The organism is Sphingobacterium sp. GQ94 (assembly GCF_059758715.1).
On sequence record NZ_JCAXEC010000008.1, the window covers coordinates 115,343 to 173,013 of the forward strand.

Annotated in this window: 56 protein-coding genes and 1 tRNA gene (2 of these 57 running past the window's edge); 35 read left to right on the top strand and 22 right to left on the bottom strand. The window is 36.7% G+C overall.

Translation table 11 applies throughout. The annotated features are described in order from the left end of the window. Positions 1-221 carry the 3' portion of a M3 family metallopeptidase gene (locus AC6CHH_RS09365; RefSeq protein ID WP_498282120.1) on the top strand. It extends 1,906 nt beyond the left edge of the window, so 221 of the gene's 2,127 nt are visible here — the last part of the coding sequence; its start codon lies beyond the left edge, outside the window; it ends in the stop codon at positions 219-221. 160 nt (positions 222-381) lie between these two features. Here the strand turns inward: AC6CHH_RS09365 and AC6CHH_RS09370 are convergent, their stop codons facing one another. Together AC6CHH_RS09370 and truA are read right to left on the bottom strand one after the other, a co-directional pair. Continuing rightward, positions 382-2,148 (bottom strand): ABC transporter ATP-binding protein, encoded by a 1,767-nt coding sequence (locus tag AC6CHH_RS09370; protein ID WP_498282122.1) that lies wholly within the window; start codon positions 2,146-2,148, stop codon positions 382-384. Between the two features lie 7 nt (positions 2,149-2,155). Beyond that, a complete protein-coding gene (gene truA, locus AC6CHH_RS09375; protein ID WP_498282124.1) occupies positions 2,156-2,917 on the bottom strand; it encodes a tRNA pseudouridine(38-40) synthase TruA in 762 nt (253 codons plus the stop codon). Between the two features lie 188 nt (positions 2,918-3,105). Between truA and AC6CHH_RS09380 the strand changes: the two genes are divergently transcribed. Together AC6CHH_RS09380 and AC6CHH_RS09385 are read left to right on the top strand one after the other, a co-directional pair. Continuing rightward, on the top strand, positions 3,106-3,579 hold the full coding sequence (locus AC6CHH_RS09380; protein ID WP_498282126.1) for a DUF4293 domain-containing protein: 474 nt from the start codon (positions 3,106-3,108) through the stop codon (positions 3,577-3,579). A 1-nt stretch (position 3,580) separates the two neighbouring features. Further along, on the top strand, positions 3,581-4,072 hold the full coding sequence (locus AC6CHH_RS09385) for a hypothetical protein (protein WP_498282128.1): 492 nt from the start codon (positions 3,581-3,583) through the stop codon (positions 4,070-4,072). Between the two features lie 58 nt (positions 4,073-4,130). Here the strand turns inward: AC6CHH_RS09385 and AC6CHH_RS09390 are convergent, their stop codons facing one another. Then, the gene (locus tag AC6CHH_RS09390) at positions 4,131-4,670 is read right to left on the bottom strand and encodes a tetratricopeptide repeat protein (protein WP_498282130.1); all 540 of its coding nucleotides are present in this window, start codon (positions 4,668-4,670) and stop codon (positions 4,131-4,133) included. A gap of 98 nt (positions 4,671-4,768) precedes the next feature. Here AC6CHH_RS09390 and ung point away from each other — a divergent pair, with 98 nt between their 5' ends. Further along, positions 4,769-5,440, top strand: coding sequence for a uracil-DNA glycosylase (gene ung / locus AC6CHH_RS09395; protein ID WP_498282132.1), 672 nt, complete (start codon positions 4,769-4,771; stop codon positions 5,438-5,440). Position 5,441: 1 nt separating this feature from the next. Here the strand turns inward: ung and AC6CHH_RS09400 are convergent, their stop codons facing one another. Both AC6CHH_RS09400 and AC6CHH_RS09405 read right to left on the bottom strand, forming a co-directional pair. After that, entirely contained in the window at positions 5,442-6,506 is a 1,065-nt protein-coding gene (locus AC6CHH_RS09400; RefSeq protein ID WP_498282134.1) for a DUF6695 family protein, read from the bottom strand. A gap of 7 nt (positions 6,507-6,513) precedes the next feature. Further along, on the bottom strand, positions 6,514-6,984 hold the full coding sequence (locus AC6CHH_RS09405; protein ID WP_498282136.1) for an Lrp/AsnC family transcriptional regulator: 471 nt from the start codon (positions 6,982-6,984) through the stop codon (positions 6,514-6,516). A gap of 326 nt (positions 6,985-7,310) precedes the next feature. Between AC6CHH_RS09405 and sufB the strand changes: the two genes are divergently transcribed. The 4 genes from sufB to AC6CHH_RS09425 all read left to right on the top strand — a co-directional run bounded on the left by sufB (position 7,311) and on the right by AC6CHH_RS09425 (position 12,358). Continuing rightward, on the top strand, positions 7,311-8,762 hold the full coding sequence (sufB, locus tag AC6CHH_RS09410) for a Fe-S cluster assembly protein SufB (protein ID WP_498282138.1): 1,452 nt from the start codon (positions 7,311-7,313) through the stop codon (positions 8,760-8,762). Positions 8,763-8,785: 23 nt separating this feature from the next. Continuing rightward, on the top strand, positions 8,786-9,544 hold the full coding sequence (sufC, locus tag AC6CHH_RS09415; protein ID WP_498282140.1) for a Fe-S cluster assembly ATPase SufC: 759 nt from the start codon (positions 8,786-8,788) through the stop codon (positions 9,542-9,544). Between the two features lie 47 nt (positions 9,545-9,591). Continuing rightward, positions 9,592-10,899 carry a Fe-S cluster assembly protein SufD gene (gene sufD, locus AC6CHH_RS09420; protein ID WP_498282142.1) on the top strand — a complete coding sequence of 436 codons (1,308 nt, stop codon included), beginning with the start codon at positions 9,592-9,594 and terminating at the stop codon, positions 10,897-10,899. 217 nt (positions 10,900-11,116) lie between these two features. After that, positions 11,117-12,358 (top strand): MFS transporter, encoded by a 1,242-nt coding sequence (locus AC6CHH_RS09425; RefSeq protein WP_498282144.1) that lies wholly within the window; start codon positions 11,117-11,119, stop codon positions 12,356-12,358. A gap of 65 nt (positions 12,359-12,423) precedes the next feature. Here the strand turns inward: AC6CHH_RS09425 and AC6CHH_RS09430 are convergent. Both AC6CHH_RS09430 and AC6CHH_RS09435 read right to left on the bottom strand, forming a co-directional pair. After that, positions 12,424-12,496, bottom strand: a tRNA-Gly gene (locus AC6CHH_RS09430). An 87-nt stretch (positions 12,497-12,583) separates the two neighbouring features. Next, positions 12,584-14,125, bottom strand: coding sequence for an NAD(P)/FAD-dependent oxidoreductase (locus AC6CHH_RS09435; protein ID WP_498282146.1), 1,542 nt, complete (start codon positions 14,123-14,125; stop codon positions 12,584-12,586). Positions 14,126-14,442: 317 nt separating this feature from the next. On the opposite strand from AC6CHH_RS09435, the gene AC6CHH_RS09440 reads away from it, so the two are divergent. From AC6CHH_RS09440 to AC6CHH_RS09455, 4 genes are all read left to right on the top strand, one after another. After that, a complete protein-coding gene (locus AC6CHH_RS09440; RefSeq protein ID WP_498282148.1) occupies positions 14,443-15,021 on the top strand; it encodes a LemA family protein in 579 nt (192 codons plus the stop codon). A gap of 80 nt (positions 15,022-15,101) precedes the next feature. Beyond that, entirely contained in the window at positions 15,102-15,536 is a 435-nt protein-coding gene (locus tag AC6CHH_RS09445; protein WP_498282150.1) for a TPM domain-containing protein, read from the top strand. Between the two features lie 7 nt (positions 15,537-15,543). Further along, a complete protein-coding gene (locus tag AC6CHH_RS09450; RefSeq protein ID WP_498282152.1) occupies positions 15,544-16,377 on the top strand; it encodes a TPM domain-containing protein in 834 nt (277 codons plus the stop codon). Positions 16,378-16,418: 41 nt separating this feature from the next. Then, on the top strand, positions 16,419-17,546 hold the full coding sequence (locus tag AC6CHH_RS09455; RefSeq protein ID WP_498282154.1) for a redoxin domain-containing protein: 1,128 nt from the start codon (positions 16,419-16,421) through the stop codon (positions 17,544-17,546). 165 nt (positions 17,547-17,711) lie between these two features. Here AC6CHH_RS09455 and radA read toward each other — a convergent pair whose 3' ends face one another. After that, complete coding sequence (gene radA, locus AC6CHH_RS09460) at positions 17,712-19,130, bottom strand: DNA repair protein RadA (RefSeq protein ID WP_498282156.1); 1,419 nt, start codon at positions 19,128-19,130, stop codon at positions 17,712-17,714. 69 nt (positions 19,131-19,199) lie between these two features. On the opposite strand from radA, the gene AC6CHH_RS09465 reads away from it, so the two are divergent. Beyond that, positions 19,200-19,706 carry an RNA polymerase sigma factor gene (locus AC6CHH_RS09465; RefSeq protein WP_498282158.1) on the top strand — a complete coding sequence of 169 codons (507 nt, stop codon included), beginning with the start codon at positions 19,200-19,202 and terminating at the stop codon, positions 19,704-19,706. Next, positions 19,706-20,332, top strand: coding sequence for a DUF8845 family protein (locus AC6CHH_RS09470; RefSeq protein ID WP_498282160.1), 627 nt, complete (start codon positions 19,706-19,708; stop codon positions 20,330-20,332). The genes AC6CHH_RS09465 and AC6CHH_RS09470 overlap by 1 nt, the downstream gene beginning before the upstream one ends. 11 nt (positions 20,333-20,343) lie before the next feature. Here the strand turns inward: AC6CHH_RS09470 and AC6CHH_RS09475 are convergent, their stop codons facing one another. Both AC6CHH_RS09475 and AC6CHH_RS09480 read right to left on the bottom strand, forming a co-directional pair. Further along, positions 20,344-21,504: a dipeptidase gene (locus tag AC6CHH_RS09475; protein WP_498282162.1), complete on the bottom strand. Its 1,161-nt coding sequence runs from the start codon at positions 21,502-21,504 to the stop codon at positions 20,344-20,346. Beyond that, complete coding sequence (locus tag AC6CHH_RS09480) at positions 21,504-23,234, bottom strand: serine hydrolase domain-containing protein (protein ID WP_498282164.1); 1,731 nt, start codon at positions 23,232-23,234, stop codon at positions 21,504-21,506. The genes AC6CHH_RS09475 and AC6CHH_RS09480 overlap by 1 nt, the downstream gene beginning before the upstream one ends. An 86-nt stretch (positions 23,235-23,320) precedes the next feature. Here AC6CHH_RS09480 and xseA point away from each other — a divergent pair, with 86 nt between their 5' ends. From xseA to AC6CHH_RS09525, 9 genes are all read left to right on the top strand, one after another. Continuing rightward, complete coding sequence (xseA, locus tag AC6CHH_RS09485; protein WP_498282166.1) at positions 23,321-24,613, top strand: exodeoxyribonuclease VII large subunit; 1,293 nt, start codon at positions 23,321-23,323, stop codon at positions 24,611-24,613. Then, entirely contained in the window at positions 24,603-24,824 is a 222-nt protein-coding gene (gene xseB, locus AC6CHH_RS09490; protein WP_498282168.1) for an exodeoxyribonuclease VII small subunit, read from the top strand. The genes xseA and xseB overlap by 11 nt, the downstream gene beginning before the upstream one ends. A gap of 160 nt (positions 24,825-24,984) precedes the next feature. After that, positions 24,985-27,744 carry a TonB-dependent receptor gene (locus AC6CHH_RS09495; RefSeq protein ID WP_498282170.1) on the top strand — a complete coding sequence of 920 codons (2,760 nt, stop codon included), beginning with the start codon at positions 24,985-24,987 and terminating at the stop codon, positions 27,742-27,744. A gap of 17 nt (positions 27,745-27,761) precedes the next feature. Next, the gene (locus AC6CHH_RS09500) at positions 27,762-28,961 is read left to right on the top strand and encodes a DUF4876 domain-containing protein (RefSeq protein WP_498282172.1); all 1,200 of its coding nucleotides are present in this window, start codon (positions 27,762-27,764) and stop codon (positions 28,959-28,961) included. 1 nt (position 28,962) lies between these two features. Continuing rightward, complete coding sequence (locus AC6CHH_RS09505) at positions 28,963-30,465, top strand: DUF6850 family outer membrane beta-barrel protein (RefSeq protein ID WP_498282174.1); 1,503 nt, start codon at positions 28,963-28,965, stop codon at positions 30,463-30,465. Between the two features lie 11 nt (positions 30,466-30,476). After that, positions 30,477-31,598: a cytochrome-c peroxidase gene (locus AC6CHH_RS09510; protein ID WP_498282176.1), complete on the top strand. Its 1,122-nt coding sequence runs from the start codon at positions 30,477-30,479 to the stop codon at positions 31,596-31,598. Between the two features lie 84 nt (positions 31,599-31,682). After that, a complete protein-coding gene (gene uvrA / locus AC6CHH_RS09515; protein WP_498282178.1) occupies positions 31,683-34,484 on the top strand; it encodes an excinuclease ABC subunit UvrA in 2,802 nt (933 codons plus the stop codon). A 16-nt stretch (positions 34,485-34,500) separates the two neighbouring features. Next, positions 34,501-36,141, top strand: coding sequence for an alkaline phosphatase PafA (gene pafA, locus AC6CHH_RS09520; RefSeq protein ID WP_498282180.1), 1,641 nt, complete (start codon positions 34,501-34,503; stop codon positions 36,139-36,141). Between the two features lie 50 nt (positions 36,142-36,191). After that, on the top strand, positions 36,192-36,647 hold the full coding sequence (locus AC6CHH_RS09525) for an RrF2 family transcriptional regulator (RefSeq protein ID WP_498282182.1): 456 nt from the start codon (positions 36,192-36,194) through the stop codon (positions 36,645-36,647). Here the strand turns inward: AC6CHH_RS09525 and gloA2 are convergent. From gloA2 to AC6CHH_RS09555, 6 genes are all read right to left on the bottom strand, one after another. Further along, a complete protein-coding gene (gene gloA2 / locus AC6CHH_RS09530; RefSeq protein WP_498282184.1) occupies positions 36,635-37,024 on the bottom strand; it encodes an SMU1112c/YaeR family gloxylase I-like metalloprotein in 390 nt (129 codons plus the stop codon). The two genes, AC6CHH_RS09525 and gloA2, sit on opposite strands and share 13 nt — an antisense overlap. After that, complete coding sequence (locus AC6CHH_RS09535) at positions 37,025-38,329, bottom strand: UDP-N-acetylmuramoyl-tripeptide--D-alanyl-D-alanine ligase (RefSeq protein ID WP_498282186.1); 1,305 nt, start codon at positions 38,327-38,329, stop codon at positions 37,025-37,027. 224 nt (positions 38,330-38,553) lie between these two features. After that, positions 38,554-39,528: a 6-phosphofructokinase gene (gene pfkA, locus AC6CHH_RS09540; protein ID WP_498282188.1), complete on the bottom strand. Its 975-nt coding sequence runs from the start codon at positions 39,526-39,528 to the stop codon at positions 38,554-38,556. A 52-nt stretch (positions 39,529-39,580) separates the two neighbouring features. Continuing rightward, positions 39,581-41,296 (bottom strand): protein-disulfide reductase DsbD family protein, encoded by a 1,716-nt coding sequence (locus tag AC6CHH_RS09545; RefSeq protein ID WP_498282190.1) that lies wholly within the window; start codon positions 41,294-41,296, stop codon positions 39,581-39,583. Between the two features lie 78 nt (positions 41,297-41,374). Next, on the bottom strand, positions 41,375-41,827 hold the full coding sequence (locus tag AC6CHH_RS09550) for a protein-disulfide reductase DsbD domain-containing protein (RefSeq protein WP_498282192.1): 453 nt from the start codon (positions 41,825-41,827) through the stop codon (positions 41,375-41,377). Positions 41,828-41,925: 98 nt separating this feature from the next. Further along, complete coding sequence (locus AC6CHH_RS09555; protein ID WP_498282194.1) at positions 41,926-42,705, bottom strand: biotin--[acetyl-CoA-carboxylase] ligase; 780 nt, start codon at positions 42,703-42,705, stop codon at positions 41,926-41,928. A 50-nt stretch (positions 42,706-42,755) separates the two neighbouring features. Here AC6CHH_RS09555 and rsfS point away from each other — a divergent pair, with 50 nt between their 5' ends. The 7 genes from rsfS to AC6CHH_RS09590 all read left to right on the top strand — a co-directional run bounded on the left by rsfS (position 42,756) and on the right by AC6CHH_RS09590 (position 48,209). Next, positions 42,756-43,130 carry a ribosome silencing factor gene (gene rsfS, locus AC6CHH_RS09560; RefSeq protein ID WP_498282195.1) on the top strand — a complete coding sequence of 125 codons (375 nt, stop codon included), beginning with the start codon at positions 42,756-42,758 and terminating at the stop codon, positions 43,128-43,130. 33 nt (positions 43,131-43,163) lie between these two features. Continuing rightward, positions 43,164-45,239 (top strand): ATP-dependent zinc metalloprotease FtsH, encoded by a 2,076-nt coding sequence (ftsH, locus tag AC6CHH_RS09565; RefSeq protein ID WP_498282197.1) that lies wholly within the window; start codon positions 43,164-43,166, stop codon positions 45,237-45,239. 55 nt (positions 45,240-45,294) lie between these two features. Next, on the top strand, positions 45,295-45,945 hold the full coding sequence (locus tag AC6CHH_RS09570; RefSeq protein WP_498282199.1) for a LutC/YkgG family protein: 651 nt from the start codon (positions 45,295-45,297) through the stop codon (positions 45,943-45,945). Beyond that, complete coding sequence (locus AC6CHH_RS09575; RefSeq protein ID WP_498282201.1) at positions 45,946-46,575, top strand: rhomboid family intramembrane serine protease; 630 nt, start codon at positions 45,946-45,948, stop codon at positions 46,573-46,575. It begins immediately after the preceding gene. A gap of 250 nt (positions 46,576-46,825) precedes the next feature. Next, a complete protein-coding gene (locus tag AC6CHH_RS09580) occupies positions 46,826-47,095 on the top strand; it encodes a YtxH domain-containing protein (RefSeq protein WP_498282203.1) in 270 nt (89 codons plus the stop codon). A gap of 92 nt (positions 47,096-47,187) precedes the next feature. Further along, positions 47,188-47,649: a hypothetical protein gene (locus tag AC6CHH_RS09585; protein WP_498282205.1), complete on the top strand. Its 462-nt coding sequence runs from the start codon at positions 47,188-47,190 to the stop codon at positions 47,647-47,649. A 5-nt stretch (positions 47,650-47,654) separates the two neighbouring features. Further along, on the top strand, positions 47,655-48,209 hold the full coding sequence (locus AC6CHH_RS09590) for a hypothetical protein (protein WP_498282207.1): 555 nt from the start codon (positions 47,655-47,657) through the stop codon (positions 48,207-48,209). A gap of 17 nt (positions 48,210-48,226) precedes the next feature. Here AC6CHH_RS09590 and AC6CHH_RS09595 read toward each other — a convergent pair whose 3' ends face one another. After that, positions 48,227-49,162 (bottom strand): GDP-L-fucose synthase family protein, encoded by a 936-nt coding sequence (locus AC6CHH_RS09595; RefSeq protein WP_498282209.1) that lies wholly within the window; start codon positions 49,160-49,162, stop codon positions 48,227-48,229. Between the two features lie 56 nt (positions 49,163-49,218). On the opposite strand from AC6CHH_RS09595, the gene trmB reads away from it, so the two are divergent. After that, positions 49,219-49,875, top strand: a complete 657-nt coding sequence (gene trmB / locus AC6CHH_RS09600) for a tRNA (guanosine(46)-N7)-methyltransferase TrmB (protein WP_498282211.1) — start codon at positions 49,219-49,221, stop codon at positions 49,873-49,875. A 25-nt stretch (positions 49,876-49,900) separates the two neighbouring features. Then, positions 49,901-51,346 carry a M28 family peptidase gene (locus AC6CHH_RS09605; RefSeq protein WP_498282213.1) on the top strand — a complete coding sequence of 482 codons (1,446 nt, stop codon included), beginning with the start codon at positions 49,901-49,903 and terminating at the stop codon, positions 51,344-51,346. Positions 51,347-51,390: 44 nt separating this feature from the next. Here the strand turns inward: AC6CHH_RS09605 and AC6CHH_RS09610 are convergent, their stop codons facing one another. From AC6CHH_RS09610 to AC6CHH_RS09625, 4 genes are all read right to left on the bottom strand, one after another. Next, on the bottom strand, positions 51,391-51,732 hold the full coding sequence (locus AC6CHH_RS09610) for a TM2 domain-containing protein (protein ID WP_498282215.1): 342 nt from the start codon (positions 51,730-51,732) through the stop codon (positions 51,391-51,393). Between the two features lie 81 nt (positions 51,733-51,813). Then, positions 51,814-52,785: an oxygen-dependent tRNA uridine(34) hydroxylase TrhO gene (gene trhO, locus AC6CHH_RS09615; protein ID WP_498282217.1), complete on the bottom strand. Its 972-nt coding sequence runs from the start codon at positions 52,783-52,785 to the stop codon at positions 51,814-51,816. 153 nt (positions 52,786-52,938) lie between these two features. After that, on the bottom strand, positions 52,939-53,175 hold the full coding sequence (locus AC6CHH_RS09620; protein WP_498282219.1) for a DUF3820 family protein: 237 nt from the start codon (positions 53,173-53,175) through the stop codon (positions 52,939-52,941). Further along, entirely contained in the window at positions 53,156-53,908 is a 753-nt protein-coding gene (locus tag AC6CHH_RS09625) for a glycosyltransferase family 2 protein (protein ID WP_498282221.1), read from the bottom strand. Before AC6CHH_RS09625 ends, AC6CHH_RS09620 begins: the two co-directional genes overlap by 20 nt. 144 nt (positions 53,909-54,052) lie before the next feature. Between AC6CHH_RS09625 and AC6CHH_RS09630 the strand changes: the two genes are divergently transcribed. Then, positions 54,053-54,748 (top strand): FkbM family methyltransferase, encoded by a 696-nt coding sequence (locus AC6CHH_RS09630; protein WP_498282223.1) that lies wholly within the window; start codon positions 54,053-54,055, stop codon positions 54,746-54,748. Here AC6CHH_RS09630 and AC6CHH_RS09635 read toward each other — a convergent pair. Then, positions 54,745-55,752 (bottom strand): sugar transferase, encoded by a 1,008-nt coding sequence (locus AC6CHH_RS09635; RefSeq protein WP_498282225.1) that lies wholly within the window; start codon positions 55,750-55,752, stop codon positions 54,745-54,747. The two genes, AC6CHH_RS09630 and AC6CHH_RS09635, sit on opposite strands and share 4 nt — an antisense overlap. Positions 55,753-55,791: 39 nt before the next feature. On the opposite strand from AC6CHH_RS09635, the gene AC6CHH_RS09640 reads away from it, so the two are divergent. Together AC6CHH_RS09640 and AC6CHH_RS09645 are read left to right on the top strand one after the other, a co-directional pair. Continuing rightward, positions 55,792-57,246 carry a lipopolysaccharide biosynthesis protein gene (locus AC6CHH_RS09640; protein WP_498282227.1) on the top strand — a complete coding sequence of 485 codons (1,455 nt, stop codon included), beginning with the start codon at positions 55,792-55,794 and terminating at the stop codon, positions 57,244-57,246. Next, positions 57,246-57,671, top strand: the start of a protein-coding gene (locus AC6CHH_RS09645) for a hypothetical protein (RefSeq protein ID WP_498282229.1). It continues 948 nt past the right edge of the window; 426 of the gene's 1,374 nt are visible here — the first part of the coding sequence; its start codon is at positions 57,246-57,248; its stop codon lies off the right edge, out of view. The genes AC6CHH_RS09640 and AC6CHH_RS09645 overlap by 1 nt, the downstream gene beginning before the upstream one ends.

Sequence of the window (57,671 nt, forward strand, 5' to 3'; positions counted from 1 at the left end):
ATTCCGCTGGTTATTACAGCTACATCTGGTCTGAAGTATTGGATTCTGATGCATTTGCGGCCTTTAAAGAGCGTGGTTTATATGACCAGGCAACAGCCGCGGCTTTTCGTTCTAATATCTTAGAGCGTGGAGGAACAGGTAATCCTGCTGATATGTATCGTAAATTTAGAGGTGCTGATCCAGACCCTATTCATTTGATGAAGAAAAGGGGATTGAACTAGTCCTAGATTAAAAAGATAAATGGGGGCAAAATATTTTTGCCCCCATTTATTATATGTACCCACTTTGGCTGTTCTTCAACTGGATCGACCTAGTTTGCTCCTGTGTGATGAAACAGAAAAATCTTCGCAGTATTTCCGAAGAATAATTTCTCCGTTTATCTTAGTTAATTCCCGTAGAATTAAACTGCAGATCATATAGCTTTTTATAGTGACCGTCCTTAATTAGAAGCTCACGGTGACTACCAGTTTCTTTAATCTCTCCTTGATCTAATACAATAATTTGATCCGCCTTTTGAATAGTTGATAGACGATGAGCGATGATAATTGAACTTCGTCCATCCATAAGATTGTCAATTGCATCTTGAATAAGTAATTCTGTTTCTGTGTCGATTGAAGAGGTGGCCTCGTCCAGTATTAGAATCTTAGGGTCGTGAACCAAAGCCCTGATGAACGAGATCAATTGAGCCTGGCCTGTCGAAAGAGTTGCCCCTCGTTCTTGTACTTGATAATTAAATCCTCCAGGTAAACGCTGAATAAAGGGATAAGCCCCCACTTTTTTTGTGGCATCAATAACCTTATCCAATGGAATTTCCTGATTATTTAAATTGATGTTGTTCAAAATACTATCTGAGAATAAAAATACATCTTGCATCACTGTTGAAATCGTACTTCTCAAAAAATTCAAGTCGTATTCTCTGAGGTTACGGCCATCTAAAAGAATTTCACCTCTCTGTATTTCATAAAAACGACTTAAAATATTAATTATTGAGGACTTACCTGCTCCTGTTGCACCCACTAACGCTAAAGATTCTCCAGGTTTCACGTGAAAGGAGATGTCTTTTAATACCCATTTTTCGTCATTGTAAGCAAACCAAACATTTTTAAACTGAATTTCGCCATGAATTAATTCTGGTTTATATTCTCCATTGTTCGGGGTAAATTCGTCGGTATCTAAAACCTCGAATATACGTTCAGCGGAGACCATTCCCATTTGCAGGGTATTAAACTTATCTATCAATTCACGGATTGGCCTAAAAATCATGTTAATATACATGATGAATGCAACCACTACTCCGGGGGATATTGTATCCGATAAAATTTGCTTTGAGCCATACCAAACTAACAGTCCAATGGCTATGGCAACGATAATTTCTAAGACAGGGAAGAAAATTGAAAAATACCAGTTTGCCCTTATATGTGCATTTCTATGCTCAGCATTAATATTTTTGAATTTGTTCATTTCCTGGACTTCTCTTGCGAAGTATTGGATTACATTCATTCCGGTGATGTGTTCCTGTAAGAATGTATTTAAATTGGAAACCCAAAGACGAACGCTTTGAAAAGCGGATTTCATCGCCTCCTTGAAGATATACGTTGCAGCAAGCATTAATGGCATTGGAACCAAGACCACTAATGTCAATTTCCAATCTGTATAAAACATGACCCCAAGAATGACGACCAGTTGCAATAAATCACCTATGATTTGAATTAATCCTTCAGAAAAAATATTTGCGATGGTTTCCAAATCGGAAATAGTTCGCGTAATCAGCCTTCCAATTGGAGTGTTATCAAAATATTTCAACCTTAAATTGCTGATGTGGTTAAAAACCTGAATTCGAATATCCCGAATCACAGATTGACCAAGGGTATTGGTCATCAAGGTATGGAAATACCGAATAAAGGTCTGGGCAAACAAAAGGATTAGCATTAGGATTAACATCATGGTTAATCCTTCTTCCTCACCAGAGAAAATATAATTATCTAATGTGTATTCTATTAATAAGGGTAGAGCAGGAGCAACCGCAGCCAGTAATACTGTAAGTATGACTGACTGCCAAAATATACCTCGATATGGACGAATATAATGAGATAATCTTCCTAATAATTTACTGTCGTAGGCAGTGCCAGAAATTTTTTGTTTTTCCAATCTTAAATTAATTATCGATGTAAGGATATAAAATTTTTGTTAGATATAAACCGCAGGCAGGTACTGAACTACCAGCCATCGATCGATTTTGACTTTTTATGACATCACGCAGATAAGTCTCAGGATTTTTATTAAAACCAATCTCTAAAAGCGTTCCCACGATGGCTCTCACCATATTTCTTAAAAAACGATCCGCTGTAATATGAAAAATTAGACGGTCTTTATTCCAAACCCATTCGGCTCTGCTGATCTGACATATATTCGTAAATACTTGGGTATTAGACTTGCTAAAACAAGAGAAATCTTGTTTCCCGAGTAAGTCTTTAGCCGCTCTATTCATTTTATCGACATCTGGAGTATCGCGTAAATGCCAGGAGAAATTTTGAACAAAGGGATCCTTAATGAAATGAATATGGTATTCGTAACTACGTAGAACTGCATCAAACCTAGCATGCGCTTGTGGATGTACTTTGATTAATCTTTTAGCAGCAATATCGAATGGTAAAAGGGCATTTAGGGAGTGTAGAAAGCGATCTGTGTTTTCAAGAATTTCTGCCGCAGAGCTGAATTGAACGAAAAGTTGCTTTGCATGCACACCGGCATCTGTTCTGCCAGCACCTATGGTTTCTACACTTTCTCGAACCAGGGTTGCTAATGACTGGTTAAGTCTTTGTTGAACGGAGGTTGCATTGTTCTGAATTTGCCATCCGTGATATGCAGTTCCATTATAGGAAATCTCAATGAAATATTTATTAATCTTTTCTTCCACTAGACAAAGATAATAGTTAGAGTTTAGTAATTCTTATAACGAATGTTTACTTTGTGTAGATTTAAAAAAAAACAATTTTGTCTTTTAACTTTACACGAGTAGAATGAGGCGATTGATTCGAAAGAGAAACTAAATTCAATTTAAGTTGTTTGTATTATATTTGTGAAAATAATTAATTTTTTTGAAATATGATTCAGCGCATACAATCCCTTTGGTTATTTCTTTCAAGTCTTACCTTGTTTGCTTTATTCCTATTCCCTTATGTAGGTTTTATTGACTTGGTTGGTTTAGGAAAAAACATTTATGTTAATGGTATTTATTCCTCGGTTAACAATGTAGCCACAAAGGAATCAAGCTTTCTTCTGATGACTATAGCCACTGTATTGCTGGGTCTGTTTCCATTTTTCATTCTGTTTAAATTCAAGAATAGAAAATTACAATTGATGTTGATTTTCATACAGGTAATTCTAATCTGTTTGTTTGCTATTTGGATGTTTATACAGGCTACCAACATCTTGAGCTTAATCAATCAGCATATTGGTGCGGATAATATTGGGGTTGGTTTTTTCTTGCTTCCAATTTCAATTTTATTCCTAGCCTTTGCTATTCGTGGAATAAGAAATGATGAAAAATTAATTAAATCAGCAAACAGATTAAGGTAAAATGAAACAAAATATTTTGATTCTGTTGGTGTTTTCGGCTATTCTGTTATTTCCAAAATTTAGCAGTGGACAAACCGATACAGATTCTACTTTAAACATTGTAGATGATATTCAATTTGATCTGAAATCAGTCAGTGACTCAAACGATACGCTGACCATCAGGCTTTTTGTAATCTCTTATGATAAGCATCCTCGCGAGTTCAGGCTCAATGTGTTTGGTAGCGTACTGCAAGACAGTTTAAATAATTCTCATATGTTCACCTCGATTCAGATGGGGAGAGTGATTATTGAACTACAGAGTAAGCAAAATTATTTGAATTACCTTTTGTATCAGGATAAACCAGTTGCTATCACATTAAAAATAAATCCTTTGAATGGTCAGAAAATTCGACCCAAAGGTGTGAAATTGGTGTTCTCTTCTCTGAAAGAAGAGGGGCAGTTCCTGGAGGCCAAACTTGACCTGGAAACTCAAAACCAGGAATTAGACGATTGATTAAATAAAAAACGGTTTATCCAAGTCTGGATAAACCGCTACATACTTGTGTATTTTATTACCTGGAGTATCGGAATTGTTGTTTGTCCATCATACCCATTTGAGTTTTCATCATTTTGATCTGCTCTTCAAGAAGTTTATTTTTATCAGCTTTCTTCGCTTCAGCTAAGTATTTTTCTGCTTCTCTTTTGTTTCGTTTTGCCATGGCTATTCCGGCTAGGCTTAGCTTTGCTAAAGCAACGTTATGGTCCATATGAAGCCCCATGCTCAATGCTTTTTTAAAGAATTTCTCAGATTGAAGGGGAGCACGTTGCGATTCGATCAATCCCAACAACATGTGGTAATATCCATGCTGTGCGGAAACTAATTCAGTTTCGTAATTTTTTATTTTCTTCAACCATTGTTCAGCTTTGTCCATACGTTCCTTACGTAAGAACCATTGAGCAATAAGCATCTTTTCATTGAAAAATACGGTGACCCAGGCTAAAATGGTGATCAGTATGGCCAAGATTCCCCATCCCCAGAAACCGAACCAAAATAAGGCTACGGTCCCCAATACCAATACACTACAAATTATTATACGGACTAAATTTGACATAATTATTCTTAATACTGTAAGTTTGCAAATATCCGTTAAATTGGTGTGTTATACAACTTGATTTGGGTAAAATAGTGTAAAATTTTAATCAAAAAGTTATGATTAATCAAATTGATCCTTCTTGGAATGTTATACTTGCTCCTCTTTTTGAAGATCAACGAATGAAAAATCTTTCGAAATTCTTGGATCAAGAACGTACTCTATACCAAGTTTATCCAAGAAACGATGAAGTTTTCAATGCGTTTAAGCTTACTCCTTTGAATCAGCTAAAAGTGGTTATTCTTGGACAAGATCCATACCATGATCAGGGACAAGCCCATGGTCTCGCTTTCTCAGTTCCAAAGGGGATTGTCACACCTCCTAGTTTGCGAAATATTTTTAAAGAGTTGCAAAATGATATCCCGGGATTCCGCATACCTAACCATGGTGATTTAACCAGTTGGGCTCAACAAGGGGTTTTACTGTTAAACGCCAGCTTGACCGTGAGAGCACACCAGGCTGGTTCTCATCAAAGAAAGGGATGGGAAGAATTTACAGATGCAGTTATTCAGGGTATATCTGAGAATTGCGAACACATAGTTTTTCTTTTATGGGGTAATTATGCCATTAAAAAAACTAAACTAATTGATGCTCATAAACACTTGTTATTAACCTCCGCTCATCCGTCTCCACTCTCAGTTTACCGAGGCTTTTTTGGATGTTCACATTTTTCCAAAACAAATTTGTATTTGGATTCTTTTAACAAACAAACAATAAATTGGTCGATCTAGGTTAAGCGTATCTTTCCATTAGATTTTTGTGTATATACCCTTCTTTGGAGAGATTTTGAATATGTTTAATGTGAATTTTTTGACCAAATTGGATAATATGAGTAGCAAGCTGATGACTGTCGTATGTTATCTCCCAAGGTTGATTAAAATCAATTTCGAATACAGGCTCCCCTAGGACAATATATTCTAAGACACCTTTACTGGTATATCTGCTAATTTCGATTTGTGCATCTTTACTTGGATTCAAAAAATACCATGCTCCGGCACAAACTCCTCCTAGGTACTTGGCCTCTCGTGGTATATTGATTGGCTTTGAGTCATATTTAACAGCACCAATAATGCTGTCATCTGGTAATAAGTTAGCTTTTGAGCTTACGGTATTGTATCCAATTTGTTTCAACAGAAACAAGAATGATTTCCAGCGGCTCATGTAAAATGTTTTTATTCCCTGTTCTGGGGAATAACTTGAAACCATGCGGTTATTATTTGCATTAATCACATTGCTGATGGGACTAGCTTTAATGGTTTCTGGAAGATTAATTCCATGCCAAAAGTGATATTTTTTGGATGACTTCATCAACATTCTAGTTATAAAACGAGAACAATTGTTATTCCCTTTCGCTACAGCTCCATAAGGATAGGTTCCTTGGATAACACATTGATCTCCGTAGTCTTTTGCCAATTTGAAGTCGATGTTTTCGGCTATACTGAAGAATAATCTACCAGAGCCATACATTGCAGATTTTAGTTCTTCAAAGTTTTCAATAATTTGTTGGAGGTTTTGTATCTTGTTTTCTTTAATTTCCGCCTTCATGTCAATTCGCAATAAGGGATCAGAATCTTTTGATCTAGCTCTGCCATATCCTCTAGGTGTGATGTAGCGTCCAAAATCATAAAAAAGCATTTCACCGTTCTGATGGTTGATTATTACAATACCTGTATGCCCTATTTTGAAGTTAAGGTTTTTTACAATCCCTATTTTCTTGAAAAACATCATCCATTTTTCATCTCCACGTATTGTAGCCTCAGGCCAAGTTAAAATAATAGCAGAGTCGTTATGCGACATAAATTATTTAGTATTCTAATGGTACAATTGGTTCTTTTTTGCTTGTAGACATAATCATCATTGTTTGGAAAGTCTTGACAAAAGGAATTTTTGCAATTTTCTCCATTATAACAGCCTCGTAAGCTTTAATATCTTTAACGTATACTTTCAACATAAAATCGCAGTTACCAGTTACATGGTGACATTCGGTGACCTCAGGAATAGCACGGACGGCCTCTACGAATTCCGGAATGGCATTGTGGGTGTGAAAATCGAGCGAAATCTGAATAAATGACTTGATTCCTAAGCCTAATTTTTCCTCATCTACAAATGCATGGTAACTTTTTATAAATCCTGAATTTTCTAATTTTCTAACGCGTTCTAAGGTTGGCGCAGGAGAAAGACCAATATTTGTTGCTAATTGTAGGTTTGTTATCCGACCATTTTCTTGCAGGAGTTTTAAAATTTTTAAATCTGTTTTATCTGGTTGATACGACATAGGTTTTCAATAAAATTAAAGAATCATAAATATACGAAATTTTATTTGGCAAAATGCAATAAGATTTCACACTTAATTGTTGAACTAAATTATAATAAAAACTTATACCATCTGTAGTAATATATTGTTTTTGCTTATACATATCATGTTATTGTCATTTTATATTTGGTCTAAATAGCCTAAATTGGGTCGAAAATGACTTTTGTGGGTTTTTATTATCAATAGTAGCCTGCAAACCTAGTTTAATTGGCCGTTTTATGCATTTTATGTCGTAACTTTGCAATTCAATTTCATTAGGTAGATTACCTAGTTAATAAGAGGAAGATATGAGCACCAAAGACGACGATTTATTAAAAGAGTTAGAGCTCGAAGAATATAAGTACGGTTTTACAACGGATATCGAAATGGAAATTGCGCCTAAAGGGCTCAATGAAGACACCGTTCGATTAATATCCAAGAAAAAGAACGAGCCTGAATGGCTATTGGAATGGAGGCTAAAAGCATTCCGTCATTTCCAGAACATGAAAATGCCTAGTTGGCAAAATTTCAAGAATCCAGAAGTCGATTTTCAGGATCTTTCTTACTATGCTGCCCCGAAGCCTAAAAAACAATTGGGAAGTATGGATGAGGTCGACCCTGAGTTATTACTGACTTTTGAGAAATTGGGCATTCCACTTGATGAACAGAAGATTCTAGCGGGTGTTGTTGCTGTTGATGCAGTATTTGATTCTGTGTCGGTGAAAACGACATTTCGTGAAAAATTGAAAGAAAAGGGAGTGATTTTTTGTTCTTTTGGTGAAGCAGTACAGGAACATCCTGAGCTGGTTAAACAATATTTAGGGACAGTAGTGCCTCAAACCGACAATATATATGCGGCATTGAATTCAGCTGTTTTTTCGGATGGATCATTTGTTTACATACCTAAAGGCGTACATTGTCCGATGGAACTGTCAACTTATTTCCGGATAAATGCACAAAACACAGGTCAGTTTGAACGTACGCTGATTATAGCTGAGGAAGATTCTTATGTTTCTTATCTAGAAGGATGTACTGCCCCATCAAGGGATGAAAATCAATTACATGCGGCCGTGGTTGAACTTGTGGCGATGAGAAATGCTGAGATTAAATACTCAACGGTTCAAAACTGGTATCCTGGAGATAAAGAGGGTAAAGGTGGTATTTATAATTTTGTAACCAAACGCGGTATTTGTAAGGGTGATTATTCAAAAATTTCCTGGACTCAAGTTGAAACAGGTTCTGCAATTACCTGGAAATATCCTGGTGTTATTTTAAAGGGCGATCATTCAGTTGGAGAGTTTTATTCTGTGGCAATGACTCGTCATATGCAAGTGGCAGATACCGGTACAAAAATGATTCATCTAGGAAAAAATACCCGTTCAAAGATTATTTCTAAAGGTATCTCCGCAGGAAAGAGTCACAATAGTTATAGAGGATTAGTGAAGATCGGCCCGAACGCAGATAATGCGAGGAACTTTACGCAATGTGATAGTTTGTTAATTGGAGATCGTTGTGGAGCCCACACTTTTCCATATATAGAAAATAAAAACAAAACAGCCAAATTAGAACATGAGGCAACTACCTCAAAAATTGGTGAAGATCAAATCTTTTATTTGAACCAGCGAGGTATCAATTCGGAAAAAGCTGTAGGATTAATCGTTAACGGATATGCCAAGGAAGTGTTGAATCAATTGCCAATGGAATTTGCTGTAGAAGCACAGAAATTATTGGCGATTTCATTAGAAGGTTCAGTTGGTTAGTAATTAAAGAAGTAACAAAAATTATGTTAAGCATTAAGAATTTACATGCGTCTATTGAAGACAAACAGATATTAAAAGGGTTAAATTTAGAAGTGAAAGCTGGAGAAATTCATGCAATCATGGGGCCAAATGGTGCCGGTAAAAGTACATTGGGAAATGTGTTGGCTGGACGTGATAGCTATGCCGTTACAGAAGGGGAAGTTTCAATGGACGGTGTTGATCTATTAGACCTTTCTCCAGAGGACCGCGCCCGTGAAGGGCTGTTCTTAGCCTTCCAATACCCTGTCGAAATTCCTGGAGTTTCTAATATAAACTTTTTGAGGACAGCTGTAAACGACATTCGCGAGTATAAAGGCCTTCCTGCAATGGAGGCTAAAGAATTTTTGCAGATGGTTAAGGACAAGCAAAAATTGGTTGAATTTTCAGCTAACCTAGCGAATCGGTCATTAAATGAAGGTTTTTCTGGTGGTGAAAAAAAGCGAAATGAAATTTTTCAACTTGCCATGTTGAATCCTAAACTTTCTATATTAGATGAGACGGATTCGGGTCTTGATATTGATGCATTGCGTATCGTAGCCAATGGTGTTAACCAATTGCGTTCAAAAGACAATGCGTTCGTCGTAATTACCCATTATCAACGTTTATTAGATTATATTGTACCTGATTTTGTTCACGTATTGTATAATGGACGGATCGTTAAATCAGGTCCAAAAGAACTAGCATTAGAATTAGAAGAAAAAGGTTACGACTGGTTAAAAGAATTAGATACGCAAAATGCCTAATTGGTTAAACAAATAATTAAGGTATGAGCGGATTGATAACAAATAACATGAGTACATTGGTAGCAAACTCCTTATTCCAACAATTGACCTCGGCTTTTGAGGAATTGGAATCAAGTAATGAAACGGCTTCAGTAAGGTCTTTAAGACAAGAGGCTTTCGAGCGTTTCCAAAAGTTGGGTTTTCCAACGCTTAAGAATGAGGACTGGAAATATACAAATATCCAAAATTTAGTAAACAAGACATATCTGTTGAATCAGGATATTGATGTTGCAAACTTAGACTTGAGTGCGGCAGATATCCCTTCGCTGGATGCGCACCGCATTGTTCTGATTAACGGACAATATGTTTTAGCATTTTCTTCTTTGGAGGACGAGATTGGGCTTACTGTTAAACCTATTGAAGAGGCGCAGGACGAACCAAACTTTCAAAAACATTTTGCTAAACATGCAGATAAAACCGAGAGTAGTCTTGTTGCTTTGAATACAGCTCTTCACACCTCTGGTATTTATTTGGAGGTGGCAAAGAACAAGATTCTTTCGAAACCTATTCAAATAGTTCATATTGCAACAGGAACAGAGGACTTCTTTGCCCAAACAAGGAATCTGTATGTTATGGCACCTAATTCTCAAGCTGAAATTATTGAAAGTTTTATTACTTTGGGAGATCATGTTTCTAATTTGAATAATAAGGTGGCAGAAATTGTTCTCGAGGAAAATTCAAAATTGCAACATTATTACTTGCAGCTTGCCTCAGAAAACAGTCATTATATTAGCCATACAGAAGTGTACCAAACTAAGGATAGCTTATACAATAATTACAATTGTAATTTCCCGGGGGTTGCATTTGTCCGTAATGATATTAATGTACGTTTGGACGCTGAAAATGTTGAATCGCATCTATATGGAGTGAATTTGCTTTCTGCTAACCAATTTGTAGACAATCATACAGTCGTAGATCACATGAAAGCGCATTGTGAATCTTACGAATGGTATAAAAATATACCTCAAGAGGAATCCGCAGCAGTGTTCAATGGGAAGATCTTCGTTCGTGAGGATGCTCAGAAAACAAATGCATTTCAACAAAATAACAATATGTTGATTGGTGATAAGTCAACAGTATTTACTAAACCCCAACTTGAAATTTTTGCAGATGATGTAAAATGTTCACACGGTTGTACAATGGGACAATTTGATGAGGAGGCGCTATTCTATCTTCGTGCAAGAGGTATAGGTGAAGAAAGCGCTCGGATTCTATTGGTGCATGCATTTGCTTTTGATGTTACTTCTCGATTTAATAATCAGATCGTACGAAATTTTGTTGAAGATTTAGTGGCAAAGGGACTAGAACGAAAATAGTAGTGTAGTTTAAATATAAAAGCGTTTAAGTGACCACTTAAACGCTTTTTGTGTTTAAGGCAGGCTTTGTTTCGATTATTATTTTACTTTTACCCTTGAGATAATTTAATTTTGTAATGTTCTAACTTGCGAAACTTTCATTTTTTGCGGGTTAGATCTTAATTTAAGCTCGAAATAGTTCTTAGAAGAGGATTATTGATGGATATCTTTTAATTTCATGGAAAACAAAAACTGGTTTAGAACCTATATTTTTATATGGGTGGGACAATTTATCTCGTTAATGAGTAGTTCTGCCGTAAACTTTGCTATCATAATTTGGTTAAGTTTAGAATTTAAATCCGCAGAAGTCCTTGCTTTGGCAGCTATTTCCGGATTACTACCGCAAGCATTGATCGGCCCTTTTGCGGGTGTTTATATTGATCGATGGGATCGAAAGAAAATTATGATTTTTGCGGACGCTTTTATCGCTTTGTGTACACTTTTGATGACCTACGTCCTTAGGGATGGGGACGTGCATCTTAATCTGATGTATTTGTTGATGGCTTGTAGATCAGTTGGTTCTGCATTTCATCAACCGGCAATGCAAGCTATTGCTCCTTTAATTGTTCCTCAGGATAAATTATTAAGGGTTTCTGGGACCAATCAAATTATTCAATCTGTTAGTAGTATTGCCGGACCAGCATTGGGAACCTTAGCAATAGCCAGTTTGCCGATACACCGTGTTTTGTATTTGGATGTAATAGGTGCGGCTTTTGCTATTATTAGTCTATTATTTATTCATATTCCTCACTTAAAAAGCGAAGTTGCTGGATCCATTAGACAAGTCTGGAATGACCTTAGACTAGGTTTGGGTGGTATTTACAAGAATAAAGGAATATTCTGGATGTTTTGTTATTCCGTGGTGGCAACAGTGGCAATTATGCCTGTCGCCATAATGTTCCCTCTGTTAACCATAGATCATTTTGGTGGTGCCGAATTTGAGATGAGTATAATTGAGATTATCTGGGGAGTAGGAATGCTCGTTGGTGGATCAATTTTGAGCATTTTTAAATTAGGCCTTCGCAAAATAGTTCTGATTAATTTAATGCATATTTTACTAGGAACTACCTTTATGATCTCAGGAATACTCCCTCCATCGTGGTTTATCCTTTTTGTCATTTTAACGGGTATTGGTGGGATGGCAATGTCTATTTATTCTGCTGCCTTTATGACTATTATTCAAGAAGAGATTGCTCCCGAATTGCTGGGGAGAGTTTTCTCTCTCTATTTTAGTTTTGCAATTATTCCTAGTTTAATTGGGTTGTTGTTTGCCGGAGCAATTGCGGATCAAATCGGAGTAGCTGTGGCCTTTATTATGGCCGGTTTATTGGTAGTATTGGTTGGAATTATCTCGTTTCTAACTCCCGAGTTGATGAATTTGGGCAACCTCAAACCAAAGGCTCCGTCAAATAAAAGTTGATCTAATCCATTTCTTTAGCGGTGGATTCTAAAATGAATTAAGCTTTCAGGATATGAAAGCTTAAGAGCGAAAGACGAGATTCGAACTCGCGACCCCAACCTTGGCAAGGTTGTGCTCTACCAACTGAGCTACTTTCGCTTGACGTGTTACAAAAATACAATTATATGTGCTTTTTGTCAATATTTTTTGGATATAATTGAAATTAATTGTCTAATTCCTGTGAAATTAAATTTTTATGGCATCAACACAATTCATTCCATCAATTGCCGCCGAGACAATCCCTCCTGCGTAACCAGCCCCTTCAGCGCATGGATATAATCCTGAAATTTGTGGGTGTTGAAAACTATCTTTATCGCGAGGTATACGAATTGGGGAAGAGGTCCTGGACTCTACTCCCACTAATATGGCCTCATTGGTATAATAGCCCTTCATTTTCTGGCCAAACAAAGGTAAGGCTCCTTTCAACGCTTGGTACACAAATTTTGGAAGAACCTCTCTTAAATCTGTTGACCTGGTGCCGGGTTTGTAGGAATTTAAAGGTAAGTCTGTTGAAACCTTATTTTGGACAAAATCGACCATTCTTTGTGCCGGTGCGATTAAATTTCCTCCACCCAATTTGAAAGCTTGCTGTTCTATGGAACGTTGAAAATCAAGTAAGGCAAATGGATTGATTTGCGCATCTGGGACATCTTGCATATTTATTTGAATTACAGTCCCGGAGTTTGCATGCGGATTATTCCGTTTTGATGGTGACCAACCATTGACTACTATTTCGCCGAAATCCGTAGCACAAGGTGCAATTATACCTCCAGGGCACATACAAAATGAAAATACGCCCCGATTGTCTATTTGTTCTATCAGACTGTAATAGGCAGGAGGGAGATTTTCTGGACGATCTGAACAATGGTATTGAATCTGGTCTATGACGGATTGAGGGTGCTCAATGCGTACACCTAAAGCGAAAGGTTTAGCCTCTAGGTGCCATCCCTTGAGCCGAAAGAGTTCGAAAATATCTCTGGCTGAATGCCCTGTGGCTAAAACAACATGTTTTGCCTTTATAGTCAGCCCATTTTCCGTTTTTACTCCTTCTATTTTGCCGAATTGTTCTAAGATGTCAACAACTTTTGTCTCAAAATGAACTTGACCACCACAGGACAGAATGCGTTCTCGGATACTCTGGATAATGTGTGGTAGCTTATTTGTACCGATATGTGGTCTCGCATCAACTAGGATGTCTTCAGTTGCACCATGTTCAACAAATATGGACAAGACGTGTTGCACATCACCTCTTTTATTGGATCGAGTGTATAATTTCCCATCGGAATAGGTTCCGGCACCTCCTTCGCCATAACAATAATTTGATTCTGGGTTAATTAGGCCTTCTCGGTTTATTTTTGCTAAATCTCTTCTACGCTCTTGTACGTTTTTTCCACGTTCTAAAATGATTGGTTTTAACCCACGCTCCAAGCATTTGTAGGCCGCAAACAATCCGGCAGGCCCAGCACCTATAATAATGACAGGTTCTGCATCAGAAATGTCTTTTATTTTTGAATAAAAGGAAGGTTTTTGGATGGGCTCATCAATAAAATAAACAATTCGAAGACGGAAAAGAACTTGTTTCCCGCGGGCATCAATAGAACGCTTACGGACGTGAAAACCTGTAATACGATTTAATGGGATACGTAGTTTTTTGGATCCTTCGTTTAAAATATGCTCGTCATCCTGAATATTTTCAGGGCTTAGCGCGATTTCTATCTCTTTTTGCATAATTACGTTAAGTCTTTAAAAAAACATCCGATTTACCCCCTAGTGTAAAAGCTACTGGAGTTAGGCACAAAGGTAACAAATTAACCATGTGAAGGTATTATTAGAGGAATATTATGAACCATGATTCGAACATGGATGTTTTTGTTGATAAGAAATACGGCTCAAATTTAGCCCAATTCCCGCTAATAGCTAAAACTGAGTGTTCGGGAGAGGTCTGACAAAATTACAGTAAGCGCAAATTTGGTATCTCTTTTGAAATAGCTGTTTTGTGAAAACAATTTCTTAATTTTAAAAATTATAAGATTAAAAAGGTACATATGAAAAGATTATTAATCGTATTTGTAGGTTTAGTAACTGCGCTTTCTTTCAGTTCTTGTGGGTATAACACAATGGTGTCTCAAGACGAGAACGTGAAAGGGAAATGGGCTCAAGTTGAAAATGCTTATCAGCGAAGAGCTGATTTGGTTCCTAATTTAGTAAACACGGTAAAAGGTGCTGCTCAACATGAACAAGGAACTTTAACGGCAGTAACGGAGGCAAGAGCTAAGGCAACATCAGTCACTGTAGATCCTTCCAATCTTAGCGATGAGGCAATTGCAAACTATGAGCAAACTCAAAATGCCCTTTCCCAATCTATTGGGCGTTTATTGGTTAGCGTTGAGGCTTACCCAGATCTAAAAGCAAATGCCAACTTCCAAGAATTACAAGCGCAATTAGAAGGTACTGAAAACCGTATATCTGTCGAACGAAGAGCATTTAATGAGGCCGTTCAAGAATACAATACAACTGTACGTAGTTTTCCCAATAACATCATGGCAGGTATTTTTGGATTTAAACAAAAAGGTACATTTAAAGCAACTGAAGGTTCCGATAAAGCTCCAACAGTCCAATTTTAATTGTGTTTAATATAAGTTAACCAATAAAAGATGAATGTTGTAGGTGTTCCAACAATGTTCATCTTTTCTTTTTTTAGAAAATGGAAATATTCAATCAAGAAGAACAGGAGAAGGTTGTCCAGGCGATTAGCCTTGCTGAAAATCAAACCTCGGGTGAAATAAGATTAGTTGTTGAACGCCATTTGCATAAGGGATATGATGTGTATAATCAGGCTAAGTTCTATTTTGAAAAGCTTAAAATGCATAAAACGAATCTACGAAATGGTGTGTTGATATACCTGGCCGTGGACGATCATCAGTTTGCCATTATAGGTGATTCAGGCATTAATGAAAAGGTGACTGAAAATTTTTGGGAAACAACCAAGGAAGAGATGTTGGGGTATTTTAAAGAGGGTGATTTTGTGCATGGTTTAATAGCAGGTATCGAAAACGCAGGAAGTCAACTCTCCAATTTTTTTCCGCGAAAAGAAGATGATGTAAATGAACTTCCTAACGATATTTATTTTGGCAAATAATAATTATATGCAAAGAACTTTGGAATTGTTAAACACTTCAAAAAAGATATTTTTCTTTTTGTTTGTAGGATTATTTTTTCAAGTATTGGCCATCGCTCAGGAGTTCCCTGAAACTCCTAATAAATTGGTGAATGATTTTACTCAAACGCTTAATATCAGTCAACAACAAGCCTTGGAGCAGAAATTGCTAGCTTTTGAGGATTCTACTAGCATTCAGATCGCTGTTGTTGTCATGAACTCAACAGGAGAATATGATATAGCAGATTATGGTGATAGATTGGCTCAAAAATGGGCGATAGGAAATAAAAAATATAATAACGGTATTCTTTTGTTAGTTGCTCTGGGTGATCGTGCCGTTACCATCCGTACGGGGTATGGTATTGAAGGATCAGTCCCCGATGCTATTGCTTACCGTATTATAGAGAACGAAATAAAACCATTTTTTAAACAAGGTGATTATTATTCTGGAATTAATAATGGCATTGATGCATTAGTTTCTTTCACTAAAGGAGAGTATAAAGCAGATAAAAAAGGTGGTAATTCGAAAGACGGAGGGGGTATCCCCATCATCTTTATTGTTATCATTGTGATTGTCATCATTTCAGTCATATCCAAAAGTGGCGGAGGTGGAAAGAATGGAGGAGGCCGAGTGATGGGAGGTAGAGGATCCTCAGATTTATTTTGGTGGACGCTCTTGAATTCCTTAGGACGAGGTGGTGACGGTGATGGCGGCTTTGGTGGTGGATTTGGCGGCGGAAGCGGTGGTGGCTTCGGTGGCGGTGGCTTCGGTGGCTTCGGCGGCGGTGGATTTGGTGGCGGTGGTGCAAGTGGAAGATGGTAATTGGAATGGTTTGTGGTATATTAATTATAAAAAAAATGAGAATGAAAAAGATACTATTTTGTGTACTTGCAGCAATACCTTCTTTGGTATTAGCTCAGGAGGACTTCTCTATAAAGGGATCTCTTAAAAATTTGCAGGCTCCTGCAAAAGTGTTTTTAATTTATCAGGAGGGCGGTCAGCGTCATTTGGATTCTGCTGCTATTGAAAAAGGACAATTCACCTATAATGGTGTTGTGGCTGAGCCAACAGAGGCTCAATTGATACTTTCTCCGGAAGGGAAATCAATTAGAGAGCTTCAGGCACCTGATATGACTACCGTATATTTAGCAAAAGGAATTATTAATGTTAAAGGAGATAGTTTAAAATCGGCAACTGTCTCTGGGAATGCAATTAATAATGATTATGCTAAATACAAAGAAACGTTGAAGGAAGTCACTGATCAATTTGCGTTGTTGAATCAGGAATTTAGAGCAGCTACTCCTGAACAACAACAGGATGAGACTTTTCGTGGTAAATTGCAGGGTAAAGCAAATGAACTTTTTGACCAACAGAAGAAGATTGATGCCGATTATGTAAAAAGCAATCCAAATAGTTTCATTAGTTTAAATCTTTTACAAGATATGGTCTCTTCTGACAATGTAATGGATGTAATTGTACCTGCATTCGATAAAATGCCTGCAGCTCTGAAAAATTCAGCTAAGGGGAAAGCCTTATCTGTGCAGATAGAAACACTTAAAAAAGTGGCAGTGGGAGCCCTGGCGCCCGAAATTGCATTGCCAGATACTGCTGGAAATATTGTTAAATTATCTTCGTTACGTGGTAAATATGTATTGATAGATTTTTGGGCTAGCTGGTGTGGGCCGTGTAGGCAAGAGAATCCGACAGTAGTTGCTGCTTATAATAAATTTAAAGACAAAAATTTCACAATATTTGGTGTATCATTAGATCGTGAGAGTGGAAAACAGGATTGGATTCAAGCGATTGCTGATGATAAATTAGGGCAATGGTCTCATGTTTCAGATTTGAAATTCTGGCAATCTGAGGTTGTAGATCTTTATGGAATTAAAGGAATTCCTCAGAACTTTTTAATAGGTCCTGATGGAAAAATCATCGCTTCAAATCTTCGCGGCGCGGCCTTGGAGGCAAAACTCGCTGAAATTATAAAATAATATACTTTCGTGGAATCTAAAAAGGGGAATTAAGTTCAGACTTAATTCCCCTTTTTTAATACTCCATTTCGGAATTAAAAGCCATCGTAAAAAGAACTCTCTTGCTTTTAAAAGTGTTTTCTGGATTATACCAATACTTATTTCCTGATCGTTATTGGGATCCGGTTAAGAGTTGGATGAAATCGGCGAGTGTTCGTTCTGTAAAATTCTGAAAATATCTTCCAAAGTTGCTACAGGTCGAACTAGTATTGCATGTTTTTTAATCTCTAATCCTTTCGTATTGTATTTCGAAATAAAAATTTGTGTGAATCCGAGTTTCTCCGCTTCTTGAATTCGTTGTTCAATCCTGTTTACTGCTCTTATTTCTCCAGATAGACCAACCTCTCCGGCAAAGGTAATGGTTGAGGATAATGGGATATCTTGTTGGGAGGAAATAAGTGCGGCTATCACGGCTAGATCTATTGCAGGATCCTCTACTTTTAATCCACCAGCAATGTTCAAAAAGACATCAAGTGTACTTAGCCTAAAACCGAATCTCTTTTCTAGAACAGCAAGGAGCATATTTAAACGTTTGGTATCAAATCCAGTGGAGCTTCTTTGAGGTGTTCCATAAGCGGAATTGGAGACTAAGGCCTGGACTTCTATCATAATCGGTCTCATCCCTTCTAACATTGCGGCAACCGCAATTCCACTAACAGGCTCCTCTCTTTGTGATAACATGATCTCTGAGGGATTCGTGACCTCTCGCAAACCATTGCCTTGCATTTCATAAATACCCAATTCAGAAGAAGAACCAAACCTGTTTTTAACAGCTCTTATGATACGATAAACGTGGTTTCTATCGCCTTCAAACTGTAATACAGTATCCACCATGTGTTCTAGTACCTTCGGGCCAGCAATTGCCCCATCTTTAGTAATGTGACCAACTATACAAACAGGAGTGTTAGTCTCTTTAGCAAATCTAAGCAGTTCTGCAGTGCATTCTCGTACTTGTGATACGGAACCTGGAGAAGATTCGATTTGGTCCGTATGTAAAGTTTGAATGGAATCAATGACCACCAAATCTGGTTTGACTTGTTCTATTTGTTTGAAAATATTTTGCATGGAAGTTTCTGTCAGGATAAAGCAGTTTGCATTTGAGCTTTGGGATAATCTTTCTGCTCGCATTTTTATTTGCTGTTCGCTTTCCTCTCCCGAAATATATAAGGTCTTGATTTTTGGAATCGATAAGGCTAATTGAAGCATCAGAGTAGATTTCCCAATTCCCGGTTCTCCTCCAATTAAAACCAATGAACCCGGAACAATTCCTCCACCTAGAACCCGGTTAAATTCTTGGTCTGGTGTGTGAATACGCTGTTCCTCTGTATATACAATTTCATGAATGATAGCAGCCTTATTTACCCTCTTGCTTTCCCCAGACAAAGAATTTGTTAAACTCCTCCACTGCGGGATCCTAGAAGAAGCCTTCTCCACGACCTCCTCAACCAAGGAATTCCACTGTTTGCATGAAGGACATTGACCGAGCCATTTTGGTGATTCATAACCACAGGATTGACAGAAATATGCTGATTTTGATTTTGCCATTGAGCTAAATTAGAAAAATGTATTCAGATGTTGTAACATTACCTTATTATTACCGACTTATATTTACAGATGAATCTTAAACTAGAAATAGAATTTGTGAGCCTATTGGAGGAAAATCAAAATATTCTCCATAAAATATGTAAGCTATATACCGCTGATTCGGACTCGCATCAGGATTTATTTCAGGAAATGGTTATCCAGTTATGGAAATCTTACCCAAAGTTTAAAGGAGACTCAAAATTTTCCACATGGGCTTATAGAGTTTCATTGAACACTGCTATTTCATTGTTTAGAGGAAATAGAAGCAAAATTTCAACGGTAGAAATGGATCCATCTTTTCTCAATATTCGTTATGAGGAATACAATTCGAATGAGGAGGAGCAACTTAAGTATTTATATGAATCAGTTCGTTTGCTCTCGGATGTCGATAAAGCCCTTGTCTACATGTATTTGGAAGATAAAGAATATGTGGAAATTGCTGAAACATTGGGAATCTCTGAAGTGAACGCAAGAGTAAAAATGAATCGTATAAAGAAGAAATTAAAAGAAATGTTAAAAAAGAAAGGGGTTATATAATGGACGGTATAGACTTATTAAAAAAACATTGGCAAAAAGACCAAGATTTTCCAAAATATAAACCGGATGAAATTAGAGAAATGCTACATAAAAGCTCTTCATCGCTCGTAAAGTGGATTTTTATTATTAGTTTGATTGAACTATTTCTAGGAATTTGTTTAAATGTATACGTTTACTTTTATGATGCGGATATAGAAACTAATCCTGGGGCACTCCGTTTTTTTTCTGAATTAGTTGATGTACTTCTTTATTTTGTAACCTTTTATTTTATTTACTGTTTTTTTAAAGCCTACAAGCAGATAAAGAACACAAATAGCACTACGGTTTTAATTAATAACATTATTGCGACTCGAAAAACAGTAGGCGATTACATCAAATTTAATATCTATATAATTATTTATTCACTTGCATTATCAGGAATTTCTCGGTTTTTAAACACAGATATAAGCACTTGGAATTTTGCACAAGTTATTTTATACATTGTATTCTTAAGCGGGATATTATTTCTTGTCGGCTGGCTGTTGATTAGTCTAATCAAACGATATTATAAACTGCTCTATATACGCTTAGTGAATAAGCTTGAGGTGAATTACGAGGATTTGCAACGTTTGGAGGATCAGGAATAATATAGGATAGGTTAATTTTCATTTTCCTTTAAAATCCTCAAAAAGTTTAAACCCATAATCTTCGCGATATCTTGCTGACTATAGCCTCTTCCTAACAGTTGTTGTGTCAGTACAGGCAGTTTTGAGACATCTTCAAGTCCTTGCGGGGGAGATTCAATTCCATCATAATCTGAGCCAATAGCTACATGATCGATCCCGACTTTACCCACAAGGTAGTCGATATGATCTAGTAAATTTACTATAGGTACATTGGCTTTATTCTTTTTATCCAAGCTTAATCGGCTGTACATCATACCCGTTGAGAGCTGTTTTGAATCCTTCTCTGCCTTATGGTCCTGTTCGTACAAATCTTTTACTCTTTTTGTGTAATCGGAATCCAGAAACTCTGAATAAAAGTTTACACCTATTACCCCCTTGTTTTTTTTGAGTGCTACTAATTGTTGGTCGTCCAAATTTCGGTAATGTGGGGTTAAATGAGCTGCATTACTGTGAGAAACTAAAACGGGCTTAGTACTGATTTCTAAAACGTCGTAGAATGTTTGCTTTCCTGCATGAGATAGATCCACCATCATACCCAAATCATTCATTTTCTTTATTATCTGTTTCCCTTTGGTAGTCAAGCCTTTGCCTTTTGAGCCTTTTGTTTTTACTTCTTGTGCCGCTGCAGTTGCCCAAGGTAAGTTGTAATTCCAGGTAAGTGTAAGGTATCTTGCTCCACGAGCATATAAACTTTCTAGGTTATCTAAACTTTCTTCAATCATATTTCCTCCCTCAATCCCAATAATAGCCGCTATTTTGCCTTGTTTTTCGATCCGATGGATATCTTCGCTACTTTTTGCGAGTTCAATTTTATCTTGATTTTTGTTAATAAGTTCTAAAAGGGCATCTATTTGATCATTGGCATGCTTGAACGCATTTTCTTTCCATTTTTTGTCGTCTGACCAAACGGCAAATACTTGAACATCTACCCCTCCCTGTTGTAATCTGGGTAAATCAGTATGTCCTGTCGTGAGTCGTTTGGAAATGTCTTTTCCTGGCAATATGCTTTCATAAATAACATCGTTATGGCCATCTACAACAATCATGTTTTGATGAATCTGTTTGTAGTCCTGTGCAAAAGTATGAATGGAAGGCACCGAAAATAAAAGGATTATTATGTAGAAGACTCTCATTATTTCTGATTATTTATTGTCTGATAAAGTAAATCTTGTATTCGGCTTCTTACATTGAGCTCATATAGTTTTGTACTAACCTGGGGGTGAACTCTGTTGGAAAGAAATATATATATAAACTGATTTTTGGGGTCAATCCATATACAGGTACCTGTATAACCCGTATGACCAAATACTGAAGGATTCGCTAATTTTGAGGGATACTCTGAGTTTGGTTTCTCCTCGTAACGATCAAACCCAAGACCGCGACGACTGCTTTCCGACTGTTTGGAAGTAAATAGATCGACTGTTTCTGGTTTAAAATAACGAACTCCCCCATATTTACCACGATTCAGTAACAGTTGACCATAAATTGCTAAATCATTAGCACTGGCAAATAAACCAGCATGACCTGCTACTCCTGCTGCCATAGCTGCTCCCTCATCATGCACAAAACCTTCTAGGAGAGTCTTACGAAATACGGTATCATTTTGCGTAGGAACCATGCGTTTTTTTTCGAATCTTTCTCTTGGGTTATAACCTGCAGTTTTCATGCCGATGGGCTTATAAAGAATTTGTTGAATATAGTCTTGAATTGGTGTTGACGTCTCATGTTCGGCGATTTCTTTCATAACATACATGCTGATATCTGAATAAACATAGTTGCCAATAGGTTTCACCTTCGATTCAAGCATAGCTGGCCACATTATTTCTTGATAATAATTGTTCTTCAAATAGGCGTTATCGGCAAGTTGAATTTGATGTGCTTCGTCTTTTGAATGGACAACATCTCCTGGTTTTAAATTTCTGTAAAATGGTATAAAGGGTGTAAAACCTGCCTCATGCAGAAGGACAGATCGTAAAGGGATATCTGCTTTGTTACTTTCTTTGGCTTGCCAAAGATAATATCCCATGGTACTGTCTAAATTGATGACGTTATTTTCCTGTAAATGCATAATTACGGGAGTCGTCCCCGCAATTTTGCTAATGGAGGCTAAGTCATAAATATCCTCAATAGTGTTTTTTTGTTTCTTCTCGTAGGTGTGATAGCCATAGGCCTTTTCAAAAATCACTTGACCATTTTTTATGGCCATTATCATCATTCCAGGTGCAGCATGGTTTTCGATAGCATCTAAAGCTATAGCATCAATCTGTTTGGTCAGGTTTTCAATGTCTAAACCGGACTGTTTGCCATGCGTATATTGTAGGCGAGTTTGGGTGGTTTTATTTTCTCCCTCAGTTATTCCCAGTCCTGCAAAAATGGACATACCCATATTTTCTTGACCCTGCTGTGTGATATCAGGACTTGAGAGTAAGGATAAATAAGGCGCTAAGTTAGATCTTTGAAATCCCAGTTGAGAAAATTTATTTTCTTCTCCGAATTGACACAATATAACCTGTTTGTTGTTTACCGCAGATTGCAAAATCATTGAAAGATAATCGGGTCTCAAGTTTTTGCTACCAGCGGCGATGATGATTGTATTATAAAATTTAGTATGCTCATCATATTGATCGAAAGTGAAGCTTTCCACCGGGGCATACCGTTGTAGCTGTTTGATAAACGGGGCGAACTTTTGGTTGTCAACTGTTACTACTGCAATCTTATGCTTGTCCAATCTTGTAAGTGGAATAATCTCGTTTTTGTTTTGGACTAATCGGGTTTTGTTGGTGAGCACTTGTTTAAATTGTGCTGTTGCAGATGTAACCAGAAATAAGAATAATATTACTATTAAATTGACTGTACGATTCATAATGATTTGGCTTTAACTATGTAAAACTACAAATAAAACGCACAAAAACGCATGTCCAACGTGTAAATATTCAGTATATTTGATCTATGCCTGAATTATTGGACAATAAAACGATTTTTACACTTTTAGAGGTTTCGCGTAGTATACAAAAGACTATAACTGAGCGTTATAAAAGTCTGTATTGGATTAAGGCTGAAATGAATAAGCTAAACTTTTATACGCATTCGGGTCACTGTTATCCTGAATTATTGGAAAAAAAAGAAGGTAAAATTTTAGCTGAAATGCGATCCATTTTATGGAAAGCGGATTATCAGCGCATAAACAAGCAATTTTTGGACGTTTTGGGAGAACCCCTACGCGAGGGTATAACGATGCTTTTCCAGGCCGCGATCACTTATGATCCTCTCTATGGATTTAGTTTAAAGATAGTAGATATAGATCCAACGTTTGTACTGGGAGAACTTGAAAAAGAAAAGCGTGCTAGTATACAGAGGCTCCAAGAAGAGGGTCTTTTCCACGCAAATAAAAATTTAGACTTAGCACTTGTTCCTAAAAGATTAGCCATAATTTCAGTAGAAACAAGTAAGGGATTATCCGATTTTTTAAAGATCATTCAAGGAAATCCATGGGGGTATAAACTTGAATACACATTATATCCTGCCTTATTACAGGGGGATAAGTCTGTTCTATCTATTATTAAGCAGTTAGAGGTCATTGCAAATCATATAGAAAATTATGATGCTGTCTCTATTATCCGTGGTGGAGGGGGTGATGTTGGGTTAACCGCTTACAATAACTATTTGCTCGCCAAAGCGATTGCCATCTTTCCTATTCCCGTTTTGACCGGAATAGGCCATTCTACAAATGAGACTGTCAGTGAAATGGTTGCTTATAAAAATGCCATAACTCCAAGTGAACTTGCTGACTTTCTATTGCAGAAATTTCATAATTTCGCTATTCCATTAGATCTTTCTCAAGAGCGAATAGTGCGAGCTGCACGGAAAACATTTGATGAACAAACCCGCAAACTAGGTCAGATGGTTTCAGCAATTTCTTGGAACAGTAAGACGTTCTTGCTCAGAGAGAAATCGGGACTCAATAGTATACAATTTAATTTGCAACGATACAGCAGACAGGTTCTAAAGGAAAGTTATTTAGAATTACAACATGTAGAAAGGGTGCTAAATTTGGTAAATCCAATTCATTTATTAAAAAAAGGTTTCGCTGTTGTTCGGCTCAACGGGAAGTCCATTCGTAATTTAAGGCAAATCACCCTTGGTGACCTATTAGAAATACAAATAGAAGACGGTGTGTTCTTGTCAGAGGTAAAACAAGTCAACCCTTTAGAGTCAAAAATTGAAACGAAAAATGGAAAATAAATATAGCTATAAGGAAGCTTTTGAAGAATTACAAGAAATAGTCTCTGAAATTGAGTCTGGTGATGTTGCTGTAGATGAACTGACGCTAAAGATTAATAGGGCAACTGCACTTTTGGCAATATGTAAAGCAAAGTTAACTGACTCAGAAGCAGAAGTAGAGAAACTATTGCAGAAACTTGAACAGGAGAAAGACCGAGAAGAAGCAGAGTAAATTATTCCCTTTTGGACACGCATCTGGTATATTTTCTTAAGACCATTGAAGAATAGATTACGCGAGTAAAATAATGAATTCGATTTATTTGTGATTCAAAATTAATAAACTAAAAAATTTTGCGTTATTTTGCACTGTTTAGAATTAGTCTTATTACAGCTTGATAAAATACCTTTACTCACTGATTGTATCTGTTCTTTTGCCGCTTGGTTTAATTGCACAGTTTTATTCAATTTCTGGATTCGTTAAAGATGCAGATGGATTGCCTTTATCCAATGTTAATATTGAGGTATTAAACAATTCGGCATACTATAGTTTAAGTGATGACCAAGGCTATTTTGAAATTCAACATTTACCCGCTGATACCTACAAAATTAAATTTTCTCATATTTCTTTTAAACCCATCGTTAGAACCTATAAACTGGATAAAAATAGATCTATCGATATTTCCTTTAACGAGGCACAAATTATTATTGAACAGGTATATGTGACGGCAAGAGAATCCAAAAATATGGGCAGTAGTTCACTAATTAATCGTCAAGCGATGCAGCATTTACAGCCATCAAGTTTTACGGATATATTGGAGTTACTACCTGGAGGAAGAACTGCGAACCCTAATTTGGGAGTGGTAAATGGCATCAATTTGCGTTCGGCAGATCAAAACTCGACCTATTCTCCACATGCTTTGGGGACGATGTTTAATGTGGATGGAATGATTTTAAATTCGCAATCGTTGATTGATCCTGTTAGTGGCTTTGGGCTTAGCGAAAATACGATGCATCGGAATCGCGGTATATCGAATATTGGCGTTGATATGCGTGGCATTAGCACGGATAATATTGAAAGTGTTGAAATTATACGAGGTATCCCGTCTGCTGAATATGGTAATTTAACAAGTGGTGTCGTGTTAATTGAGCGAATTAAAGGCTATGAACCGTGGTCAGCTAGAATCAAAGCAGATGGTTATAGTAAATTGTTTAGTTTAGGTAAAGGGTTTGACTTAAAAAACTATACGTTGAATGTAGATGCGGCTTACCTCTTGTCAAATAGCGATATAACGGATATTTTTAATCAGTTTAAGAGAATAAATACCTCCATTCGAGGGGAGAAATCTTGGGGAAATAAGAATTATCGATTCGTTTGGGCTCATCAAATAGAGTTTAATACGACATTGGATGATGAGCGGATGGATCCCGATAATGATTTCCAATCCACGGATAGTTATAAAAATAATAAGCGTTTTTTGGGTGTGGGAAATAATTTTAAATTTTATCGTACCAAATCGGGAAACGGACTCAGAAATGCATCGTTATCGTTTAACTTGAATTATAATGACAACCAGCTTGAAATTGAGAAGTTAGTACAGGCTAGCACTGGATCAATTTTGATGAACTCTTTGACTCCTGGAAGTCATCAAGCCGACTTTTCTATCCCAACCTATGTTGGCTATATGAAAGTGGATGACAAGCCGATTGATATCCGTGCAAAATTTTTGACCAATTGGAGTGTGTTGCTCGGGGTAAAACATCAGATCAAATTAGGAGTAGAATATGCATTCGCAAAAAATTTGGGGACAGGTCAAAATTATGATTTGGATAGACCCATTTCTGCAAATATAAACGCAAGACCAAGGGATTTTTCTCAAATACCCTCCATGAACACTATTTCTATTTTTGCTGAAGATAAGTTTTTTGTTAAAATTGCTGGATTATTATTCGAGAATAGCGTAGGTTTTAGGTCTTATATGCTCGCCAATTTAGATTCGAAATTTAATATTGCAAACAAACTCTATATGGAACCAAGGTATAATGGTAAGTTATATTTGGGGTCGGTGAATGTATTCGGAAAAAAGTTGAAAACAAATATATCTGGAGGGTTTGGTTTACAAATTTTGAATCCAACACAAAATTATTTATACCCCAACCTTCATTATCTTGATCGCCCAGAATTAAGTTATTACCATAATAATCCTAATTACCGCTTGGCTTGGGGAAGGACAATTATAACGGACCCAAGTAATTATGTTATTCAGCCTTCAAAAAACAAGAAATGGGAGTTGGGTGCTCATTTTGATCTGGAAGGAAATTTCTTTTCTATTACCTATTTTAATGAAAAAATGAATAATGGATTCAGAAGCTCGAATATTTACCAGATTATCGACTTTCGTAAATATGATCTGAGCTCGGTTGATCCCAATACGATAACCAAGGCCCCCGAAATTTCGGAGTTTGGTTATGAGGACCAAGCTGAATACCACAGCTATAATCAAATAGGGAACGGCAGTTCCATGAATAAACAGGGTATAGAGTACCAATTTTCATCCAAGAGAATTCAAGGAATCAATACTAGATTTACAATCAATGGTGCATGGTTCAAGAGCTTTAATCGGAATTCTGAACCCGTGTATAGTACCCTCACAAATGTTCTTTCAGATGGGAAGTTTAGGCAATATCTAGCCATGTATGCTGATGAAAATAGTGGCGGACACAATGAAACGTTCAACACAAATCTAACAGGAGATTCTTATCTTCCGAAACTTGGCTTAAATATATCAGTTAGCTTACAAAGCCTCTGGTTCAAATCAAATCAAAGATTAGTTAGAGAGGACTTGCCTATTGGGTATTTCGATATACAAGGTCAGTACAAACCATATACTCAACAGGATCGAGAAGACCCAGTATTACGGAATTTTGATCTTAAAATAGATCCGAATTTATATAGAAAACACACTAGTCCGATTGATTTACTGATGAATATTAAAGCAACTAAAGTTATTAAAGATAAAATTCGAGTAGCTATGTTCGTCAACCGATTATTTGTATACAAACCCAACTATACATTATATGGAAATCGATATTATCGGAATGATCAGGCGCAAGATGCGCCTTATTTTGGGATGGAAATAAATATTAAAATTTAATTACTCAATATATAGTTATGAAAAAGTATAAATTTTTGTTGCTTGGACTCATCGTCTTTTCACTTTCTGCCTGTATGAAAGACAAATTTCTGATCTCAAAGTCGGATTTAATTGTACACCTAGATAAATCAAATCTACAAGGCACCTACGAACTTAGTAATATAAAGGTCACCTTGAAGGAGAGTAATTCAGGTGTTTCTTCAGTGATCGAGATCCCACAAGGCCGGGATTCAGCCATTACGAATGTTCCTTATGGTAATTATACAGCATCATTGAGTGGTGATATTACTTTCACAGAAGAGGGAGGTGATTCAAAATCAATTCAGGTAAATGCGATGAAATCAGGAATTGATATAAATTCAGATGCAACCAGCATTGGACTCGAATTGTTCTTATCTGATCCTTCTGCAGATTTCGTTTTTGAGGAGCTGTTCTTTACAGGTACCTTAACTCCAGAAGGAAAAAAATACAATGGAGATAAATACATTATTCTTCATAATAATTCTATGGATACCCTGTATGCCGACGGGATTTTTATTGCACAATCGGACTTTTTGACCATTACCAAACGATTGTATACTCCTGATATCATGAACGAGGCTTTTTCTTCAAATGAGATTATATTGGTTCCAGGTTCCGGTCAGGAATTTCCTGTTCTGCCAGGAGAGGATTTCGTTATAGCAAATAACGCGATAGACCATACCGAATCCAATCCACTTTCTTTTGACCTTCGTCAAGCAGATTTGGAAATAGAGCTTATTGGTTCTATTAATGTTGATAACCCAGACGTGGTAAACGCTATTAATATTTCAGGGAATATGTTGATGCATAACCAGGGATATACGGCTTATATTATGGGTAGATTACCAGAAAATCAGGACATAGAAACGTTTAAAGCAAATAATACATATTCGTATAGCTATCAAACAGCTCTAGGCACAACTTTAAGTTTTGACTCCTATAAAATCCCTAATTCATTGGTTATTGACGCGGTAAATCTTTCTGTTAAATCTGGTTTTGAATGGATTGTTACCTCCCCAGCTTTAGACATGGGTTGGAGTTATGCAGGTATGCTAAAAAGCGATGATGAAAGATATGGCAAAGCCGTGATTCGTAAATCCTTAGGAGAACTAGCGAACGGTAAACCTCTTCTTAAGGACAATAACAATTCTTCAGATGATTTTACGCCAGCTGTTAAGGCATCCCTAATGAAATAATATGTTAAGGACGATATCCATTGGTTTGATAGCATGTTGCTCCTGCATTTCATTGAGGGCTCAAGATTCAACTTCATATAGTGCTATTGTGGAGCGAACGGATCAAATACAAGCTGTTAGAAACAGCTTTTATAAAACGCCTGCTTTACAGCCCTATCTGCACCAATATTCTGCTACACCAGTGGATATCTCGTATCGATATGAAAATAAAGAAGTTTACAATCAACAATTAGGTAAAGGAGACCAAGGTTTTAAGATCACAACGAGCTCTTACCAGAATAACACTTTTGATGATTATACAGTTTGGGGGGAGGCAACTTATGAGAACTATAAGTCCAAACAGGTACGGTTTAATGAAACCTCTGATTATAATCTTGTTTTTCCTTATGTAACTTCCGACTCTGTTGGAGGCGATTTATTTTCTGAGACGTATCAATTCTCAGGAGGGATTGCTAAGGAAATTAAACGTTGGACCTATGGCCTCCAAGGAGGTTATAAAGCGAATTTATCCCATCGAAAAGTGGATCCTAGACCAAATAATAATTCATCTGATCTACACCTAAGGGCAGGGGGGGCTTATCAGCTTTTCTCAGATTATGTTCTGAGTGGAACTATTGGATTTCGATATTATAAACAAAGAAACTTGCTAAAATTTGTAAATGTGCTAGGGAGACCTCCAGTGGTTTATTTAAATGGGTTAGGCAGTTATAATAGTTTACTTTCAGGTTTTTCTGATACGAATGATGCAATCCTTTACGAACTCACTGGGGCTGAGGCCAGCTTGTCCTTGGTTCCTAAAAGAAATAAGGGTTGGTTTGCACACATTGGATGGAAATGGTTCAATGGATACCGGATCTTATTGAAATCCAGAGATCACAGTAATGATTGGATGGATCATTATCTCGAGAGTCGTCTGGGTTATTCTGCTGAGAATAATGGATTTAGATATGGTTTTTTAGGAGCACTTAATTTGCAGACAAAAAAGGGGATCGAAGGGTTATTCAGTAACCAAGGAAACGATATTGGATACGAGAAAATTTCTGAACTGTCTTCGTATCGATATTATAATTTTAACTATCAGTTAGAGGCCTTTCTGGGCAGGTCCAATTGGTCACTCAAACCTTATGTTTCCTATACTCCATTCAAAGAACAATATCTTTCTCCTTTTAGAGAACAAGCGGTTGATAAGATGACCTTTGGGATGCAAGGACAATTTCTTAAGGAAATTAATAGCGGCTTATTGGGATTTAGTTTAAATTTGAAAAAGGAAAAGGTAATTCAACAAGAGTCTTATTTTTCTGGAACAAAACCGAGCACAGGACTGACAGATTTATTGATATTAAATAATCAATATCTAATAGCTGAGCCTTTTAGCTTGTTTGTTCAAGGGCGTTATGATTTTACGGTAACAAAAGAAATTAAACCATTTTTGAGTTTACAGATGCAAAAGACATGGAAGATAAATCAAGAAATGTTTAATGTCAGCTTAGGATTGGTATTTTAAGATAAAAAATAATGAAGAGAGGGTTTTTTATAGCATTAGCGATAGGTTTCAGCATACTTAGTACCGCATTTCTAAGCAACAACATTCAAGACTTACGTGCAATGTATAGTAAACCGACGCATCTTTGGCCAAAACCGACCATTGATTCGGGAGTCATTTGGAAAGAGTTTGAATCTATCAAAAAATTAGATACAAGTTATTTCTCTATGATGGAACAACCAAAAGTCGTTTTGGGAAAGCTATTGTTCTTTGATCCAATACTATCTGGTTCAAATCAAATTTCTTGTAGTTCATGTCATAATCCGCAAACATCTTGGGCTGACCATTCAACTGTACCTGTTGGAAATGATCATCTAGTAGGAACCCGCAATACGTTATCTCTACTAAATGTGGCAGAACGGAAGTCAATGTTTTGGGATGGAAGAGCCCATTCAATAGAAGAACAGGCACTCAGCCCGATCGAAGCACATAATGAAATGGCGATGGATTTAACGAAATTGGTTCCTAAACTGAAAGCAATTCCAGCTTATCGCGAGCTATTTTTGAAGGCCTTTGGTGAAGATGATTTTTCCATGCCCGAAATTGTTTCTGCCCTTGGAAGTTTCCAGAGAACTCTTACGAGTCGCAGAAGTCGATTTGACCAATTTTTAGACGGCGACTATCAAGCAATTAATGATAAGGAACTGGCTGGTCTGCATTTGTTCCGAACCAAGGCTCGTTGTATGAATTGTCATAATGGGAAGTACTTTACCGATGAGAAATTTCATAATATTGGTTTGACTTATTACAAACGTAAATATGAAGATTTGGGACGATATGAGGTGACAAAAAATCCTTCAGATGTTGGTAAGTTTAGAACCCCTTCTTTACGTGATATCATGAATACAGGACCATGGATGCACAACGGCTTGTTTGATAACATGATTGGAATACTTAATATGTATAACAGCGGAATGGTTATAACCAACCCGAAAAACGCACAGCAGATGGCTGATCCAATGCATCCTCATACAGATCCCTTGATGAAAAAGCTTGATCTCTCCAGAGAAGAGATTCAACAGGTTGCAGCCTTTCTGGAGACGATTACAGGATCAAAATACCGGATGGCCCGTCCAGAGAAGTTGCCGAGGTAAATTTTGTAACTATGTTGTAGTCTGTTAATTTAATTCTAAATAGAGGGATGTGTTTTTGGACAGATTTGTATAACTTTGAAAGTTATGCTAAAAAATGCAATTCTTACACCCAAGACTCACATTCAAATTAAAGGTGCCCGTGTTAATAATCTAAAGAATATTGATGTTGATATTCCCAAGAATAAGTTGGTCGTTATTACCGGAATGTCAGGATCTGGTAAATCATCATTAGCCTTCGATACCCTTTATGCAGAAGGTCAACGTAGATATGTAGAAAGTCTTTCTTCTTACGCCCGTCAGTTTATGGGTAGGATGAATAAACCTGATGTAGATTATATTAAAGGAATAGCTCCGGCAATTGCAATTGAGCAAAAGGTTATCTCAAGTAACCCCAGATCAACAGTAGGGACTTCAACAGAAATTTATGATTACTTAAAGCTATTGTATGCCCGGATTGGACGTACTTTCTCTCCTATCTCAGGAAAGCAGGTGCGTAGAGATACGGTAAGCTTGGTTGTGGACAAATTAATGTCTTATGAAGCAGATACCACAATCACCATATATTGCCCTTTGAACCCAAGTAATAACAGGCTGTTAAAGGAAGAACTGTCTCTTTTGCTTCAAAAAGGGTTTGTTCGGGTGAAATTTAAAGATACCATTCAAAAGATCGAATCGTTGTTGGAAGACAAATCCATCAAAAATTTCAATTTTACAGCTGATGATATTCATGTTGTTATTGATCGGGTTGTTTTGGATCATGGTCAGGATACGATAAATCGAATAAGTGACTCTGTGCAGACTGCATTTTTTGAAGGAAAGGGGATTTGTATAGTCGAAGTTAACCAAGAAGAGTTTTCCTTTTCAGATAAATTTGAACTCGATGGTATCCAATTTGAAGAACCAAGTTCCAATTTTTTTAGTTTCAACAATCCATACGGTGCGTGCAAACGTTGTGAAGGCTATGGTAAGGTGATAGGGATAGATCCTGACTTGGTTATTCCCGATAAGAGTCGTTCAATTTATGATGGAGCAATTGCACCCTGGCGTGGTGAAAAAATGGGAGCTTGGCTAGATAAGCTGATTAAGAATGCCTTGAAATTTGATTTTCCTATTCATAGGGCTTATAACGATTTAACAAAAGATCAACAAGACCTACTCTGGCAAGGGAATAAATATTTCGACGGATTAAATGCTTTTTTTGCAGAGCTTGAAGAACAAACCTATAAAATTCAATATCGGGTTATGTTGTCTCGTTATAGAGGCAAGACAAATTGTCCGGAATGTAAGGGAACTAGGCTTCGTAAAGATGCAACGTATGTAAAAATCGATGGACATTCTATTGATGAGATCGTTTTACTTCCTTTAGATCATGCACTTAGTCTTTTTCAGAACATCAAACTTGACGATACCGAGTCAATGATCGCAAAGAGATTACTGTCCGAAATAACAAATAGACTTCAGTTTCTTTGTGATGTAGGGTTGAGTTATTTGACTTTGAATAGACTTAGCAACAGTTTATCGGGCGGTGAGTCTCAAAGAATAAATTTGGCTACTTCATTAGGTAGCTCATTAGTTGGTTCGATATATGTATTGGATGAACCAAGTATAGGGCTACATCCTCGTGATACCCAGAAATTAATCGGTGTATTGAAATCTTTGCGTGATGCTGGAAATACGGTTATTGTTGTTGAACATGAACAAGAGATGATGGAGGCAGCAGATTACTTAATCGATATTGGTCCTGAGGCAGGCGTAAACGGTGGAGAACTTGTTTTTGCCGGTACGCATCAACAAATTATAGCAGATAATGACAGTTTAACAGGTAAATACCTTTCAGGCGAATTGCAAATAAAGGTACCTGAGAAACGAAGGAAGTGGAATGAAAGTATTCAGATTAAGGGTGCTAGGGAAAACAATCTTAATGGATTAACAGTCGATTTTCCATTGCATATATTCACTGTAGTTTCCGGTGTATCTGGGTCGGGTAAAACATCGCTTGTTAAAAAGATACTTTATCCGGCTTTGCAGAAGACATTAGGAAGTTACACTGGTGAACAAACAGGTCTATTTGATGGGATTGAGGGAGCAATTGACCAAATTGAGCAAGTAGAAATGGTCGATCAAAACCCAATTGGACGATCCACAAGGTCCAATCCAGTAACCTATGTCAAAGCATGGGATGAAATCCGCTCACTTTATTCGACATTACCTGCGGCAAAAGCGAATGGGTTAAAACCTTCCGCCTTCTCTTTTAATGTGGAGGGTGGTCGTTGTGAGAATTGTCAAGGTGAAGGGTCTGTTAAGATCGAAATGCAATTCATGGCTGACATTACCTTGCCTTGTGAGGTATGTGATGGTAAAAGGTTTAAACAGCATGTGTTGGACGTCAAATATCACGAGAAATCAGTTGCAGATGTTTTGGATTTAAGTGTAGACGAGGCCGCTGTTTTCTTTGCTGATCAAACTAAAATTCTGAATAAATTAATGCCCTTAATAGAAGTTGGTTTAGGGTATGTAAAATTGGGACAATCCTCGAGTACATTATCCGGAGGAGAGGCACAACGTATAAAATTGGCCTCGTTTCTCATCAAAGGAAATAACCTAAAAAAAACATTGTTTATATTTGATGAACCCACCACAGGATTGCATTTCCATGATATTAGCAAATTGCTTAAAGCATTTAATGCGTTGATAGCACTGGGAAATTCTGTCTTGGTTATAGAACATAATCTAGATATGATTAAATCCGCGGATTGGATTATTGATATAGGGCCAGAGGGGGGTGAAAAAGGAGGAGAACTTGTTTTCACAGGAACCCCTGAAGATTTAATCAATTGTAAAAATTCATATACAGGTGATTTCTTGAAACGTCACCTAAATTCATAATCATAATTTACCTAAAATGCTTAAAAAAAATAGTATATTATTTTTATTTCTGTCTTGTTTTACGCTGCTTAGCGCTCAAGTAGAAAGACCGAAACTTGTCGTAGGGTTGATGGTTGATCAAATGCGGTGGGATTATTTGTATCGCTTTGCTGATCGCTATGGGGAGGACGGTTTTAAACGCCTATTGCGAGAGGGTTTCTCCTGTGAAAATACAGTGATAGATTATGTACCTACTTTTACAGCAATTGGCCATAGTTCGGTATACACTGGAAGTGTTCCCTCAATTCATGGTATAGCTGGAAATGATTGGATCGAACAACAGACGGGATTATCCATGTATTGTACCCAAGACAATACAGTGAAAGGCGTCGGAACAGACCTTAAAATGGGACAACAATCCCCAAGAAACTTATTAGCCTCAACAGTAACAGATGAATTAAAAATGGCTACTAATTTTAATTCAAAGGTTGTGGGAATTGCGATTAAAGACCGTGGAGGAATACTACCTGCTGGACATTTTGCAGATGCAGCATATTGGTTTGAAGCAAAGACTGGAGATTGGGTAAGTAGTTCTTATTATATGCAAGAATTACCCGCGTGGGTTACAGGGTTTAATAAGCAAAAACTTGCTGACAAATATTTAAAACAAGACTGGAATACACTTTATCCATTAGATACATATAATCGCAATAGCATCAAGGATGATAATGTATATGAAGGAAAGTGGGCCGGAGAAGAAAGTCCAACTTTTCCAAGAAAAACATCTCTGTTGATGAAAGATGCCGGGTATGAATTAATAAAATCTACGCCTTACGGAAATACGTTGACATTTGATTTCGCAAAGCAAGCAATTAAGAACGAACAATTGGGGAATAACCCAAAAAATGCTACGGATTTTTTATGTGTTAGCCTCTCAGCTACTGATTATGTAGGGCACAGATATTCGTTGTCCTCTGTGGAAATTGAAGATATATACCTTCGTCTTGATCAAGAACTCGCTGAGTTCTTAGCCTACCTAGATAAAACAGTTGGAAAAGGAAATTATACGTTTTTCTTAACGGCTGATCATGCCGCATCGTACAATTCTCGCTATTATATGGATATGAGAGGAAATGGTGGGTATTTTTTCTCTAGGCAAATTCTTAGAAATTTGAATGATAGTTTAAAAGTTGAATTTGGACATGATAAATTAATTAGAAGCCTGATGAATTACCAAGTTCACCTCAACTATGATGTGATTGAACAGAATGATTTAGATCTACAAGAAGTAAAGGAATACATTATTAAATCATTGAAAAACGAGGATGGAATAGCCTATGTCATGGATATGGAAGGCGGAGAAAATTTGTTAATTCCCAAGGCTCTTCGAGAAAAGGTAATCAACGGTTACAACCGTAAACGCAGTGGAGCAATTCAAATAATTACAGATCCTCAATGGTATGACGGGACACCTCGATCCACTGGAACAACGCATGGAACATGGACACCTTATGATTCTCATATACCATTATTGTTTATGGGATGGGGTGTCAAACCAGGTAAATCGAATCGATCCATAGGTATTACAGATATTGCACCAACTATTTCTTCTCTATTGCATATAATGGAGCCTAACGGGTCCATTGGTTCACCTATTGTTGAGGTATTAGGGAATTAGTCTATAATTTTTCATATTTTTGAGGAAGTAGGACCAGATCAGCTTATCTTATGCTATCAAAGAAAACAAAATACGCAATTAAAGCCCTAATGGTATTAGGCAGGAATTATGGGAATGAACCTATGCAAATTGGAAAAATTGCAGAGGAGGAACGTATACCTAAGAAATTTCTGGAGCAGATCCTTTTAGAAATGCGCAATGCCGGTATTTTGTATTCAAAAAAAGGTGCAGGTGGCGGTTATAGTCTGAACAAAGCGCCTGAAGATATTTACCTCTCTCAGGTGATGCGTTTAATCGATGGGCCGATTGCCCTACTTCCTTGTGTAAGTCTAAATTTTTATCGTTCCTGTGAGGAATGTGTAGAAGAGCATGCTTGTGGTATACGAGACACATTTGTTGAGGTCCGCAATGCGATGCTTCAAATTTTGAATGACACCTCTGTTTCCAACTTAATTAACAAAGAAAAGCAATTAAATTTGGACGATAATCCAGATCAAATTTCATAGAGCTCAATTGGTAATCCATCTGGGTCCTTGAAGAAGGTAAATTTTTTGTTGGTTGATTTGTCAATCCGGATCGATTCTACTATAATTTGCAGCTGCTCAAGCTTTTTCTTTTCCAATTGGATGTTTTCAACTTTAAAAGCAAGATGTCTTAATCCAGCTGCCTCTGGGTAACTCGGGCGTTCCAAAGCCTCAACAAAGGAGAATAATTCAATACAATATTGACCTTGACAAGCTAAATCAAGTTTATAAGAGTTTGACTCAGCGCGATAAACTTCTTGAATAATTTCTAAGCCTAATATCTGGCTATAGAATGCTTTCGAGATTTTGTAATTGCTGCATATAATTGCAACATGGTGAATTCCCTTTAGCGTAATCATTTACAACGCTTTTACGAGTTGTTCAAAGGCCATACCCCGGGAGGCTTTTAATAAAATCATAGACCCTTTGATTGGGTTTTGACTTAGTTGATCTAGTAATTCCTGCGTGTTTTGGTAAAATTCAGCTCGTGAATCTCGCTGAGCAAAGAAAGCTTTTCCAACAAAAATTAATCGGTCTACACCAATGGTCTTCGCTTTTTCTATCACTTTCTTATGTTCTTGTTCGCTTTGATCGCCCATTTCAAACATGTCGCCCAGAATAGCAACTTTTTTATCAGCCTGCACTACGGATAAATTCTGAAGTGCGGCTTCCATACTACTTGCGTTTGCGTTGTAATAATCAGCAATCAAAGTATTGTTTGGGGTTTTGGTAATTTGCGATCTGTTATTCTGAGGGGTATATTGCGCAATACCTGTATTGATTTGTTCTGCACTTATATTGAAATGTAAACCAATTGCAATTGCAGCGAGTATATTTTCGGTGTTATAAGTTCCAGTTAATTTTGTTGAAACTTCATAAGGTTCCGCTTCGGCTGATTGTTTCCAGAAAATACTTAAATAAGGGTTCGCGTAATTTAGTTTACCTATTACTGAATTTTCCTCAGAGGAACCATAATAGGTAGTTTTTTGCAGATTTCTTTGTTTAGCCATGCGCATTAGATGTGTATTATCACCTTGTATAAATGCCCAACCTTGGTGAGCAAGCAAGTAATCATAGAGCTCACCTTTAGCTTTTATTACTCCTTCAAATGAACCAAAACCTTCTAGATGAGCGATGCCCACATTGGTTATTAATCCATGGGTAGGCTGTGAAATTTCACATAAAGAAGCTATTTCATTTACATGATTTGCGCCCATTTCAATGACTGCTATTTCGGTTTCCCTTGTTAAGGAAAGGATTGAAAGTGGTACACCAATATGATTGTTAAGGTTTCCTTTTGTACAAAATGCGTTGTATTTCTGAGAAACTACACTGAATATTAATTCTTTGCTTGTAGTTTTTCCGTTTGTTCCGGTGATCCCAATTACTGGAATAGTCAGCTGTTTCCTATGATATTTAGCAAGTTCCTGCAAACAAGTTAAGACATCATCTACAAGAATGTAATTTGGTTTATCTAAATAATATTCTTGCTGATCTACTACGACATACTTTGCTCCGAGATTTAAAGCATCGGCTGCAAATTGATTGCCATTAAAGGATTCTCCTTTTAGGGCAAAGAATATACAGTCTTGAGTGATTGACCTGGTATCGGTACAGATATTTGGGTGCTTCTGATATATGTGGTAGAGATCGACTATATGCATCGTTTGATTTTTTAACAAAGGTAACAAGCAATTAAGATAAATAAAACACCACTAACTGATTTTAGCTCAGAATTATTTGAGTGTAGATCTCATCGAAATTTATGGAAGTCATAATTTTAAAAACAGAAGGGACCTTTTGACTGAGGTATTCAATTTATGTAATCTCATAAAAGACGAAATCCAGATTTTGATAAATCTGGATTTCGTCTTTTATTTTGGCTGAATTACAAGGAAAGTATCTCGACAATCCTAGTCAGATCCGAATTTACTCTATCAATATGTTTGATTGCTTTAGAGAACGGAGTGAATTGAACACTTCCACAGATCAAGCCTGCCATTTCTCCCCTGCGACCTTCTATTAAACCCTCAACAGCTGCCACTCCTAGACGACTCGCTAATACTCGGTCCATACAGGTTGGTTTTCCACCACGTTGAATGTGCCCCAATATAGAAAGACGAACATCGTAGGAAGGGAAATTTGCTTGTATTTTTTCTGCTACAACCATTCCGCCTTCTTTATCTCCTTCGGCAACGATAACAATGCGAGAAGACTTATTTTTTCTGGATTTGTCTAAACGTTTCATTATAGAATCATAATCGACTTCTAGTTCGGGTATTAAAACAGCTTCCGCGCCCGTACTTATGCCCGAACGTAACGCTATTAAACCTGAGTCTCTTCCCATTACCTCAACAACGAATAAACGATCATGAGATTCCGCTGTATCCCTAATTTTATCGACAGCATCTATAACCGTATTGATAGCTGTATCGTATCCTATAGTAAAGTCTGTTCCACTTAGATCATTATCAATTGTGCCAGGCAACCCTATAATTGGAATATCAAATTCTTCAATAAATTTTGATGCTCCTGTAAATGTTCCATCACCACCGATAACTACTAAGGCGTCAATGTTGAGTTTTAGTAAATTTTCATAAGCCGTTTTTCTGCCTTCAACAGTCCTAAATTCATCACTTCTTGCTGTTTTTAAGATGGTTCCACCTCTTTGAATAATGTTGGCGACGGATTTAGCATCCATCGGACAAATATCCCCTTGAACCAATCCGTCATATCCTCTACGGATACCATACATGTTCATTCCGTGATATATACCTGTTCTGATTACGGCGCGAATAGCGGCATTCATTCCAGGAGAGTCTCCTCCTGAAGTCAATACTGCAATGTTTTTTATGGTGCTCATATGTCAAATATACCGAATTACTTAATTGCTTTCTAAATTAGTGTTACAAACATTATTTTTTTTGGTAAGCATCTAAAGCGGATTGCAGGTATGCTCTATATTGATCGATGTTATAGTTGGCTCCGCTCGTCGGCACTAATAATTCCTCATTATTATCTAAGATTGCATAGAGAGGTTGTGAATTACTGTTAAATCTTGTGATTTGAAAATCAGTATTCATCCTACCAACAGTATTTATTTTTTTACCGGTGGTTTGCGAGATATATTGTTCTTCCGGCGGGAGCTTCAAATCATAATCATCAACGTAGAGTTCAGCTAAAATGAACTTTTCATTAATCATTTGTTTGATTCCTGGATCAGACCATACATCCGCTTCCATTTTTCGACAATTCACGCAATTCCATCCCGTAAAATCAACAAGCAGGGGTTTGTTTTGCTCCTTTGCTGCAACTAATGCTTCTTGATAATCATAATAAGGATCCATTCCTTTGATCGTTGCTCGGTCATGGAAGTGCTTAAAATGTTTCCTGTTATTCGCCTCTGCAGAGATATTGTGAGCGGTTCCAATTTGGCCATTCGCTATATCAAAATCTTGAGTTCCAATGGGAGGCAGAAATGCTGAAATCGCTTTTAAAGGGGCTCCCCACATTCCTGGGATCATGTATACAACAAAAGAGAACACAATAATGGTAATAATAGTTCTAGGGACGCTCATGTGTTTCAAATCACTATCATGAGCAAATTTGATTTTACCAATCAAATATAAGCCCATCAAACCAAAAATCACGATCCATAATGAAAGATAGACTTCTCGATCAAGAAGCTGCCAATTATAGGCTAGATCTACATTGGAAAGGAATTTTAGTGCTAATGCTAGTTCCAAGAAACCCAATACAACTTTAACACTGTTTAACCAACCACCTGATTTAGGCATAGACCTAAGTAGGGTGGGAAACATCGCAAATAGAACAAATGGGATAGCTAAAGCAAATGAAAATCCGAACATTGCAATGGCTGGACCTAACCGATCGCCCTTGATGGCTGCATTTACCAATACGGTTCCAATAATAGGACCAGTACATGAAAATGAAACAACAGCTAAACTAGCTGCCATGAAAAAGTATCCAACCAGTCCACCTTTATCTGATTTGGCATCGATCTTATTCACAAAAGCGCTTGGTAATGTAATTTCAAATGCTCCGAAGAAGGAGGCAGCGAAAAATACAAGCATAAGGAAAAAGAAGAAATTGAATACACCATTGGTGGATAGCGCATTTAATGCTTCGGGTCCAAATGCTATAGTTATCAGCATTCCTAAAGCCACATAAATGACAATGATAAATAGCCCGTAGGTTAATGCTTGAGAAACGGCTTTTAACTTTGACGCTGATTTTTTGGTAAAGAAGCTGACCGTTAAAGGAACCATTGGAAAAATACAAGGCATTAAAAAGGCTAAAAATCCGCCCAAAAGGCCTTCAATAAAAATTCCCCACAAAGACGAACCCTCCTTAGACTCCGTTGTTCCTATGTCTTGGGCTTTATTTGCAGCAATTGTGTCTTGGGATGAGGTATCAATACCAGCGGAGAATTCAACATCTTGAAAATCAATCAAAGTGTCTTCTGAAATTTCTTGACTCGTTGATTCGCCAGAACTAAACTCTACGTCATCAATATTAATAAGTGTATCTTGAGAGAATCCAGAAAGGGGAGTAATTAAAATAATAAAAAGCCAACAGATGGCAAAAAATGCATTTTTTAAACTATACATACGAAGATTTTTATTGCGCCAAACTTAATAAAAAAGCAGGGTTTGCCCTGCTTTTTTTTATTGAATATTTTTTAGTTACTATTTTATAGTAACGGCAAATTCATATTCGTCAGGTGGCAAACAACGTTCTTTGTCACAAGCCATGAAAGTAGCTACACCCTTAACCATGGTTGGTTTATTATTAACTAGCTTAACCTTTTGTTGGAAAACTACTTGTCCGTTATAATAAGGAACAGTCATGTTAAAGACATCCTCAAATTTTGTATTAGGTGCTTTTGAAGCAGTTTTGCCTTCCACCTTAGCACCATTTGCTGGCGTGAAGGTAAAGGATGTCGAAATCGGACCTCCTTTAGGAACACTTAACCCATAAATATGCCATCCTTGTTCAATATCAGCTTTTAATAAGATAACTGCTTCTTTACTGTTAAGTTTTTTAAAGCCTACTGACCATTTTACAGGATTTTCAACCTGTGCAAATGCCCCGGAAACAAAGAGAACTAAACATGTAATTAATAGATTTATTTTTTTCATAAAAAACCTTTTTTTAATTTGACTTTATTAGTAAACAATAGTTTAACTTCAGGCCAAAGTTAATATTATAAATAGTAAAAAGTTAAGTTGTATCCTTTTTATTGCAAAATGAATACAACTTCTTTAGATCTAAAAGTTAAGGCATTACCCTCTCGAATAAGGACTAGGCTCCCATCCTTTTCTACCTTGCTTAACTTAGCTTGAAAGATCGTATTATTGGATGAATATGATGCCATTTTATCCTTTTGAAACAGCAACATGTTATACTCCTGCAACAGATCATCTGGTGTGGTTTGTTGTAATCTTAAGGATGTAATTCTATTGGCAATTGCTAAGCAAAGTTCTAAGCAAGCCATTTTAAGATCAACAATAGATAGTCCAGTTTCTTTTTTTATTGAGCTGGCTGTATTTTGGATTTCAATGGGGAAATCCATTTGATTTACGTTGATACCTATTCCTATTATAGATTGACGAATTACCTGTCCGGATAGGTTATTCTCAATCAAGATTCCTGCAATTTTTTTGTTGGAGATCATGATATCATTTGGCCATTTTATCTTCGCCTGTATTTTTTGAGTTTTAAGCCAATCCAAAGTAGCCAAGCTGATTAATACATTCAGTATGAAATGCTCGTGAGTTTGCAGAAAAGTAGGATAGAGCAATGTGCTAAAGGTAAGGTTTGTGTTTGCTTGGGAATGCCAGATATTTCCTCGCTGACCTCTTCCGTGAGTTTGGTTGATTGCCATTATGGCAGTTAATTCTGGTAGTGGCTTGAAATTTGACAATTTAGATTTTAAATAATCATTGGTAGAGCCAACTTCGTCTAAAACAATTATGTTTTGGCTTAGTGAATCTGCGGAAAATGTGTTATTTTGCAAAGGATAATATTTTTATAGTAATTTATTAGTCAAAAGTATAATAAATCTTAATGAGTAAAAATAAAAATACTTCGTTGTCAGAGAAGTTGGCAGATGTGGTGATCCACGGAATGCAAGAAAAAAAAGGCAACGATATAGTGAGGTTGGATATGCGAGAAGTTAACGGTGCTTTATCTGATTATTTTGTGATCTGCCATGCCGATTCAAACGTGCAAGTCAATGCGATTGCAAAAAGTGTAGAAGATGAAGTTTACAAGGCATTTCAATTAGATTCATGGCACAAGGAAGGTGCAGGAAATGGAGAGTGGATTTTGTTAGATTATGTGGACGTTGTTGTACACATATTTAAAACGGAAACACGCGAGCATTATCGCATAGAAGATCTATGGGGTGATGCGCAAGTAAGCAATTATCAAAGTGCTTAATAATAAGAAAGAAACGTAGTTTAAGAGTTATAAATGAAGAAAGTCCCGAGTAAAAAAATTACGCCAATGCCACCTAAATTTAATATGATTTGGCTTTGGATTGCTATGATAGTTGGCTTTTTAGGCCTTCAATATCTGTTTAGTGGAGAATCTGCCACAAAAATCACATACAATGAGTTTGAATCAAAAATGCTCATTCCTGGGGATGTCGAGAAGCTTATTGCTTATAAAACAAATGACCTGGTTGAAGTCGAGGTATACATTAAAGCGGATAAATTAGATCAGGAAAAATATAAAGATATTTCAAAGAATGAGAACCCTTTGTTTATTTCCTCCAAGGACAACCCCCAATTTAGATTTACTGAGGCGTCAGCAGATATTCTGCAAAAGAAATTAACTTCTTCTCAGGATAGTCTGCCAGCAGATCAACCAAGAGTTGAGGCTTCTTACCAAGATCGTACTAACCCATGGGCTGGATGGTTCGTTTCCTTTATGTTACCTTTATTGATACTTGCTGCAATTTGGATTTTCCTTATGCGAAGAATGAATGGAGGTGGAGCCGGTGGAGGAGGAGCTTTATTTAATATAGGTAAATCTAAAGCTCAGCTTTTTGATAAGGAATCTTCAATTAATATTACATTTAACGATGTAGCTGGGTTGGAAGAAGCTAAACAAGAGGTAATGGAAATTGTGGATTTCCTTAAAAACCCAAAAAAATATACCGATCTAGGAGGTAAAATTCCAAAGGGAGCATTGCTTGTAGGCCCTCCAGGTACGGGTAAAACTTTATTAGCCAAGGCTGTGGCAGGTGAGGCTCAAGTTCCGTTTTTCTCGCTTTCAGGTTCTGATTTTGTGGAAATGTTTGTGGGAGTTGGAGCATCACGAGTACGCGATTTGTTTAAGCAAGCAAAAGAGAAGGCTCCATGTATTATTTTCATTGATGAGATTGATGCCATTGGGCGTGCCCGAGGTAAGAATTCTGTAATGGGTGGAAATGATGAACGTGAGAATACTTTAAATCAATTGTTAGTCGAAATGGATGGTTTTGGGACAAACGTAGGGGTTATAATCCTTGCTGCAACCAATCGTCTAGATGTTTTGGATAGTGCTTTATTACGTCCCGGACGCTTCGATAGACAGGTGTCCATTGATAAGCCGGATTTAGTTGGTCGTGAACAAATTTTTAATGTCCATTTGAAACCGCTAAAACTTGCCGAGGAGGTAGATGCTAAAAAACTTTCAGCACAAACCCCTGGTTTTGCAGGAGCAGAAATTGCCAATGTTTGTAACGAGGCGGCGCTAATTGCTGCCCGAAAAAATAAAAAAGCAATTGAGATGCAAGATTTTCAAGATGCCGTTGACCGAGTAATTGGAGGACTTGAAAAGAAAAATAAGATTATATCCCCTGAGGAGAAAAAAATTGTTGCCTACCACGAGGCGGGTCATGCTATTTCTGGTTGGTTTTTAGAACATGCTGATCCATTGGTGAAAGTCTCGATTGTTCCCCGTGGAGTTGCTGCCTTAGGGTATGCACAATATCTGCCAAAAGAGCAGTTCCTATACACCACTGAACAACTTATTGACAGTATGTGTATGACCATGGGAGGACGTGTTGCTGAAGACATTACTTTTGGAAGGATTAGTACGGGCGCTCAAAATGATTTGGAACGTATTACCAAATTAGCTTATGCAATGACTGCTGTTTATGGTATGAATCATAAAGTAGGAAACGTGTCCTTTAGAGATAGTTCTAGCGAGAGCCAATTCCAGAAACCCTATTCTGATCAAACAGCCGAACTTATCGACGATGAGGTTAGAATTTTAATCTCAGAGGTTTACGAGAGAACAAAAACTTTATTGTTAGAGAAACAAGACGGGTTAATTAAGATTGCTGAAAAATTGCTAGAAAAGGAAATTTTATTTCAAGCAGATTTAGAGGAAATATTAGGAAAACGTCCATTTGATAAGAAAACAACGTACGAAGAATTTGTTAACGGTGGAGCAGATGGGGGTGGAGTTCCGCAAACGGAACTTGATCTACCTACGACAACTGATCAAGAGGATTTGAAGGCAAATGCAGAGGTTCCAAAAACCTCTGAACCAGAATAAATTGAATTTAACAAAACAGATATGGTCAGTCTGACCATATCTGTTTTCTCCTTGCATGAATATTCGCAACACTACTGCTAAAGAAAAAATGCTGAAGAAAATTCGGCAAGCACTGCTTCAGAAGAGGGAAAATCCACATCCCATATTTGAAGAGACACCTCTCTATAAAGATGACCAGGAGCCTTTAGATATTACTTTTGCTCATGAGTTTTCAAATGTTTCGGGAAAATTTATCTATTGTGATGGAGAAATCAGTTTGATTGAGAACCTGATTATCCTGGTAGAGAAACTTCAGATAAATAAAATTTATGTTTGGGAGAAAGAGCTTCAAATTTTTCTAGATCAATATGGATTTCCTCACCGAATGTCTCAACAAGGTTTCCTAGAGGAGGCTGAGGCAAGTATTACAACTTGTGAGGCATTGATTGCACGGAATGGAAGCATACTGATTAGCAATGCAAATGAGTCTGGAAGGAGACTAAGTATTTATCCTGAAGTTCATATTGTGATTGCTAAAGCTTCTCAACTTGTCATGGATGTAAAGGATGGGCTAAGTTTAATCAAAGAGAAATATGGGGAGAGTCTTCCCTCAATGGTCTCCGTAATAACTGGTCCAAGCCGTACAGCAGATATTGAAAAAAGACTCGTTTTAGGAGCTCATGGGCCTAAGGAACTTTATTTATTTTTATTAGAAGATCGATTTTAAATGCTACAACATTATATAATAAACCTACCTGTATCTAGTTTAATATTTGCGCTGACTATTGGATTAAGTGTGTATGTGTTTTCAAATCCTCAATGGTTTGGAAAACTAATGCTTCATCCTTATACGATCTACAGAGATAAAAGCAAATGGTATTTAGTATTGAGTAGCGGTTTGATTCATAAGGATTGGACACATCTTTTATTCAATATGATCACCTTTTATTATTTTGGATTTGGTCTGGAAAGTATTTTTGTAACAGCAAGTGGACCGATTGGCCACCTATTGTTTGCCTTACTCTATCTCGTCGGATTAATCTTGAGTGATATCCCTACTATTCTACAACACAAGAATAACTTTCATTACCATAGTTTAGGGGCTTCTGGAGCTATAAGTGCAGTGTTGTTTAGTTTTATCCTGTTTGATCCTAAGATGTTGTTAGGGATATTCTTTATTATTCCCATGCCAGCATATATTTTCGCAGTTCTTTATTTGGGCTATTGCATTTGGGCTTCAAAAAATTCTAACGACGGTGTGAACCACGATGCTCATCTTTTTGGCGCATTAACAGGACTGATAATTACCGTAATTTTGTATCCCTGGGTAATACAGCACTTTATAAGTCAATTTTAGATTTAATCATTTTTCCGATTAAAATCTCATACTAAACAACCCTGATTCATTCTTTTTGAGATAAAAGAATTGGAATTCGTAGCAGATTTGAATAGTTTGCTTTAATTGTCTAATTTTCAGATTGTTGAATCGTATTCTGTTGTTGACTTTCAATAAAAATTCGAATAATTAAAACGATTCGGTCTGTTTTTTGTTATAAAGTTATATATTACAAATGATAATGGTCTAAAAACTAAATTGCAAGAATAATATGAGTGATAACGGTAAAATTGTGACAGCGCTGTTGGCTGGTTTAGCCGCAGGTGCAGTTTTAGGAATTTTGTTTGCCCCTGAGAAAGGAAGTGAAACTAGAGACAAACTTAATGAATCATTAGCTGATTTGGGAGACGCGATAAAAGAACGTACCGAAGAGCAATGTGATCAGCTGATGGATTTCAAGGAAAAAGTTATATCTGCTTTAAAATCGAAATTGGGCAAAGAGGAATTGCCTTTAGATGAGGAAATAATAGAACACGCTTAGTGTTTGAAAAAATAATTTAGAAAATTGTCAAATATTGTAGGAGCTGCCAGGCTCTAAAAAAGAGCCTTGGAGTTCCTGTAAGGGAAATATACATGGAAGAACAAAAATTTTCATTTTCGGAAACCTTCAGCAAATCTAAAGCTTATTTTGAGACCCAACTCGAACTGGCAAAGCTGAAAGCCATCTCTCGCATGGCGAGAATTTTTGGTTCTTTGGTGGTTGATGCTAGCAAAATATTATTAAGCCTACTAATCATTTTCTTTTTTTCATTAGCATTGGGGTTTTATTTGGGAGAGTTGCTTGGTAGTTATTCTTTAGGATTTTTAGCTACTGGAGGTATATTTTTTGTTTTTCTAGCACTAATTAAAGCTTTTGAACCTAAGCTCGAAGCTAAATTTATGGATTTTTCAATCAAACGTATTCTTTCGAAGTGGGATGATGATGATGATGAAACAGAGAATAATTCTGTTCCTGAAGATCCAAGACCCAGTACAGAAGACGAGCTGAATGCAGAGATGAAACAACAGACTAACAAAGAAAATCAGGGAGTTTAACAATTATGAAATACAAAATTACGAATATTGGTGAATTAACTGAAGAGATCAAAAGATTGAAAATTCAGAAAAATGAGCAGCAAGAATTTTTGTTGAATCAATATGGTTTGTTGCGTAATAAAATTGAAGCACCTGCTCGCATGTTTAATATGGTAGTGTCCAATATTCCTGGACTTAGCTCTATCAGGGGATTAATTTCTGGATTCTCAGCGATGGGCAATACCAATTCCAAAGCTGATTGGTTAACAAGGACTCTTCAATTGGTTTTACCACTTGTTTTGAATAAAACTTTATTGAAAAAATCTGGATGGCTTAAAAAAACTATGGTAATGCTTGCCTCAGAAACTGCTGTAAGCCAAGTTAATCGGGACAAAATTTCTTCAATAATCGGTACTTTAACGGATTTTATAAAACCCAAGAAAAAAAAGAAAAAGGTTGTCAATCCTGAGAAAGAACCTTCGGGTAATTCGCCCGTTGGGAATTATCCGCCAATGATTACGGCAGAAGAAAGTGTTCAAGATAATATTTACGGGATCCCAAAGGACAGCGAAGCATATTAACGAACTTCGTTGTGTACTTATATGGCGTTAAATTTTGCTAAATAGTCACGATAAGCTAGTTTAATTCCTTCCCTTAGCGATGTCTTAGCAGACCATCCTAAATCATTTAATTTTTTCACATCCATGAGTTTCCTAGGTGTACCATCTGGCTTACTGGCGTCAAAAATAAGTTTTCCTTGAAAGCCAATCTCCTCTTGAATTACCTCGGCTAATTGTTGAATACTGATATCTTTGCCTACGCCGATATTTACGAATTCAAGATCACTGTAGTTGTTCATTAGGTATACACATGCTTCAGCCAAATCGTCTGCATACAAAAACTCTCGTAATGGTTTCCCTGACCCCCACACTGTTACTGTTGGTTCATGATTAATTTTTGCCAAGTGAAATTTACGGATAAGGGCCGGGAGTACATGTGAATTTTGAGGATGATAATTATCATTTATCCCATATAAATTGGTTGGCATCACAGCGATAAAATTATCTCCATATTGAAGACGATAAGACTCACACATTTTTATGCCTGCGATCTTTGCAATTGCATATGGTTCATTGCTATATTCCAAAGGGCCTGTTAATAATGAATCTTCCTTTAGGGGTTGAGGCGCCATTTTTGGGTAAATACAACTTGATCCAAGAAACATTAATTTTTTAACTTTTGATTCATGCGCAAAATGAATAACATTATTTTGAATAGCTAAATTTTGGTAGATGAAATCTGCTCTATAGGTGTTATTGGCCATGATGCCACCTACTTTGGCAGCTGCTAGAAAAACGTAATCCGGTTTTTGTTCCTCAAAAAATGTTTTCACGGCTTGTTGATCGCGAAGATCTAGCTCTTCTGAGGTCCGAAGAACAAAATTAGTATAACCAAGTTCTTCTAATTTTCTTAATATGGCTGAACCAACCATTCCTCTATGACCCGCTATGTAAATTTTCGATTGTTTTTCCACTAGAATCTATTGTTTCATACAAATATAAGGTTAATTTTGCGACATAAATATCAGGTATGGGTAAGGATAAACTAAGAAAATTTGCTGAGGTTGCCACATTCAAAAATGTCGTACAACTTGATGAAGGAAAAGTGTTTAAAGGAAAGTGGTGCTCATCGTTTTTTAAAAATGAAAAACCATTAATTTTGGAATTAGCATGCGGTAAAGGTGAATATACCGTCAACCTGGCGAAAATGTTTCCTGACAAGAATTTTTTAGGAATCGATTACAAAGGAAATCGAATTTGGCGTGGTGCAAAGACCGCATTAGAAGACGAAATTGAAAACGTCGGATTCCTTCGGATTCAAATTGAGACAATTTTGGAATATTTTCAGCAGGATGAGATCTCCGAAATCTGGATTACCTTTCCCGATCCTCAACCCCAAGATAGCAGAGAAAAAAAGCGGTTAACTAATCCCGTGTTTTTGGAACGCTATAAGCGAATTTTGAAACCGGATGGGGTAATGCACTTAAAAACTGATAATGATGGGTTTTATGCGTATACATTGGAACAAATTAGTTTACAACAACTTCCGATCCTTAAGCAGACGATAAATTTATACCAGTCTGAGTTCCTTGACCAAGTTCTTTCAATTAAAACATATTATGAAAAAAAATATTTGGCTCAGGATAAAAACATCAATTATGTCCAGTGGAAATTTAAAAAAGCTTAAATCATACTATTTCTAAAATTGATTTATGAAGTCGAAAATTTTCTTTTTTCTTTTTCTTTTTTTAGCCCATATATCATTTGCACAAGATGATTTAAAGTCAATCTACCAAAACATCTATGATGAAGTGAATATCAATTCAGAAGCATATGAACGATTGAAATATAGTACAGAGACTTTAGGGCATCGGTTGACTGGTTCTGAAAATGGAAATAAGGCAGAAGAATATGTGTTTGAACTTTTGAAGTCATATGGACTTGAAGTTCGCTTCCAGCCGTTTAATACCCAAAGCTGGCAAAGAGAGTCCTTAACGTTAAGATTCAATGGAAAATCAGTCGACGCGGTTTCACTAGCCCATTCCCCTATTCAGGCAAACCTTAATGGTGAGCTTGTTGATCTTGGCAATGGGTTGGAGGTAGATTACCAAAGAGTAGGAAAAACTATCAAGGGAAAACTTGCCCTAGTTTTTCTGCACATTCTGCCAAATTCAGACAAAAGCCTTAAGAATCTTCATCGATCAGAAAAAACCGCTCTCGCCATCCGATACGGCGCAAAAGGGGTAATTTTTATTAATAGTGTCAAAGAAAACGTTCTTCTTACCGGAACAGCGTCTATTACGGGTCAACTCATCGAGATTCCTGCCATCTGTATTGGTCTTGAAACCGGTATGAAATGGAAAGAGTTATTAAAGTCCAATCCAGTTTCTGCTGAAATTCTTATGAAAAATAAGACAGCGGAGTCGACTGCTCGAAATATCATTGTTCATATTCAAGGGTCCGAGCTACCTGAGGAACGAATTGTAATCGGAGGACACTTAGACAGTTGGGATTTAGCTACAGGGGCGATCGACAATGGACTAGGATCGTTTGCAGTAATTGATATAGCAAGAACCTTTACAAAGCTCAAGTTAAAAAGTAAGAGGTCGATTGATTTCGTTCTTTTTATGGGCGAAGAACAAGGGCTGTTGGGGTCAAAAGCCTATATTAATCAGGCTGTCGAAAATGGAGAAATCAATCAGATTAAATACATGCTAAATTTTGATATGGTTAATGCTCCAATTGGTTTTTCTAGCTCTAGGGTTGAAATGAAATCCATAATGGATGCGTGGGGTCAAGTTTATGCTCAAATTGATCCTGAGTTTAAAAACGTTAATACAATTGATGTAGGTTTACATAGCGATCATCAGCCATTTATGCTAAAAGGAATTGCTACAGGTACGGCTCGGGGAGGTAAACTTCCGAATAATGCAGGAATGTATTATCATTCTAATAAAGATCTTTTCAATTTGATAGATCCAGCAGGTTTAAAACAAACAATTCGAGTAGGGTTGAGCTATCTTTACAGTTTAGCAAACCAAAAGGATTTACCCATTCAACAACAAAATGAGCAGGAGATAGTGAAATTCCTAGAGTCCTATGGACTTAAAGAACCATTGGTTATTTCTGGCGACTGGCATTGGAAGGAGCAAGATTAAAACCAAGCTAGTTGTGATTCAATTATGACCAGAAATCTTTTTAACTAGTAATGTAAAGCTTGGAGGATTTTTTTAAAGTTTTTAATTTTTGTCGTTTTCATAATTAAAAACCAGTCAATAATTGTCCATATTCCTAACCCGCCAAAAGTAAGTAATTTAAGGATTCCTAGCCCAATATCACCGATTAAAAACCGATCCACGCCAAATGCTCCCACCAAAATGGACACAATAAGCATAACGGTTGGGTCATGAAAGTTTTGCGTATGAATATTTTGAAACTTGCTATCATCTACATTAAGTAACATTGACCTAATCTCCATTAATTGATAAGATTCAAAAAACTTATTATTTGAGATTAAAAACACATCAACTTTATGGCTTTCCATATTTTTTTGGTTAGTATAGATTAAAAAAATCCATTTATGAGATGAATATAAATGGATTTTTTCGTAAAAATAAAGAAATATTTAGATATTAGTCATTTTTTTATGTTTGCGTTTGGATATTTTTTCACTATTAACCGGTTGTGGAATCTTGACATAGTATCCGGTGCCATCGTATTCTCGTTTCTTGGGGTTAGATTGGCATTCCGTTGAACAACATCCTTCTAGCTCCCAGCCACACTCTTCACATTGTGTAAAGTGCTCGTTGCACACAGCATTTGCACAATTGATCATTTTTTTTGTGGTTTTCCCACAATTTCTACAGGTAGAAACAACAGTTGGGTTTACTGAATTTACAGGAACAGTAACACGGTTGTCAAAGACATAACATTCTCCTTCAAAATCCTTTCCTCCAGCTTCTTTTCCATACTTTATGATTCCTCCATGCAATTGGTACACCTCTTCAAAGCCTTCCTTTAAAAGAAGCGCAGATGCTTTTTCGCATTTAATTCCCCCTGTACAGTAGGTCAGAATTTTCTTCCCTTTATATCGTTCTAATTCTTTTATTTTCTCTGGAAACTCTCGAAAGTTCTCAATGTCTAATGTCACAGCATTCTTGAATCGACCGACATGATGTTCATAATTTGATCGAACATCTAGAACAACTACATCCTGTTGATCTTTCATTTCCATGAAATCTTTGGGCTCTAAGTGCTTGCCAGTTTCTATGTTTGGATTGATAATTCTTGGATCTCGAAGTCCAGAATGGACGATCTCTTCTTTGTAACGACAATGCATTTTTATAAAAGAAGGTTCTTCTACATGATCAATTTTGAATTCAGTTTTTGCAAATCTTGAATCTTCTCTTATATGATCCATATAAGCTTGACAAGCCTCCGGAGTGCCTGAAACTGTTCCATTCAGACCTTCCTCGGCGACAATAATTCGACCAGTTAAACCTAAAGATTTACAAAATGTTAGATGTTCTTCTGCAAACTTTTCTGCATTTTGGATAGGGCTGTAACAATAGTACAGCAGTGTTTGAAATTGTGCCATATAGTCATTGATACCGCTGCAAACGGCGTTTAATGTTAAAAGTTTATGCAAAGATAAGTATTTGAGAAGAACTGGTCAACTTGAGAATAGGCTTAATTGATTGCTCTTTCGATATCCAGTGCCTCAATTCCTGTTCTAAAAACAATTTCAAGGCTATTTTTTAATCAAAGGCATTAATAAATACTCGAGACCATTAAGTTTGATCTCATATAGCGTCTCAAGCTGAACACCTAGCTTGCCTTCGGGAAAGCCTTTTTTCTTGTACCAAACGAGGTAGGGTTCTGGTAGATGACAAAGCAGGTACCCTTGGAATTTTCCATAAGGCATTTTTGTGTTTGCAAGCTCTACTAATATATTGGGATTAAAAAAGTTATTCTCTTGTTTTGCCATGTGTAATTCGATATATAATAAGCCGGATTGCAATCACCAAATGGTTGAAAATGTTCGGGATAAAACCATAGTATTTTTTGAAAATGTTATAACGTTCCCTCAACCCTTGCGCATGTTTTTTCTGTGTCATCCCACCCACTAAATATTTTGCAACATATTGGTTGACATTTACGATTGTTTTTGCTCGTTTTGCAGCACGGATAACCCAATCAATATCAGAACTGAGTTGGTACTGCAAATCGTAAGCTGATGTTAAGCTTCGTTTAATATAAATTGCTTGGTGGCAGATATTCATTCCATACCGAAAAGATTTCCAATTGAATTCCTTGGGAACCCGATGTCTTCTGTCTGCAATAATATGTCTTTCTTCATTTATTAATTTGGTTTCACCATAATAAATATCTGCTTGTTGATCTCTCGTAAATATATGTTCCAGTGTATGGGAATCATAAAATTCATCACCAGAATTTAAGAACATAACATACTCACCTGTTGCTAGGCCAAGTCCTTTATTCATGGCGTCATATATGCCGTTATCTTTTTCAGAAACTAATTTTGAAATACAATCTTTGTATTCATTAATTACCTCTAAAGTTCCATCGTTGGATTTGCCATCAATTACAATATATTCAATATTGGAATAAGTTTGGTTTTTGAGCGAATCTAATGTATACCGTATATCACGTAAGTTATTATATACGATGGTAATAATAGAAACTTTTGGATAATCCATGTGATTAAATTCTGAATAATGTAAAACCTCACAAAAATAGGGATAGATTGTTAAAAAATGTTCAGAATTTATGGATTCTCTAAAAAGAAAAAAAAATAGTGTACATTAAACTTTAAAATATACTGATTTCGAAAATTAAATTTTATGATTGCAAAGCTAAAAAAAGCGATACTTACTTATTTTCCAATACATAAATTCTTTCATGCTCGTTCTTATTCCCAAGAAGGGGAAGATATGGTAATTCGCGGCTTTTATGAAGCAAAAAAAGGCTATAAGGGCTTTTATGTGGACGTTGGCGCACATCATCCATTTCGGTTTTCAAATACGATGTATTTCTATCAAAAGGGGTGGAAGGGAATCAATATTGAACCTTCTCCAGAGGCAATGAAGTGGTTTAACTGGTTTAGAAGGAGGGATATAAATTTAAATATCGGAATTAGTGAAAGTCCTCAAAGTTTGACGTATTATTGTTTTAATGAGCCTGCTTTGAATGGTTTCTCGCAACAGATTTCAGAACAAAGAGACGGTCTAAATGCAAAATATTATTTAGTAAAAACAATTTCAGTTCCAACCCTACCATTAGCCCAAGTCCTTGAGAAACATGTCCCCCAAGGTCAACTGATTGATTTTCTTTCAGTTGATGCGGAAGGTTTTGACCTTATCGTTTTAAATTCAAATGATTGGAAAAAGTACCGTCCTACCTTTGTGCTTGTTGAGGAAGAATTAATTGTGGCTAGATTACAGGAATCAGAGGTATATCAATTTATGTTAAGTCAAAAATATGAGTTAATTTCTAAGACTAAAAGAACCTTGTTTTTTAAAAGAATAGAACTTGATTAATGTGAAGCCTTTTTGATTTTTCGTTGCGCCAGTTTTTTTTCAATAAATCTAGCGAGCCTTTCAAAAAATGTACCTTTTCTATTGTTGTAAAAATGTTTGATTGCCTGGACTGCAATAGGATCTTCCTCGACAATCGAAGGGTATTTTCTTGCCGTCTTCTTAGCTAACGTCACTCTGTAGACTTGATCCACATCAGAGTGTGTTCCTGAGCCATCCGTTCCCGTGTTTTGAATGTAAGAAACTCTGGGGTATAACACCAGTCCTTGTTTATTGAATACAGATAAATACCAACGAATAGCCCATGAATTGATTTTTCCTGCTTTAAACTGTTTTACTTGCTTCCAAAAATTTTCGGATCCTTCCACGCTGAAAGCTTTCCTATCTTTTCTCTTGAAGTTTTTGGTAAGCTCTCCTATATCGGGATTAAAATGTTTCCAGGCTCTTTCCCAAGTTGCCCATCCCCAACTATTTGCTACCCGGAAGAAAAAGGTTTGAGGGAGTTTTCTATCTTGGGCTATGGGATACATATAACCTGAAATTTCCATCACCCTCTCATCATTCTGATAATAATTGAGGGCTTCATTGAAATACTCCAATGCAAATGGAGAAGTTTCAAGATCATCCTCAAGAACAATTATTTTTCCATGCTTTTGGACCACTTGAGATACTCCATCAATGATGCTGTTCGCTAAACCTTTATTTTGGGACCGTTCAATAATAAAAATATGCTTAAATTTCCAAGGCTCCCGTAAAATAGCTCGTACTTTATTTACATTTTCAATATCCAAAGCTGTTTTTGCCGCATCAGAGAATATATAAATATCGGACTGTTCGGCAAGTCTATTGGCCTCAAGTGCCATTAAAGTTTTTCGTGTATGAATGGGTCTATTGTAAACAAATAAGGCTATTGGTGCTAACATGTAAATATAATATCTATCTATTCTTTTCAAATATATGGAGTTATTCCAGTATTGCTCTTGGATAATTCCTTTTTTGTTATACACTACAATAATCTTTCCTAAATTTGCTAATCAAATATATTCATGAGCGAAAATACAAAGAGCGTCACCATAAATGGTCTTTTCTGGAATGCACTAGACAGAATTGGAAATCAGGCTATCGTAATCATTGTTACGATTATTACAGCGAGAATAATCCTTCCGGAAGATTTTGGTGTTATCGGTGTACTCTTGATATTTTCCACTATTGCGACCGCTTTTGTAGATAGTGGGTTTGCGACCTCTCTTGTGCGAGCGAAGGTGGTGGAGGAGCAGGATTATTCCACCATGTTTGTGTTTAACTTGGTGGTGAGCTTAGGGTTGTACTTAATTCTCTTTTTTGCAGCTCCTTTTCTTGAAAAATATTATGAAATAAGTGGGTTGGCATCCTATGCCCGCATACTTTTTCTTCAACTTATAGTTCAAGCTTTTGGCATCGTGCAGTATGTTAAAATCCTAAAGAATTTTCAGTTTAAAATTACAGCGAGGATCAATGTGCTTTCAATCTTAGCGGCTGGTATTGTTACTGTTATTTTGGCGCTTATGGGTTTGGCTGTCTGGGCCCTATTATTACAACCTGTACTTAATTCACTTTTTCGTAGCTTGATGCTTTGGATTTGGGGCGATTGGCGGATTAACTTTGCTTTTAATCTTGCTTCCTTGAAGAAACATTTGGCGTTCTCCTTGTCCTTTATGGGTTCTAATATGTTAGGGAAAATTCTCTCACCATTATATGTTTCGTTTATCGGGCAATACTATACCCTTTCCCAGACAGGTTATTATCAACAAGGTAATAAATGGGGGGAGACACCAAATCTATTGATCTCGTCTATTATTCAGGGAACTACCCTTTCCACTCTTACACCAATTCAGGACGACTACCCCAGGTTCCTAAATGCCTGTAGAAAAACCATGTCTACCCTAGCGTTTGTGCTCTTTCCGGCGGCCTTACTCTCAATATGTGTGGCCAAACCGGCTTTTGTTTTTGTGCTCACAGAGACTTGGTTACCGGCTGTCTCGATTTTTCAATTGTTGTGTTTTGCTGCCTTGTTTATCTCATTGACCGACATGAATGTAAATTTTCTAAACATCAAAGGGAGATCTCAGTTCTCACTTGTATTGGAAATTTTGAAAATTTCGATGGCAATCGTTCTCTTGTTCCTTACCTATAAACACGGTCTATCGATGATTATTTATGGACAAATTGCGGTAAGGGTTGTGTGTTATATTATTTCTACAACAATGAGCTCGAAAATTTATGGATATGGCTTCCTTTCCCAGTTAAAAGATATTTTGCCCTGCTTTTTAATCAGTTCATTTGCCGCAGGGATCGCCTATCTGCCGTTATATTTTGACCTGATTACCCACGATTTACTGCTTATTATCTCTCAAAGCCTTATATTCGTAATCCTGTATATTGGGATTAATCAGCTTCTGAAGAATGAAATTTGGATGGAGTTATTGGGTATAATAAAAACGAAAATTTCTAAGAAAGCTTAATGATAGTTGCAAAAAGTAATTGGTTGGGTTATCAGACTATTTTTTATAATGAGAAAACGTCTAAATCCAGCAGTAATATTAATGAGGTTATTGATTATTCTAATTTGGAAATTGATCCAGAAGGATTATCTGCCTATCTAGATTTTGGATATAGTGTTTTTGGCCATACACCTGTGAAACACGTGAAATTCCTTTTGCCTAACCAAATTCTCGTTTCAAAAGATGGTCAGTTACTGGTCAAAGAAGAAACTGATGAGGTAATAAATTTCATTGGAAGAAAATCCAATGAACATGACGTAATGGATAAGATTCATTCTGCTGTGAATAGATGGGCAAATTCTTTTTCAGAAGATATTCTTATTCCCACTAGCGGCGGCTTTGATTCAAGATTGATGAATATTCTTATAGAAGATAAAAGTCGGATT

Excerpts from the sequence above, each read along its gene's own strand:
- AC6CHH_RS09380 (WP_498282126.1), top strand. The coding sequence starts at position 3,106 with ATGATTCAGCGCATACAATCCCTTTGGTTATTTCTTTCAAGTCTTACC.
- AC6CHH_RS09385 (WP_498282128.1), top strand. The coding sequence starts at position 3,581 with ATGAAACAAAATATTTTGATTCTGTTGGTGTTTTCGGCTATTCTGTTA.
- AC6CHH_RS09390 (WP_498282130.1), bottom strand. The coding sequence starts at position 4,670 with ATGTCAAATTTAGTCCGTATAATAATTTGTAGTGTATTGGTATTGGGG.
- ung (WP_498282132.1), top strand. The coding sequence starts at position 4,769 with ATGATTAATCAAATTGATCCTTCTTGGAATGTTATACTTGCTCCTCTT.
- AC6CHH_RS09400 (WP_498282134.1), bottom strand. The coding sequence starts at position 6,506 with ATGTCGCATAACGACTCTGCTATTATTTTAACTTGGCCTGAGGCTACA.
- AC6CHH_RS09405 (WP_498282136.1), bottom strand. The coding sequence starts at position 6,984 with ATGTCGTATCAACCAGATAAAACAGATTTAAAAATTTTAAAACTCCTG.
- sufB (WP_498282138.1), top strand. The coding sequence starts at position 7,311 with ATGAGCACCAAAGACGACGATTTATTAAAAGAGTTAGAGCTCGAAGAA.
- sufC (WP_498282140.1), top strand. The coding sequence starts at position 8,786 with ATGTTAAGCATTAAGAATTTACATGCGTCTATTGAAGACAAACAGATA.
- sufD (WP_498282142.1), top strand. The coding sequence starts at position 9,592 with ATGAGTACATTGGTAGCAAACTCCTTATTCCAACAATTGACCTCGGCT.
- AC6CHH_RS09425 (WP_498282144.1), top strand. The coding sequence starts at position 11,117 with ATGGAAAACAAAAACTGGTTTAGAACCTATATTTTTATATGGGTGGGA.
- AC6CHH_RS09435 (WP_498282146.1), bottom strand. The coding sequence starts at position 14,125 with ATGCAAAAAGAGATAGAAATCGCGCTAAGCCCTGAAAATATTCAGGAT.
- AC6CHH_RS09440 (WP_498282148.1), top strand. The coding sequence starts at position 14,443 with ATGAAAAGATTATTAATCGTATTTGTAGGTTTAGTAACTGCGCTTTCT.
- AC6CHH_RS09445 (WP_498282150.1), top strand. The coding sequence starts at position 15,102 with ATGGAAATATTCAATCAAGAAGAACAGGAGAAGGTTGTCCAGGCGATT.
- AC6CHH_RS09450 (WP_498282152.1), top strand. The coding sequence starts at position 15,544 with ATGCAAAGAACTTTGGAATTGTTAAACACTTCAAAAAAGATATTTTTC.
- AC6CHH_RS09455 (WP_498282154.1), top strand. The coding sequence starts at position 16,419 with ATGAAAAAGATACTATTTTGTGTACTTGCAGCAATACCTTCTTTGGTA.
- radA (WP_498282156.1), bottom strand. The coding sequence starts at position 19,130 with ATGGCAAAATCAAAATCAGCATATTTCTGTCAATCCTGTGGTTATGAA.
- AC6CHH_RS09465 (WP_498282158.1), top strand. The coding sequence starts at position 19,200 with ATGAATCTTAAACTAGAAATAGAATTTGTGAGCCTATTGGAGGAAAAT.
- AC6CHH_RS09470 (WP_498282160.1), top strand. The coding sequence starts at position 19,706 with ATGGACGGTATAGACTTATTAAAAAAACATTGGCAAAAAGACCAAGAT.
- AC6CHH_RS09475 (WP_498282162.1), bottom strand. The coding sequence starts at position 21,504 with ATGAGAGTCTTCTACATAATAATCCTTTTATTTTCGGTGCCTTCCATT.
- AC6CHH_RS09480 (WP_498282164.1), bottom strand. The coding sequence starts at position 23,234 with ATGAATCGTACAGTCAATTTAATAGTAATATTATTCTTATTTCTGGTT.
- xseA (WP_498282166.1), top strand. The coding sequence starts at position 23,321 with ATGCCTGAATTATTGGACAATAAAACGATTTTTACACTTTTAGAGGTT.
- xseB (WP_498282168.1), top strand. The coding sequence starts at position 24,603 with ATGGAAAATAAATATAGCTATAAGGAAGCTTTTGAAGAATTACAAGAA.
- AC6CHH_RS09500 (WP_498282172.1), top strand. The coding sequence starts at position 27,762 with ATGAAAAAGTATAAATTTTTGTTGCTTGGACTCATCGTCTTTTCACTT.
- AC6CHH_RS09505 (WP_498282174.1), top strand. The coding sequence starts at position 28,963 with ATGTTAAGGACGATATCCATTGGTTTGATAGCATGTTGCTCCTGCATT.
- AC6CHH_RS09510 (WP_498282176.1), top strand. The coding sequence starts at position 30,477 with ATGAAGAGAGGGTTTTTTATAGCATTAGCGATAGGTTTCAGCATACTT.
- uvrA (WP_498282178.1), top strand. The coding sequence starts at position 31,683 with ATGCTAAAAAATGCAATTCTTACACCCAAGACTCACATTCAAATTAAA.
- pafA (WP_498282180.1), top strand. The coding sequence starts at position 34,501 with ATGCTTAAAAAAAATAGTATATTATTTTTATTTCTGTCTTGTTTTACG.
- AC6CHH_RS09525 (WP_498282182.1), top strand. The coding sequence starts at position 36,192 with ATGCTATCAAAGAAAACAAAATACGCAATTAAAGCCCTAATGGTATTA.
- gloA2 (WP_498282184.1), bottom strand. The coding sequence starts at position 37,024 with ATGATTACGCTAAAGGGAATTCACCATGTTGCAATTATATGCAGCAAT.
- AC6CHH_RS09535 (WP_498282186.1), bottom strand. The coding sequence starts at position 38,329 with ATGCATATAGTCGATCTCTACCACATATATCAGAAGCACCCAAATATC.
- pfkA (WP_498282188.1), bottom strand. The coding sequence starts at position 39,528 with ATGAGCACCATAAAAAACATTGCAGTATTGACTTCAGGAGGAGACTCT.
- AC6CHH_RS09545 (WP_498282190.1), bottom strand. The coding sequence starts at position 41,296 with ATGTATAGTTTAAAAAATGCATTTTTTGCCATCTGTTGGCTTTTTATT.
- AC6CHH_RS09550 (WP_498282192.1), bottom strand. The coding sequence starts at position 41,827 with ATGAAAAAAATAAATCTATTAATTACATGTTTAGTTCTCTTTGTTTCC.
- rsfS (WP_498282195.1), top strand. The coding sequence starts at position 42,756 with ATGAGTAAAAATAAAAATACTTCGTTGTCAGAGAAGTTGGCAGATGTG.
- ftsH (WP_498282197.1), top strand. The coding sequence starts at position 43,164 with ATGAAGAAAGTCCCGAGTAAAAAAATTACGCCAATGCCACCTAAATTT.
- AC6CHH_RS09570 (WP_498282199.1), top strand. The coding sequence starts at position 45,295 with ATGAATATTCGCAACACTACTGCTAAAGAAAAAATGCTGAAGAAAATT.
- AC6CHH_RS09575 (WP_498282201.1), top strand. The coding sequence starts at position 45,946 with ATGCTACAACATTATATAATAAACCTACCTGTATCTAGTTTAATATTT.
- AC6CHH_RS09580 (WP_498282203.1), top strand. The coding sequence starts at position 46,826 with ATGAGTGATAACGGTAAAATTGTGACAGCGCTGTTGGCTGGTTTAGCC.
- AC6CHH_RS09585 (WP_498282205.1), top strand. The coding sequence starts at position 47,188 with ATGGAAGAACAAAAATTTTCATTTTCGGAAACCTTCAGCAAATCTAAA.
- AC6CHH_RS09590 (WP_498282207.1), top strand. The coding sequence starts at position 47,655 with ATGAAATACAAAATTACGAATATTGGTGAATTAACTGAAGAGATCAAA.
- trmB (WP_498282211.1), top strand. The coding sequence starts at position 49,219 with ATGGGTAAGGATAAACTAAGAAAATTTGCTGAGGTTGCCACATTCAAA.
- AC6CHH_RS09605 (WP_498282213.1), top strand. The coding sequence starts at position 49,901 with ATGAAGTCGAAAATTTTCTTTTTTCTTTTTCTTTTTTTAGCCCATATA.
- AC6CHH_RS09610 (WP_498282215.1), bottom strand. The coding sequence starts at position 51,732 with ATGGAAAGCCATAAAGTTGATGTGTTTTTAATCTCAAATAATAAGTTT.
- trhO (WP_498282217.1), bottom strand. The coding sequence starts at position 52,785 with ATGGCACAATTTCAAACACTGCTGTACTATTGTTACAGCCCTATCCAA.
- AC6CHH_RS09620 (WP_498282219.1), bottom strand. The coding sequence starts at position 53,175 with ATGGCAAAACAAGAGAATAACTTTTTTAATCCCAATATATTAGTAGAG.
- AC6CHH_RS09625 (WP_498282221.1), bottom strand. The coding sequence starts at position 53,908 with ATGGATTATCCAAAAGTTTCTATTATTACCATCGTATATAATAACTTA.
- AC6CHH_RS09630 (WP_498282223.1), top strand. The coding sequence starts at position 54,053 with ATGATTGCAAAGCTAAAAAAAGCGATACTTACTTATTTTCCAATACAT.
- AC6CHH_RS09640 (WP_498282227.1), top strand. The coding sequence starts at position 55,792 with ATGAGCGAAAATACAAAGAGCGTCACCATAAATGGTCTTTTCTGGAAT.